This window comes from Kitasatospora sp. NPDC048286 (genome assembly GCF_043201735.1).
GTDB lineage: Bacteria > Actinomycetota > Actinomycetes > Streptomycetales > Streptomycetaceae > Kitasatospora.
The window spans coordinates 153,238-207,453 of the sequence record NZ_JBICZE010000015.1; the positions used below are offsets into that span (position 1 = coordinate 153,238).

The 54,216-nt window shown below is 72.8% G+C and carries 50 protein-coding genes, 6 tRNA genes and 1 pseudogene (2 of these 57 cut by a window edge); 33 read left to right on the forward strand and 24 right to left on the reverse strand.

Translation table 11 applies throughout. From position 1 onward, the window contains the following. Together ACGF13_RS31585 and ACGF13_RS31590 are read left to right on the forward strand one after the other, a co-directional pair. Positions 1–4 carry the final stretch of a hypothetical protein gene (locus tag ACGF13_RS31585; RefSeq protein ID WP_392881744.1) on the forward strand. The gene continues 266 nt to the left of window position 1, outside the view, so the window shows 4 of its 270 coding nt (coding positions 267–270); its start codon lies off the left edge, out of view; it ends in the stop codon at positions 2–4. Positions 5–43: 39 nt separating this feature from the next. Beyond that, the gene (locus ACGF13_RS31590) at positions 44–952 is read left to right on the forward strand and encodes a class I SAM-dependent methyltransferase (protein ID WP_392881746.1); all 909 of its coding nucleotides are present in this window, start codon (positions 44–46) and stop codon (positions 950–952) included. Between the two features lie 33 nt (positions 953–985). Here the strand turns inward: ACGF13_RS31590 and ACGF13_RS31595 are convergent, their stop codons facing one another. Then, the gene (locus ACGF13_RS31595) at positions 986–1,825 is read right to left on the reverse strand and encodes an alpha/beta fold hydrolase (protein ID WP_392881748.1); all 840 of its coding nucleotides are present in this window, start codon (positions 1,823–1,825) and stop codon (positions 986–988) included. A 64-nt stretch (positions 1,826–1,889) separates the two neighbouring features. Here ACGF13_RS31595 and cutA point away from each other — a divergent pair, with 64 nt between their 5' ends. Continuing rightward, entirely contained in the window at positions 1,890–2,222 is a 333-nt protein-coding gene (cutA, locus tag ACGF13_RS31600) for a divalent-cation tolerance protein CutA (RefSeq protein WP_392881749.1), read from the forward strand. Positions 2,223–2,272: 50 nt separating this feature from the next. Here cutA and metG read toward each other — a convergent pair whose 3' ends face one another. From metG to ACGF13_RS31615, 3 genes are all read right to left on the reverse strand, one after another. After that, the gene (gene metG, locus ACGF13_RS31605; protein WP_392881752.1) at positions 2,273–4,006 is read right to left on the reverse strand and encodes a methionine--tRNA ligase; all 1,734 of its coding nucleotides are present in this window, start codon (positions 4,004–4,006) and stop codon (positions 2,273–2,275) included. Positions 4,007–4,120: 114 nt separating this feature from the next. Next, positions 4,121–4,321, reverse strand: coding sequence for a DUF397 domain-containing protein (locus ACGF13_RS31610; protein ID WP_392881754.1), 201 nt, complete (start codon positions 4,319–4,321; stop codon positions 4,121–4,123). Then, positions 4,318–5,166: a helix-turn-helix domain-containing protein gene (locus ACGF13_RS31615; protein ID WP_392881756.1), complete on the reverse strand. Its 849-nt coding sequence runs from the start codon at positions 5,164–5,166 to the stop codon at positions 4,318–4,320. Before ACGF13_RS31615 ends, ACGF13_RS31610 begins: the two co-directional genes overlap by 4 nt. 359 nt (positions 5,167–5,525) lie before the next feature. Here ACGF13_RS31615 and ACGF13_RS31620 point away from each other — a divergent pair, with 359 nt between their 5' ends. Next, positions 5,526–5,657 carry a hypothetical protein gene (locus ACGF13_RS31620; RefSeq protein ID WP_392881759.1) on the forward strand — a complete coding sequence of 44 codons (132 nt, stop codon included), beginning with the start codon at positions 5,526–5,528 and terminating at the stop codon, positions 5,655–5,657. Between the two features lie 48 nt (positions 5,658–5,705). Here the strand turns inward: ACGF13_RS31620 and ACGF13_RS31625 are convergent, their stop codons facing one another. Together ACGF13_RS31625 and ACGF13_RS31630 are read right to left on the reverse strand one after the other, a co-directional pair. Further along, complete coding sequence (locus ACGF13_RS31625) at positions 5,706–6,308, reverse strand: GNAT family N-acetyltransferase (protein WP_392881761.1); 603 nt, start codon at positions 6,306–6,308, stop codon at positions 5,706–5,708. A 142-nt stretch (positions 6,309–6,450) separates the two neighbouring features. After that, complete coding sequence (locus ACGF13_RS31630) at positions 6,451–7,734, reverse strand: adenylosuccinate synthase (RefSeq protein ID WP_392881763.1); 1,284 nt, start codon at positions 7,732–7,734, stop codon at positions 6,451–6,453. Positions 7,735–7,860: 126 nt separating this feature from the next. On the opposite strand from ACGF13_RS31630, the gene ACGF13_RS31635 reads away from it, so the two are divergent. The 3 genes from ACGF13_RS31635 (at position 7,861) to purM (ending at position 11,752) form a co-directional block, all read left to right on the forward strand. Continuing rightward, positions 7,861–8,706 (forward strand): diacylglycerol kinase, encoded by an 846-nt coding sequence (locus ACGF13_RS31635; protein WP_392881765.1) that lies wholly within the window; start codon positions 7,861–7,863, stop codon positions 8,704–8,706. A gap of 276 nt (positions 8,707–8,982) precedes the next feature. Beyond that, complete coding sequence (gene purF / locus ACGF13_RS31640) at positions 8,983–10,566, forward strand: amidophosphoribosyltransferase (RefSeq protein WP_392881767.1); 1,584 nt, start codon at positions 8,983–8,985, stop codon at positions 10,564–10,566. Between the two features lie 100 nt (positions 10,567–10,666). Then, positions 10,667–11,752 (forward strand): phosphoribosylformylglycinamidine cyclo-ligase, encoded by a 1,086-nt coding sequence (gene purM, locus ACGF13_RS31645; protein ID WP_392881770.1) that lies wholly within the window; start codon positions 10,667–10,669, stop codon positions 11,750–11,752. 159 nt (positions 11,753–11,911) lie between these two features. Here the strand turns inward: purM and ACGF13_RS31650 are convergent, their stop codons facing one another. Further along, positions 11,912–12,169 carry a DUF3073 domain-containing protein gene (locus ACGF13_RS31650; RefSeq protein WP_392881772.1) on the reverse strand — a complete coding sequence of 86 codons (258 nt, stop codon included), beginning with the start codon at positions 12,167–12,169 and terminating at the stop codon, positions 11,912–11,914. 386 nt (positions 12,170–12,555) lie between these two features. Beyond that, positions 12,556–13,713: a Glu/Leu/Phe/Val dehydrogenase dimerization domain-containing protein gene (locus tag ACGF13_RS31655; protein WP_392881775.1), complete on the reverse strand. Its 1,158-nt coding sequence runs from the start codon at positions 13,711–13,713 to the stop codon at positions 12,556–12,558. 199 nt (positions 13,714–13,912) lie between these two features. Between ACGF13_RS31655 and ACGF13_RS31660 the strand changes: the two genes are divergently transcribed. Together ACGF13_RS31660 and bldC are read left to right on the forward strand one after the other, a co-directional pair. Beyond that, positions 13,913–14,884 carry a hypothetical protein gene (locus ACGF13_RS31660; RefSeq protein ID WP_392881777.1) on the forward strand — a complete coding sequence of 324 codons (972 nt, stop codon included), beginning with the start codon at positions 13,913–13,915 and terminating at the stop codon, positions 14,882–14,884. A gap of 487 nt (positions 14,885–15,371) precedes the next feature. After that, positions 15,372–15,578: a developmental transcriptional regulator BldC gene (gene bldC / locus ACGF13_RS31665; RefSeq protein ID WP_014137253.1), complete on the forward strand. Its 207-nt coding sequence runs from the start codon at positions 15,372–15,374 to the stop codon at positions 15,576–15,578. A gap of 358 nt (positions 15,579–15,936) precedes the next feature. Here bldC and ACGF13_RS31670 read toward each other — a convergent pair. Together ACGF13_RS31670 and hrpA are read right to left on the reverse strand one after the other, a co-directional pair. Then, positions 15,937–16,010: transfer RNA gene (locus ACGF13_RS31670), tRNA-Asp, on the reverse strand. Positions 16,011–16,155: 145 nt separating this feature from the next. After that, positions 16,156–20,169, reverse strand: a complete 4,014-nt coding sequence (hrpA, locus tag ACGF13_RS31675; RefSeq protein WP_392881779.1) for an ATP-dependent RNA helicase HrpA — start codon at positions 20,167–20,169, stop codon at positions 16,156–16,158. A gap of 141 nt (positions 20,170–20,310) precedes the next feature. Here hrpA and ACGF13_RS31680 point away from each other — a divergent pair, with 141 nt between their 5' ends. Both ACGF13_RS31680 and ACGF13_RS31685 read left to right on the forward strand, forming a co-directional pair. Then, positions 20,311–20,829: a SigE family RNA polymerase sigma factor gene (locus tag ACGF13_RS31680; RefSeq protein WP_392881781.1), complete on the forward strand. Its 519-nt coding sequence runs from the start codon at positions 20,311–20,313 to the stop codon at positions 20,827–20,829. Next, positions 20,826–21,746 (forward strand): hypothetical protein, encoded by a 921-nt coding sequence (locus ACGF13_RS31685; protein WP_392881784.1) that lies wholly within the window; start codon positions 20,826–20,828, stop codon positions 21,744–21,746. Before ACGF13_RS31680 ends, ACGF13_RS31685 begins: the two co-directional genes overlap by 4 nt. Positions 21,747–21,986: 240 nt before the next feature. On the opposite strand, the gene ACGF13_RS31690 is transcribed toward ACGF13_RS31685, so the two are convergent. The 3 genes from ACGF13_RS31690 to ACGF13_RS31700 all read right to left on the reverse strand — a co-directional run bounded on the left by ACGF13_RS31690 (position 21,987) and on the right by ACGF13_RS31700 (position 23,693). Next, positions 21,987–22,063 (reverse strand) — tRNA-Phe (locus ACGF13_RS31690). 98 nt (positions 22,064–22,161) lie between these two features. Further along, entirely contained in the window at positions 22,162–22,848 is a 687-nt protein-coding gene (locus ACGF13_RS31695; RefSeq protein ID WP_392881785.1) for an HAD family hydrolase, read from the reverse strand. Continuing rightward, the gene (locus tag ACGF13_RS31700; protein WP_392881788.1) at positions 22,845–23,693 is read right to left on the reverse strand and encodes a GntR family transcriptional regulator; all 849 of its coding nucleotides are present in this window, start codon (positions 23,691–23,693) and stop codon (positions 22,845–22,847) included. The genes ACGF13_RS31695 and ACGF13_RS31700 overlap by 4 nt, the downstream gene beginning before the upstream one ends. A 216-nt stretch (positions 23,694–23,909) precedes the next feature. Here ACGF13_RS31700 and ACGF13_RS31705 point away from each other — a divergent pair, with 216 nt between their 5' ends. The 4 genes from ACGF13_RS31705 to xerC all read left to right on the forward strand — a co-directional run bounded on the left by ACGF13_RS31705 (position 23,910) and on the right by xerC (position 28,268). Beyond that, positions 23,910–24,335 (forward strand): hypothetical protein, encoded by a 426-nt coding sequence (locus tag ACGF13_RS31705; RefSeq protein WP_392881791.1) that lies wholly within the window; start codon positions 23,910–23,912, stop codon positions 24,333–24,335. 800 nt (positions 24,336–25,135) lie between these two features. Then, complete coding sequence (locus tag ACGF13_RS31710) at positions 25,136–25,438, forward strand: helix-turn-helix domain-containing protein (RefSeq protein ID WP_392881792.1); 303 nt, start codon at positions 25,136–25,138, stop codon at positions 25,436–25,438. A gap of 1,436 nt (positions 25,439–26,874) precedes the next feature. Continuing rightward, positions 26,875–27,063, forward strand: a complete 189-nt coding sequence (locus ACGF13_RS31715; RefSeq protein ID WP_392881794.1) for a helix-turn-helix domain-containing protein — start codon at positions 26,875–26,877, stop codon at positions 27,061–27,063. Continuing rightward, on the forward strand, positions 27,063–28,268 hold the full coding sequence (xerC, locus tag ACGF13_RS31720; protein WP_392881797.1) for a tyrosine recombinase XerC: 1,206 nt from the start codon (positions 27,063–27,065) through the stop codon (positions 28,266–28,268). The genes ACGF13_RS31715 and xerC overlap by 1 nt, the downstream gene beginning before the upstream one ends. An 88-nt stretch (positions 28,269–28,356) precedes the next feature. Here xerC and ACGF13_RS31725 read toward each other — a convergent pair. From ACGF13_RS31725 to ACGF13_RS31740, 4 genes are all read right to left on the reverse strand, one after another. Beyond that, positions 28,357–28,430, reverse strand: a tRNA-Phe gene (locus ACGF13_RS31725). A gap of 27 nt (positions 28,431–28,457) precedes the next feature. Next, positions 28,458–28,531 (reverse strand) — tRNA-Asp (locus ACGF13_RS31730). Between the two features lie 64 nt (positions 28,532–28,595). Further along, positions 28,596–28,668 (reverse strand) — tRNA-Glu (locus ACGF13_RS31735). 125 nt (positions 28,669–28,793) lie between these two features. Continuing rightward, complete coding sequence (locus ACGF13_RS31740) at positions 28,794–29,135, reverse strand: metallopeptidase family protein (protein ID WP_360347454.1); 342 nt, start codon at positions 29,133–29,135, stop codon at positions 28,794–28,796. A 70-nt stretch (positions 29,136–29,205) separates the two neighbouring features. On the opposite strand from ACGF13_RS31740, the gene crcB (ACGF13_RS31745) reads away from it, so the two are divergent. From crcB (ACGF13_RS31745) to ACGF13_RS31770, 6 genes are all read left to right on the forward strand, one after another. Beyond that, on the forward strand, positions 29,206–29,709 hold the full coding sequence (gene crcB / locus ACGF13_RS31745) for a fluoride efflux transporter CrcB (protein ID WP_392881800.1): 504 nt from the start codon (positions 29,206–29,208) through the stop codon (positions 29,707–29,709). Next, positions 29,706–30,110 (forward strand): DUF190 domain-containing protein, encoded by a 405-nt coding sequence (locus ACGF13_RS31750; protein ID WP_392881803.1) that lies wholly within the window; start codon positions 29,706–29,708, stop codon positions 30,108–30,110. Before crcB (ACGF13_RS31745) ends, ACGF13_RS31750 begins: the two co-directional genes overlap by 4 nt. After that, positions 30,107–30,481 carry a fluoride efflux transporter CrcB gene (gene crcB, locus ACGF13_RS31755; protein WP_392881805.1) on the forward strand — a complete coding sequence of 125 codons (375 nt, stop codon included), beginning with the start codon at positions 30,107–30,109 and terminating at the stop codon, positions 30,479–30,481. Before ACGF13_RS31750 ends, crcB (ACGF13_RS31755) begins: the two co-directional genes overlap by 4 nt. Positions 30,482–30,651: 170 nt before the next feature. Further along, a complete protein-coding gene (locus ACGF13_RS31760) occupies positions 30,652–31,383 on the forward strand; it encodes a hypothetical protein (protein ID WP_392881807.1) in 732 nt (243 codons plus the stop codon). A gap of 195 nt (positions 31,384–31,578) precedes the next feature. Beyond that, positions 31,579–33,843 carry a DEAD/DEAH box helicase gene (locus tag ACGF13_RS31765; protein WP_392881809.1) on the forward strand — a complete coding sequence of 755 codons (2,265 nt, stop codon included), beginning with the start codon at positions 31,579–31,581 and terminating at the stop codon, positions 33,841–33,843. Between the two features lie 167 nt (positions 33,844–34,010). Beyond that, entirely contained in the window at positions 34,011–34,844 is an 834-nt protein-coding gene (locus ACGF13_RS31770) for a TIGR02452 family protein (RefSeq protein WP_392881811.1), read from the forward strand. A 105-nt stretch (positions 34,845–34,949) separates the two neighbouring features. Here ACGF13_RS31770 and ACGF13_RS31775 read toward each other — a convergent pair whose 3' ends face one another. Together ACGF13_RS31775 and ACGF13_RS31780 are read right to left on the reverse strand one after the other, a co-directional pair. After that, positions 34,950–35,285 carry a hypothetical protein gene (locus ACGF13_RS31775; protein WP_392881812.1) on the reverse strand — a complete coding sequence of 112 codons (336 nt, stop codon included), beginning with the start codon at positions 35,283–35,285 and terminating at the stop codon, positions 34,950–34,952. Positions 35,286–35,359: 74 nt separating this feature from the next. After that, entirely contained in the window at positions 35,360–36,454 is a 1,095-nt protein-coding gene (locus tag ACGF13_RS31780) for a hypothetical protein (protein WP_392881815.1), read from the reverse strand. Between the two features lie 89 nt (positions 36,455–36,543). On the opposite strand from ACGF13_RS31780, the pseudogene ACGF13_RS31785 reads away from it, so the two are divergent. After that, positions 36,544–37,002: pseudogene (locus tag ACGF13_RS31785) on the forward strand (RICIN domain-containing protein); the annotation flags it as partial. Between the two features lie 7 nt (positions 37,003–37,009). Here the strand turns inward: ACGF13_RS31785 and ACGF13_RS31790 are convergent. From ACGF13_RS31790 to ACGF13_RS31800, 3 genes are all read right to left on the reverse strand, one after another. Further along, entirely contained in the window at positions 37,010–37,705 is a 696-nt protein-coding gene (locus ACGF13_RS31790) for a tyrosine-protein phosphatase (RefSeq protein ID WP_392881817.1), read from the reverse strand. Positions 37,706–37,816: 111 nt separating this feature from the next. After that, positions 37,817–38,578, reverse strand: coding sequence for an SDR family oxidoreductase (locus ACGF13_RS31795; RefSeq protein WP_392881819.1), 762 nt, complete (start codon positions 38,576–38,578; stop codon positions 37,817–37,819). Positions 38,579–38,588: 10 nt separating this feature from the next. Continuing rightward, a complete protein-coding gene (locus ACGF13_RS31800) occupies positions 38,589–39,896 on the reverse strand; it encodes a DNA glycosylase AlkZ-like family protein (protein ID WP_392881822.1) in 1,308 nt (435 codons plus the stop codon). 125 nt (positions 39,897–40,021) lie between these two features. Between ACGF13_RS31800 and ACGF13_RS31805 the strand changes: the two genes are divergently transcribed. From ACGF13_RS31805 to ACGF13_RS31850, 10 genes are all read left to right on the forward strand, one after another. After that, positions 40,022–40,792 carry a DNA polymerase beta superfamily protein gene (locus tag ACGF13_RS31805; RefSeq protein WP_392881824.1) on the forward strand — a complete coding sequence of 257 codons (771 nt, stop codon included), beginning with the start codon at positions 40,022–40,024 and terminating at the stop codon, positions 40,790–40,792. A gap of 47 nt (positions 40,793–40,839) precedes the next feature. After that, a tRNA-Lys gene (locus ACGF13_RS31810) sits at positions 40,840–40,915 on the forward strand. Positions 40,916–41,438: 523 nt separating this feature from the next. After that, positions 41,439–43,139 carry an LCP family protein gene (locus ACGF13_RS31815; protein ID WP_392881826.1) on the forward strand — a complete coding sequence of 567 codons (1,701 nt, stop codon included), beginning with the start codon at positions 41,439–41,441 and terminating at the stop codon, positions 43,137–43,139. Positions 43,140–43,271: 132 nt separating this feature from the next. Next, the gene (locus ACGF13_RS31820; protein ID WP_392881829.1) at positions 43,272–43,778 is read left to right on the forward strand and encodes an SRPBCC domain-containing protein; all 507 of its coding nucleotides are present in this window, start codon (positions 43,272–43,274) and stop codon (positions 43,776–43,778) included. A gap of 249 nt (positions 43,779–44,027) precedes the next feature. Next, positions 44,028–44,828: a VOC family protein gene (locus ACGF13_RS31825; protein ID WP_392881831.1), complete on the forward strand. Its 801-nt coding sequence runs from the start codon at positions 44,028–44,030 to the stop codon at positions 44,826–44,828. Between the two features lie 144 nt (positions 44,829–44,972). After that, positions 44,973–45,719, forward strand: coding sequence for an HAD family hydrolase (locus tag ACGF13_RS31830; RefSeq protein ID WP_392881834.1), 747 nt, complete (start codon positions 44,973–44,975; stop codon positions 45,717–45,719). 100 nt (positions 45,720–45,819) lie between these two features. Then, complete coding sequence (locus ACGF13_RS31835) at positions 45,820–48,225, forward strand: glycoside hydrolase family 65 protein (protein WP_392881836.1); 2,406 nt, start codon at positions 45,820–45,822, stop codon at positions 48,223–48,225. Positions 48,226–48,360: 135 nt separating this feature from the next. Then, positions 48,361–50,073, forward strand: coding sequence for a pyruvate dehydrogenase (locus ACGF13_RS31840; protein WP_392881932.1), 1,713 nt, complete (start codon positions 48,361–48,363; stop codon positions 50,071–50,073). A gap of 76 nt (positions 50,074–50,149) precedes the next feature. Beyond that, on the forward strand, positions 50,150–50,785 hold the full coding sequence (locus tag ACGF13_RS31845) for a helix-turn-helix domain-containing protein (RefSeq protein WP_392881838.1): 636 nt from the start codon (positions 50,150–50,152) through the stop codon (positions 50,783–50,785). 32 nt (positions 50,786–50,817) lie between these two features. After that, positions 50,818–50,994, forward strand: coding sequence for a DUF6126 family protein (locus ACGF13_RS31850; protein WP_392881840.1), 177 nt, complete (start codon positions 50,818–50,820; stop codon positions 50,992–50,994). A gap of 136 nt (positions 50,995–51,130) precedes the next feature. On the opposite strand, the gene ACGF13_RS31855 is transcribed toward ACGF13_RS31850, so the two are convergent. Continuing rightward, a complete protein-coding gene (locus ACGF13_RS31855; RefSeq protein ID WP_392881843.1) occupies positions 51,131–52,573 on the reverse strand; it encodes a PLP-dependent aminotransferase family protein in 1,443 nt (480 codons plus the stop codon). 161 nt (positions 52,574–52,734) lie between these two features. Between ACGF13_RS31855 and ACGF13_RS31860 the strand changes: the two genes are divergently transcribed. Next, positions 52,735–53,445 (forward strand): alpha/beta fold hydrolase, encoded by a 711-nt coding sequence (locus tag ACGF13_RS31860; protein ID WP_392881846.1) that lies wholly within the window; start codon positions 52,735–52,737, stop codon positions 53,443–53,445. Here ACGF13_RS31860 and ACGF13_RS31865 read toward each other — a convergent pair. Continuing rightward, positions 53,430–54,216, reverse strand: the 3' portion of a protein-coding gene (locus tag ACGF13_RS31865; RefSeq protein ID WP_392881848.1) for an undecaprenyl-diphosphate phosphatase. Its footprint extends 131 nt past the window's final position; the window shows 787 of its 918 coding nt (coding positions 132–918); its start codon lies off the right edge, out of view — the gene reads right to left on this strand; the stop codon is at positions 53,430–53,432. The two genes, ACGF13_RS31860 and ACGF13_RS31865, sit on opposite strands and share 16 nt — an antisense overlap.

Sequence of the window (54,216 nt, forward strand, 5' to 3'; positions counted from 1 at the left end):
CTGAGCGGGGAAGCTTTCGTCAACCCACGATCGGAGAATCCGGATGTCAGCGCACCAGCACGACCACGCCCACTCGCACGGGCACTCCCACGGCCACGGCCACGCCCACGGGCACGTCCCCGCCGCCGACTTCGACTGGGACGCGCTCGCCGCGCACCTGGAGCTGGAGGCCGACCTGCGGGCCGACGCCGTCACCGAGGCCGGCCGGTGGCTGCTCGGCCTGCACGGGGAGGGCGGGGTGCGGCGGGTCCTCGACGTCGGCAGCGGCCCGGGGGTGATCGCCGGCCTGCTGGCGGAGGTCTTCCCGGCGGCCGAGGTGGTGGCCGTCGACCAGTCGGCCGCCCTGCTGGAGCGCGCCCGGACCCGCTCCGGCGGCCGGCTCGGCACCCGACAGGCCGACCTGCCCGCCGAGTTCGGCAAGCTCGGCGAGGCCGACCTGATCTGGTCCGGCAACGCCATCCACCACCTGGGCGACCAGCAGGCCGCGCTCACCTCGCTCGCCGGGGTGCTGCGGCCGGGCGGTCTGCTCGCCGTCGCCGAGAGCGGCCTGTCGGCGCGCTACCTGCCGCGCGACTTCGGCCTCGGCCGGCCCGGCTTCCAGGCCCGGATGGACGCCGCGCACGAGGACGGCTTCAGCACCATGCGGGCCGAACTGCCCGACAGCACCCGGGAGATCGAGGACTGGCCGGCCATGCTGCGGCGGGCCGGGCTGACCCCGACCGGGACCCGCACCTTCCTGGTCGACCGCCCGGCCCCGCTCGCCGGACCGGTGCGCGGCTACCTGCACACCCAGCTGACCCGGCGGTACGACCAGCTCGCCGAGCAGCTCGACGCCGAGGACCGGGCCACCCTGGAGGCCCTGCTCGCCGAGGACGCCCCGACCGGCATCCTGCACCGCCCGGACGCCTTCTATCTCTCCGCGATGACCGTCCACACGGCCCGCCGGGACTGACCCGCCGGCCGCGGGCCCGTCCGGCCCGCGGCGTCAGCGGGTGAGGAAGTCGGCCACCGTCCGGCGGAACACGGCCGGGTCGTCCAGCCACGGGTAGTGGCCGGCGGCGGGCTGGACGGCGGTACGGGCGTGGCGGAACAGCGCGGCCGTGGCGCGGACCGCCCCGGGCCGCGGGTCGGGGTCGTACGCGCCGGCCAACAACAGTGCGGGGGAGGCGAGTTCGGCGACGGCGGCGCGAACGGCAGCGGGTTCGTAGCCGCCGCCGTGGTACACGACGGCGGCCGCCGGGTGGCTCTGGGCGGCGCGGGTGGCTTCGTGGGCGCGGGCGACGGCGTTCCAGTCGCCGTGGAAGAGCGGCGCCAGGTCGTCCGCGTCGGCGGCGCCCCCGGCGAAGGCGGTGCGGACGGCGGCCCGGGCGGCCGGGTACCACTCCTCGTGGGTGGCGCCGCGGGCCTCGGCCGCCTCGCGGTAGTCGTCCTCGGTGGAGGCGCCGCCGAGGATCCGGAGGCTGGGCGTGACCAGCACCAGCCGGCCGGTGCGCCCGGGGTGGCGCAGCGCGTACAGGACGGCGAGCGAGCAGCCGGCGGAGTGGGCGAGGACGTCCACCCGGTCGAGCCCGAGGTGCGCCCGGAAGGCCTCGACGTCCGCCACCTGCCGGTCCACCCGGTAGCTCGTCGGGTCGGCCGGGTGCTCCGACCGGCCCGTTCCACGCAGGTCGAGGACGTACAGGGCGCGGTGCGCGGAGAGGCCGCCGAGGTCGCCGAGGTACGCGGAGTCGCGCATCGCGCCGCCGGCGAGGACGAGTAGCGGCTCGCCCTCGCCGAGGACCCGGAAGCGGAGCCGGGTGCCGTCGTGGCTGGTGAAGGTCGTCATCGGGTGATCGTGGCAACCGTCCACGGGCCGGGCAACGGGATTGCGGCCCGGGTACCGTCGGGGCATGACAGCGAGCGAGCAGCGCTTCGTCGTGGTGACCACGACCCACGAGAGCGAGGAGCAGGCCAGGGCCCTGGCGTCCGCCGTGGTGCGGGAGCGGCTGGCGGCCTGCGCCCAGGTGTACCCCGTACGGTCGGTGTACTGGTGGGACGGCGAGGTGCAGGACGCCGGGGAGTGGCGGATCGATCTCAAGACCAGGGCCGAACTCGTGGACCGGCTGGGCGCGTTCGTGGCCGGGCGGCACTCCTACGAGACGCCCGAGCTGATCGCCGTGCCGGTGACGGGCGGCAGCCCGGGCTACCTCGCCTGGGTGGCCGGAGAGACGGCGGGGGCATGACGGCGGCGGGGCCCGCGCTGGAGATCCCGGGCCCCGCCGCCGTGCGTCCGCTACCCCGCCGAGCCGCCGAAGCGCTCCGTCCAGGCCGCCAGATCGTCCTCCGTGACCTTGGCGAACAGCACCGGCGGCACCGTGAACGCCGTCCCGGCCGGCACCAGGTCGAGCGCCCGGGCCTCCTCCGGGGCGATCCAGTCGCGGGTGGCGGCCGGCGAGTCCTCGGGCAGCGCGAAGGCCCCGCGCATCGCCGCGGCCGTGGTCGGGACGAACGGCTCGGAGACCACCGCGTACAGGTGGATCAGGTTCATCGCGGTGCGCAGGGTCAGTGCCGCCGCGTCCGGGTCGGTCTTCACCTGGAGCCAGGGCGCCTTCTCGTCCAGGTAGGCGTTGCCCGCGCTCCACAGCGCGCGCAGGGCCTGCGCCGCCTTGCGGAAGTTGAGCGCGTCCAGCTGGGCCTCGTACTCGGCGAGCAGGCCGGCGATCTGCTCGCCGAGGCGCTGCTCGGCCTCGCCCGGCGCGTGCCCGCCGGGGACGTCGTCGCCGAAGCGCTTGCGGCTGAAGGAGAGCACCCGGTTGACGAAGTTGCCGAGGGTGTCGGCGAGGTCCTTGTTGACCACCGAGGCGAACAGGTCCCAGGTGAAGCTGGAGTCGTCCGACTCGGGTGCCTGCGCCATCATGAAGTAGCGCCAGTAGTCGGCGGGCAGCAGGTCCAGGGCGTCGTTGCCGAAGACGCCGCGCCGCTGGCTGGTGGAGAACTTCCCGCCGTAGTACGTCAGCCAGTTGAAGGCCTTGACGTAGTCGACCTTCTTCCACGGGCGGCGCGAGCCGAGCAGGGTGGCCGGGAACATCACGGTGTGGAACGGGACGTTGTCCTTGCCCATGAACTCGGTGTACCGGACGGTCTCGTCGGCCTCGTACCACCAGGACTTCCAGTCCCGCAGCTGCCCGGCCGGGGCCGCGTCCGCCCACTCCTTGGTGGCGCCGATGTACTCGATCGGGGCGTCGAACCAGACGTAGAACACCTTGCCCTCGGCGGCCAGTTCGGGCCACACGTCGGCCGGCACCGGGACGCCCCACTCCAGGTCGCGGGTGATCGAGCGGTCCTGGAGGCCCTCGGTCAGCCACTTGCGGGCGATCGAGGAGGCCAGCACCGGCCAGTCGTCGGCGTGGCCGGCGACCCAGTCCTCGACCTCCTCGGTGAGCTTGGACTGGAGCAGGAACAGGTGGCGGGTCTCCCGGACCTCCAGGTCGGAGCTGCCGCTGATCGCCGAGCGCGGCTCCAGCAGGTCGGTCGGGTCCAGCACCCGGGTGCAGTTCTCGCACTGGTCGCCGCGGGCCTTGTCGTAGCCGCAGTGCGGGCAGGTGCCGACGATGTAGCGGTCCGGCAGGAAGCGGCCGTCGGCGTTGGAGTACACCTGGCGGATCGCGCGCTCCTCGATGAAGCCGTTGCGCTGGAGTTCGCGGGCGATCTCCTGGGTGATCTCCCGGTTCTGCGGGGAGGAGCTGCGGCCGAAGTGGTCGAAGGAGAGCCCGAAGCCGTCGTACACCGCCCGCTGCGCGTCGTGCGCCCGGGCGCAGAACTCGGCGACGGGCAACCCGGCCTCCTGGGCGGCGAGTTCGGCGGGCGTGCCGTGCTCGTCGGTGGCGCAGATGAACAGCACCTCGTGCCCGCGCCGGCGCAGGTAGCGGGCGTAGACGTCCGCCGGGAGCATGGACCCGACCATGTTGCCCAGGTGCTTGATCCCGTTGATGTACGGAAGGGCGCTGGTGATCAGGTGCCGAGCCATCCTCGGATGCTCCGATTTCTCCCGCACGCGCACCCCCACCCGGAGTGCCGTGCCAGGCGCAGGGATCCACTGTGGGCTGCAAGCCTAGCCCTCGTCGGGCGCCGGGCCCGGACGTCAGGGCCGGGTGAAGTCGCCGTACCGGTCGAACTCCCCGGACTTCACCCCGCGGACGAAGGCGGCCCACTTGCGCGGGGTGGTCCGTACGACGACCTCGGGCCGGTCCGACTCGCGGATCTCCACCAGCTCGCCCGCCGACCTGACCTCGACGCAGTCGGTGCTCTCACCGCTGGCCGAGGCCTTGCGCCAGCCACTCATGCGAAGTCTTTCAGCAAGGCCCGGATGAAGTCCCGGGACTCGTCCGGTCCGAGCGCGATCGCCGCGGTCTCCTCCTTGATCCGGCGGTAGGAGGCCAGTTCGACCTGGTTGTGCACGAATGTGGGCCCGTGGGAGAGATCGATCTGGACGGTGTCGAGTTCCGGGACGGGACCGCGGGCGAGGTACAGGCTCTCCCCGGAGCCGGTGTAGGTGGGCACGCTGAAGGGGATCACCCGGATCTCCACCCCGGGCCTCTCGGAATTCGCCAGCAGGCTCCGCAACTGGTCGCGCAGCACGTCCGGACCGCCGAACTGCATGCGCAGTGCGGACTCGTGCAGGAACGCGCTGTACGGCTTCGGGTGGTCGACGAAGATCTGCTGGCGCCGGATCCGGAACGCCTTCCGGACCTCCGCCTCCTGCCGGTACTGCGGGGGCAGCCGCTCGAACACCGCGGCGGCGTACTCCGGGGTCTGCAGCAGTCCGGGGATGAAGGTGCTGTTCAGGATGGACAGGGAGGCCGCGTGGTGTTCCATCTCCGCGATGTCGATGATCGCGTTCGGCAGCCGGCCGCGGTAGCCGTCCCACCAGTACTTGCGCCGGTCCTGCGTCATCGCCAACAGGGCTTCCAGATAAGGGCTGTCCTCGCATTCGCAGGTGCGGGCCCAGATCCGGAGCCGCTCGGCGCTGATCCCCGACTTCCCGTTCTCCATCTGGGAGATCTTGGGCAGGTCGGTGCCGATGGTGGCGGCCAGGCTCTTGGGCGTGACGCCCACGCGTTCGCGCATCCTGCGCAACTCGATCCCGAGGCGCTGCTGGCGCACGGTCGGCGACAAGCGGGGTGGCATGACTCTCTTCTCCGGGTCGCGGCTGGCGTCGATGCTTCCGGTGAAGTGTGCCGCGCACACAGGGCCCTAGCTACTGAAACGGGGGATACCCCACGATGGAGTGAACGTCCTCGCGCTCGGTAGCAACTCTGGCACCTTGACCCTATGGTCGTCCTGTCACTCGCTGACTTGTTGCCGTCTAAACAGTCGTCAATCGGCCCTCGACCGGCCGTCATGACACACCAGATGCATGGTCGCGGCGCCCGAAATCACCGACCGGAGACTGCCATGCCCCTCCCCTCGCCACCAGGCCTTCCCCGCCGGCCCCACCCTCCCCAGCGCTTTTCCGCGTCCCGGTGAATGCGCTTCTCGTCGCCGGATTGTCGGCGCTCCTGCTCGCCGTCCTGTTCGTCGGCTGGCTGGTCTGGCTGGTGAACATCCAGCCCTGTGAACTCCGCGCGGCGAAACGCGAGTTGGCCGCGGCCCATGCCGCCCGGGGCAAGCGGAAGTAGCCGCTGCGGGCCGGGCCGCCGGGTCGCGGCCCGGCGCCGGACCGTGCCTCAGCCCCGGGAGAGCCGTTCGGTCAGACGGGACTTGGCCGCCGGCCACTCGTCGGCGAGCATCGAGAAGTAGGCGCTGTCCCGCCAGGTGCCGTCGGGGCGCCGGCGGTGGCGGCGGAAGGTCCCCTCGTACTGGGCGCCGAGGCGCTGGATCGCCGTGCGGGAGCGCTCGTTGCGGGCGTCGGTCTTCCAGAAGACGCGGCCCATGCCGAGGTCCTCGAAGGCGTGGCCGAGCAGCAGCAGCTTGGCCTCGGTGTTGACCGCCGTGCGCCAGACCGAGCGGGCGTACCAGGTGCCGCCGATCTCCACGAACTCGTCCTGTGCGGTGAAGTCGTGGTAGCCGGTGGCGCCGACGGCCCGGCCGGTCGCGAGGTCGACGGCGGCGAAGTTCACCGACTCGCCCGCGGCCGCCTCCGCGATCCGGGTGTCGATGATCGCGCCGAGCTCCTCCTCCGAGGCCGGCGGGAGGTGCATGGTCCAGCGCCAGACCTCGGGCTCGGAGCCGACGGCGGCCCAGAGGTCGGCGAGGTGGCGGCGCTCCAGGGGCTCCAGGCGGATGTGGCGGCCGGTGAGGACGACGGGTGAGGGCAGCTTCGCGGTCATGATCCAAAAGTAGCCCGGCTCTGCACTAGAGGCAATAGATGTTTGAACTAGTGCAAAGCTGGGAGGATGGGCGAAGCAAAGGGCCCCGCAGGACGGTGCGTCCTGCGGGGCCCTCGAAGCGCTCGGGCTCGGATGCTCGGGCTCAGATGAACGAGTTGATCTGGATCGTCTCGTCGCGGCCCGGGCCGACGCCGATGGCCGAGATCGGGGCGCCCGACATCTCCTCCAGCGCCTTCACGTACGCCTGGGCGTTCTTCGGCAGCTCGGCGAAGGACTTCGCCTTGCTGATGTCCTCGGTCCAGCCCGGCAGCGTCTCGTAGATCGGCTTGGCGTGGTGGAAGTCCGACTGGTTGTAGGGGAGCTCCTCGACCCGCTTGCCGTCGATCTCGTACGCGACGCAGACCGGGATCTGCTCCCAGCCGGTCAGCACGTCCAGCTTGGTGAGGAAGAAGTCGGTGAGGCCGTTGACCCGGGTCGCGTAGCGCGCGATGACGGCGTCGAACCAGCCGCAGCGGCGGTCGCGGCCGGTGGTGACACCGCGCTCGCCACCGATCCGGCGCAGCGCCTCGCCGTCCTCGTCGAGCAGCTCGGTCGGGAACGGGCCGGAGCCGACGCGGGTGGTGTAGGCCTTGAGGATGCCGATGACCCGGTCGATCTTGGTCGGGCCGATGCCGGCGCCGGTGCAGGCGCCGCCCGCCGTCGGGTTCGACGAGGTCACGAAGGGGTACGTGCCGTGGTCGACGTCGAGCAGGGTGCCCTGGCCGCCCTCCAGCAGGACGACCTTGTCCGCCTTCAGCGCCTGGTCCAGGACGAGGGTGGTGTCGGAGAGGAAGGGCTTGATCTTCTCCGCGTAGCCCAGGTACTCCTCGACCACGAGGTCGGCCGGGATGGTGCGGCGGTTGTACAGCTTGACCAGGACCTGGTTCTTGTCGTGCAGCGCCGCCTCGATCTTCTGGCGCAGGATCGACTCGTCGAACAGGTCCTGGACCCGGATGCCGACGCGGTTGATCTTGTCCGCGTAGGTCGGGCCGATGCCGCGGCCGGTGGTGCCGATCCGGCGCTTGCCGAGGAAGCGCTCGGTGACCTTGTCCAGGGTGCGGTGGTACGGCGTGATCAGGTGGGCGTTGCCCGAGATCAGCAGCTTCGAGGTGTCGATGCCGCGCTCGTTCAGGCCGGCCAGCTCGGAGAGCAGCACGGCCGGGTCGATCACGACGCCGTTGCCGATGACCGGCGTGACGTTCGGGCTGAGGATTCCGGAAGGGAGCAGGTGCAGGGCGTACTTCTGGTCGCCGATGACCACCGTGTGACCGGCGTTGTTGCCGCCCTGGTAGCGGACCACGTAGTCGACGGAACCGCCGAGGAGGTCGGTGGCCTTCCCCTTGCCCTCGTCTCCCCACTGAGCGCCAACGAGCACGAGTGCCGGCACAGGCGTACACCCCTTCCGGTTGGGGCATCCTGCGTAGGCCGCAGTCTGCCCCGAGATAGACGAAGCCCCTGGCGCAATGGCGCAAGGGGCTCTTGCACCGAGAGATTACCTGAGGAAGGACCGGTCGTGTCGTCCCTGTCCACGCCTGCTAGCGGCGGCCCGGAGCCGCTCCTGCTGCTCCTCGACCCGGTGGCCCGGCAGACCGACGGCGAGTCGGTGCGGATCGCGAAGGACGTGCTCTGCGGGGGTGCGGACGCCAAGGTGGCGTTTCCGGAGAACCCGTCCGAGCTCGACCGGGTGCTTTCGCACCGGGGTCGGAGGCGACCGGTCGTGATCGGTTCCGACCTCGCGTTGCAGAGGGTGCTCCAGGCCCTGCATCGCCAGCGTGAGCTGGGTGCCGAACCGGTGGGGATGGTTCCGGTCGGGCGCTCGGAGGAGCTGGTCGCGGCCCGCGCGCTCGGGGTGCCGGGGGAGCCTGTCCGGGCCGCGCGGGCGGTGCTGTCGGGCGCGCCGCGCCGGCTGGACCTGTTGGTGGACGACGGTGGCGGGGTGGCCCTGGGCGGGGTCCGGATCACCGGCGGGGGCACGCGCCGGCCGGTGGGCCGTACGGGCGGGTGGCGTTCGCTATGGGCGAAACTGGCTGCGGCCGAGCAGGCGAACGTGCTCACCCCGGACGGCGCCGACCACAGCTCCCGGGTCCGGGTCGAGGCCGACGGCCGGCTGCTCGCCGACGTCCACCGGCCGGTCCGGCTGGTCCAGGTCACGCTCCCGTCCGGCGCCTCGGACGGGACGGGCGAGATGGAGGTGGTGGTCGCCGCCTCCGGCGACCTGGTGCGCGCCCGGGCGGCGAGCGTCTCGGTGGTCGGGCGCGGCTTCGGCTACGAGGCCGACGGCCACCCGGTCGGCCCGGTCCGGGCCCGGACCTGGACGGTGCACCCGGGGGCCTGGGGCCTGCTGCTGCCGGCGGCGTGACGGCACCGGCGAAGGAGACGTGACCGGCAGGCGACCGGCGGGGGAAGCCCGGGTGAGCAGGCTCACGTTCCTCCGTGCCCCGAACCCCTCCGCCGCACGCACCGAACTTCCCAACAGGCGCGAACCACAAGGCCAACCGCCACCCGCCGGAATTCCCCCCACCCGAAATCCCGGACCTGTAAGGGGTTTTGTCTACGCGCGTTAACTCCGGGTCGGCGGACAAACCCCCAGTCCCGGGGTCCGGAAGCCCTGGTCAACTGCCCTAGACTCGAAGACGTGCCACGTGGTGACGGAAGACTCAACCACGATCTTCTTCCCGGTGAGAAAGGCCCCCAGGACGCTTGTGGCGTCTTCGGTGTCTGGGCTCCCGGCGAGGAGGTCGCCAAGCTCACGTTCTTCGGCCTTTACGCCCTGCAGCACCGCGGTCAGGAATCCGCGGGCATCGCAGTGAGCAACGGCTCCCAGATTCTCGTCTTCAAGGACATGGGACTCGTCTCCCAGGTCTTCGACGAGGCCTCGCTGGGGTCGTTGCACGGGCATATCGCCGTCGGACACGCCCGCTACTCGACCACCGGTTCCTCGGTCTGGGAGAACGCCCAGCCGACCTTCCGGGCGACCGTCAACGGTTCGCTGGCCCTCGGGCACAACGGAAACCTGGTGAACACCGCCGAACTGGCGGCCATGGTCGCCGAGCTGCCCGGCGAGGAGCACGTCTCGCGCTCCGGCCGGACCGCCGCGACCAACGACACCGACCTGGTGACGGCCCTGCTCGCCGGCCACCCGGACCTCTCCATCGAGGAGACGGCCAAGGTCGTGCTGCCCAAGGTCAAGGGCGCCTTCTCGCTCGTCTTCATGGACGAGCACACCCTCTACGCCGCCCGCGACCCGCAGGGCATCCGCCCGCTGGTGCTCGGCCGGCTGGAGCGCGGCTGGGTGGTCGCCTCCGAGACGGCGGCGCTGGACATCTGCGGCGCGTCCTTCATCCGCGAGGTCGAGCCCGGCGAGCTCATCGCCATCGACGAGAACGGCATGCGCAGCTCCCGGTTCGCCGAGGCCAAGCCCAAGGGCTGCGTGTTCGAGTACGTCTACCTGGCCCGCCCCGACACCTCCATCTCCGGCCGCAACGTGCACCTCTCCCGCGTGGAGATGGGCCGCCGGCTGGCGAAGGAGGCGCCCGTCGAGGCCGACCTGGTGATAGCGACGCCCGAGTCCGGCACCCCCGCCGCGATCGGCTACGCCGAGGCCAGCGGCATCCCGTACGGCTCCGGCCTGGTGAAGAACGCCTACGTGGGCCGTACCTTCATCCAGCCCAGCCAGACCATCCGTCAGCTCGGCATCCGGCTCAAGCTCAACCCGCTGCGCGAGGTCATCGCCGGCAAGCGCCTGGTGGTCGTGGACGACTCGATCGTGCGCGGCAACACCCAGCGCGCCCTGGTGAAGATGCTGCGCGAGGCGGGCGCCGCCGAGGTCCACATCCGGATCTCCTCGCCGCCGGTGAAGTGGCCCTGCTTCTTCGGCATCGACTTCGCCACCCGCGCGGAGCTGATCGCCAACGGCATGACCATCGAGGAGATCGGCCGCACCCTCGGCGCGGACTCGCTCGCCTACATCTCGATCGACGGCATGATCGAGGCCACCAAGCAGCCCAAGGACAAGCTCTGCCGGGCCTGCTTCGACGGCGAGTACCCGATGGAGCTGCCGGACCCGGCGCTCCTCGGCAAGCTCCTGCTGGAGGCCGAGATCAAGGGCGGCCAGGCGCAGCCCGCCGTCCGCGGCAAGCCGACCAGCGGCAGCGACCTGGACGGCGTCCAGTCGCTGCTCGGCGGGGCGGGCGCGGCCGACGCGCTGCGCCGGCCGTAACGAATCGACGGTGGGGTCCCGCGAACCGGGGCCCCACCGCTGTTCCACCCCCTGCTGTTCCGAAGAACCACCCCCACCTGACCCGAGAGGGCCGCACGCAGTGACCAGCAACCAGAACGGCGCCACCTACGCCGCCGCCGGTGTCGACATCGAGGCGGGCGACCGCGCCGTCGAGCTCATGAAGCAGTGGGTGAAGAAGGCCAACCGCCCCGAGGTGGTCGGCGGTCTCGGCGGCTTCGCCGGCCTCTTCGACGCGTCCGCCTTCAAGAACTACGAGCGGCCGCTGCTGGCCTCGGCCACCGACGGCGTGGGGACCAAGGTGGCCATCGCCGCCGCCATGGACAAGCACGACACCATCGGCCACGACCTGGTCGGCATGGTCGTCGACGACCTGGTCGTGTGCGGCGCCGAGCCGCTGTTCATGACCGACTACATCTGCGTCGGCAAGGTCGTCCCGGAGCGGGTCGCCGCGATCGTCAAGGGCATCGCCGAGGGCTGCGCGCTGGCCGGCTGCGCCCTGGTCGGTGGCGAGACCGCCGAGCACCCCGGCCTGCTGGGCCCGGACGAGTACGACGTCGCGGGCGCCGGCACCGGCGTGGTGGAGGCCGACGCGCTGCTCGGCGCGGACCGGGTCCGGGCCGGCGACGTGGTGATCGCGATGGCCGCCTCCGGCCTGCACTCCAACGGCTACTCGCTGGTCCGCCACGTGCTGCTGAACGAGGCCGGCTGGAAGCTGGACCGCAAGGTCGAGGAGTTCGGCCGCACCCTCGGTGAGGAGCTGCTGGAGCCGACCCGGATCTACTCGCTGGACTGCCTGGCGCTCACCCGCGCCACCGAGGTGCACGCCTTCTCGCACGTCACCGGCGGCGGCCTGGCGGCCAACCTGGCCCGGGTCATCCCGGCCGGCCTGCACGCCCGCCTGGACCGCGGCACCTGGACCCCGCTGCCGGTCTTCCAGACCGTCGCCGAGGTCGGCCGGGTGGCCACCCTGGAGATCGAGAAGACGCTGAACATGGGCGTCGGCATGGTCGCGGTCGTCCCGCCGCACTCGGTGGACGTCGTGCTGTCGATCCTGGAGGACCGCGGCGTGGAGTCCTGGCTGCTCGGCGACATCGTCGAGCGCACCGACGAGCACGAGGACGGCGCGGCCCTCTACAACGCCTACGAGGGCTTCCGGGCGAGCTGACCCGCCACGTGACGACGAGAGGGCCCCTCCGGAGCACCGGAGGGGCCCTCTCGCATGCGGTGGGGGCCACCGGGGGACAGGGGCCGGTCCCGGACGAGGGAACGCCGAAGACCGGCCCGGCGCCCTGGGCGTCCGGACCGGCCTGCGGGAAAGCTGTGGTTACGAGCGGCGGGAGGCCTGCGACGGCCCGGCGCCCGGCCCGCTGTCGTCCTCGTCGTCGAGGTCGGCGTAGCGGGCGGCGTACTCCGCGTAGGGGTCGTCGTCCTCCACTTCCTCGATCGGCTCCGGCTCGATCGAAGAGGTGGACGGCGATACGCCCAGCTCGTTGGACAGACGGTTAGCGTCGAACCCGCCGCTGTTGTACTTCAGCTCGCGGGCGACCTTCGTCTGCTTGGCCTTGGCCCGGCCGCGCCCCATGGGTCGACCCCCTCAACGATGGGGCTCACGGCCCCGAGTCTGACACGTGTTCATGATCAGGACCGGCGCCTGCCCGAATGGGAGAAGCCGTCCCTTGGAGCATTAACGGTACCTGTTTCCGCCGCTGGACGGTACGTCGTCGGTGTGACGTGGCGCGCACCGACCGCACCCGAGACGAGGTCTTTCCAGGTCAAGGGAGGTTTTGTGGCGATTTTCGCGCTGTCCGGAGGTGTCTGAGGTCCGTCGTTCCAGGACTGATTATCCCCCCTGAGGGGGCCTCGGATCACCCGTTCGGGCGGAGAAGTGAGAATCCGGTTCCACATCGTGATGCGCGGGGGGCCGTGGTGACTGCCCCCCGCGCGTCACGCGGTCGGTCGCCGGCCCGATCAGGCGCGGCGGGCGCTCGGCAGCAGCACCGTGCGCAGGGCGCTGATCTCGCGCATCCGCTTCTCGGCCAGGCGGTCGGCGGCGACGGCCGGCGGGACGCCGTCGGCGGTGGCCCGGGTGAAGATCTCCAGGGTGGTGTCGAAGATCTTCGTGGCCTTGTTCTTGGCCCGCTCGAAGTTGAAGCCGTCGATCTCGTCGGCGACCTGGATGACGCCGCCGGAGTTCACCAGGTAGTCCGGCGCGTAGAGGATGCCGCGGTCGGCCAGGTCCTTCTCGACGCCCGGGTGGGCCAGCTGGTTGTTGGCCGCGCCGCAGACGATCGAGGTGCCGAACTCGCCCAGTGCGGCGACCGTGTCGTCGGTCAGCGCGCCGCCGAGGGCGCAGGGGGCGTAGACGTCCAGCTTGGCCTGCAGCAGGGCGGCGGTGTCGGCGACCACCTCCACCTCGGGGTGGGCGGCGCGCACGCGGTTGACCGCGGCCTCGAAGGGGTCGGTGACGACGACGGTGGCACCGTCCGCGACCAGGTGGCCGACCAGGTAGTGGCCGACCTTGCCGACGCCCGCGACGCCGACCCGCTTGCCGCGCAGGGTCGGCTGGCCCCAGCGGGCCTGGGCGGTGGCGCGCATGCCCTGGAAGACGCCGAAGGCGGTCAGGATGGACGAGTCGCCGGCGCCGCCGTGCTCCGGCGAGCGGCCGGTCACGAACTCGGTCTCGCGGGCGATGACGTCCATGTCCTGGACGTAGGTGCCCACGTCGCAGGCGGTGATGTAGCGGCCGCGCAGGGACTCGACGAAGCGGCCGTAGGCCCGGAGCATCGCCTCGTTCTTGTCCTTGTTCGGGTCGCCGATGATGACGGCCTTGCCGCCGCCGAGGTCCAGTCCGGCCAGCGCGTTCTTGTAGGACATCCCGCGGGACAGGTTGAGCGCGTCCTCCAGCGCCGCCTCCTCGGAGGCGTACGGGAAGAAGCGGGTGCCGCCGAGGGCCGGGCCCAGGGCGGTCGAGTGGATGGCGATGATCGCCTTCAGGCCCGAGCTGCGGTCGTGGCAGAGGACGACCTGCTCGTGACCGTCGCCGGGGGCGCCGTCCTGTTCGGTACGGAAGATCCTGCTGAGCACGCCGGGTGCGGGGTGCGTGGCGGGGGTCTGTACGTCGGTCACTGTGGTGACTCCAGTAATGAAGGCCCGCTGCTGTGGTGCGGGCGCCTAGGGCGAAGCGTAGCCGCGAGGAGGCCGCCGATCCGCTGTCTTGTCCGAGCTGGGGCCGGTCGTCCGAGGGGTGAGACGGGAAGTGGTACGCGGGTGCGGACGCGAACGGTTCGGGGGCGCGCTCTCCCCCGGTCGGGCGGCGCGTGCGACCATGCAGGACGTGACCGTCGTACGTACTTCCGTACAGCCGCCCTACGCCGCCCACCTGCGGGTCTACGAGCCGCTGGCCGCCTATCCGGAGCCCGAGCGGGCGCGCTGGCAGGCCTTTGCGGCGGAGCACGGGCCGGACGCCGCGGAGCCGGCCCAGCCGGTCGCGGCGGCGGTGCTGGAGGAGCAGCGGGAGGCGCTCGTCGGGCTGGCCGCCCGCACGCCCCGGGCGCTGCCCGAGCGGGAGAGCGGGCGGGCGTACCTGCGGGTGGTGGACGGCGTGCTGTACGTCTGCCCGTGGGCGACCAGGCTGCGCAGCTGGCAGGCGCTGGAGGAGCTGCGGGCCGGGGCGCCGGTGGCGCTGCTGGACACCGCGCTGCCGCCGGTGGCCCGGGCGGCCGCCGAGGCGGACCGGGAGCGCTGGCGGGCCGAGCACCCGGACGCCCGGCCGTGGATCCTGACCAGCCGCTGGGAGGTGCCGGTGCGCTGGTTCCTGCCGTTCGGGGACGAGGACCGCTGCTTCGTGCCGGGCGGGGGCGCGGCGGCGGACGAGGCGGCGGACGGGGGCGTGGACGGTCCGCCGGGCGGGAAGGAAGGGGTGGGGGAAGGGGGAGGGGAGCACGGGGGCCGGCCCGCGGCGCTGTTCTACCTGGTGCCGATGGCGCAGGCGCGGCGGCGGGTGGCACGGGCCTTCCGGGCGCTGCGCGAGGCGGTGCCGGACGGGGAGCTGGTGCGGGGGGCCGAGCGGGTCGGGCGCTGGCTGGAGGAGTTCCACCCGCGTTCGCTGGTGGAGCTGGACTACGGGGGCCTGGTGCATCTGCTGGGTCCGGAACGGTTGTTGGCGGACCGTTCGGCGGGGGAACTGGAGGAGGGGCTGCGCGCGCTGCGGGCGGGGGACACGGCCGAGGCACTGCGCGTGTACGGGGAACTGACGGTGCGCTGGCGTCGGGTGCTGGCACTTCGGCACGCGAACTGACGTCCGACCGCGCGTGTATGACTGTAAGAGTCCTTGGCACTGCAGGGGTGATGACCAAGGTCCTGGTTCGGGTCAATAGCTGTCGAACGTGACACTACTCACCGTTGACGCGAACTTACCCCTATGTGCAAAAATGGGACAACCAGCCCAACTTCACGTGAGCGTGCCCACTTTTGGGTGGTTCTGGAGTCGATGCGTGCTTTGCGGGGAAACGGAGGGTCTGGTCCCTTCGTAACCGGATGTCATTGCTGTGTGACTGTCCGCTATGGGGTGGTCCATCGCCATCCGTCGGCCTTGAACCCGTGAGGGGTCAATTTTGGCGGTTTGGTCGATAGGGCTGGACGGATGGTGTAGTTGTAGACACCAGGACAAGCCGTTCGTCCTATAACCGACTCGGCCCGTCTATGCCATTTCGGGCATCGCGGGCCAAGGTGCAGAATTTGAAGGATAGAACCGCCCTGGTTCGGTTCTCCCGAGGAGGCCGCTCATGACCGCTCGTACCCCTGATGCTGAGCCGCTGCTGACGCCGGCAGAGGTTGCCACCATGTTCCGCGTGGACCCGAAGACGGTCACCCGCTGGGCCAAGGCGGGCAAGCTGACGTCGATTCGCACGCTCGGCGGTCACCGCCGTTACCGTGAGGCGGAGGTGCGCGCTCTGCTTGCTGGGATTCCCGCCCAGCGCACTGAGGCCTGATAGGCCAAAGGCTCTTTAAAGGGGCCGCTTACCGGACTCCGCCGGGTCCGGTAAGCGGCCCCTTTGTCGTACCCGCGCGCGGGTGTTCGGCGTCGGTCAAGTGGTCGGAATGTTGAACTCCGGATAACGATTTGATGCGCCTGGGGTGGGGGGGATTTACAGTGAATACCTGTACAATTTTACATATTAAATTAGCGAGGTTCTGGAGGGGGCTTCGGAGGGTCGGCTCCGGAGGGGGTTCCGTGACGACTGTCACACCGTCAGTCACTTGTGGTCTAGACCTGGCCGGGGTAAGGGGCCGAAAGGTAAAAAGCGAGAGGCCCGGAACCTGAACGGTTCCGGGCCTCTCGCGTTGCGGCGATCCCGACGGGACTTGAACCCGCGACCTCCACCTTGACAGGGTGGCGAGCTAACCAACTGCTCCACGGGACCAGGTTTTCCTGATCTCGTTCACTCGCTTGCCGCGCTGCGAACAAGACAGACTGTAGCCCATGGTGGGCCCCCAGGTCGAACTGGCTCCTGAAGGCCCACCCGCAGCTCACGGCCGCGGCCCGGGGAGGCCGCGGCACCGCCCGGGTCAGAGCGTCGCCCGAGCCGCCTCCATCGCCTTCACGATCCGCTTCTCCGAGACCGGGCTCGGCGTGCCCAGCGACTGGGCGAAGAAGCTGACCCGCAACTCCTCGATCATCCAGCGGATCGCCCGTACCTCCGCGGAGGGCTGGTGCCCGGCCGGGACGGCCGCCAGCAGCTCCCCGTACGCCTGCTGCACCTGCTGCACCTTCAGCAGCTGCTGGGCGTCCCGCTGCGGGTGGTTGGGCAGCGCCTCCAGGCGGCGGTCCACCGCCAGCAGGTAGCGCTTGAGGTCCGGCAGCCGCTGCCAGCCGGTGGCGGTCACGAAGCCCGGGTGCACCAGCGAGGCCAGGTGCAGCCGGATGTCGTTCACCGCGTTCAGCAGCACCGGGCTGCTCACCGTCTTCAGCCGGGTCGAGGCCTTGTGGAAGGCGATCAGCGCGGTGGCCGTCTTCAGCGTGGTGTCCGCGGACAGCTCGTACAGGTCAGCGCGCACCTTGTCGTGCAGCTTGCCGAACGCCGCCTCGTCCCAGGCCGGGCCGCCGGCCAGGGTCATCAGCCGGTCCGTCGCCGCCGCCACGACGTCCTCGAACAGGGCGCCGATGGAGCCGTGCGGGCTGTGCGAGAGCGCCAGCTTCGCCTGGTTGCCCAGCCGGCCCTGGATCGACTTGGCCGGGGAGTTGGTGGTCAGCATCAGCAGCCGCCGCGTCCCCTCCCACATCGACTGGGCCTGCGCCTGCGTGGTGTCGAACAGCTTCACGGCGACCGACTGGCCCTCGTCCACCAGGGCCGGGTAGGCGCGCATCGAGTGGCCGCGCGAGCGCTGCTCGAAGGTGCGCTGGAGCACCGGCAGGGAGGCCGGCCAGGCGGTCAGCCCGCTCTGCTCGATGCCCTGGCCGGAAGCGGCCGAGGAGAGCGTCTCCTTGAGCTTGGGCTTGAGCTTCAGCCGCAGCTCCTCCAGGTCCTTGGACTCGGCGAGCCGGCGCTTGCCGTCCACCACCCGGAAGGTCACCTTGAGGTGCTCGGGCACCCGTTCATCGTCCCAGGCCTCCGGGGGCACGGTGACCGCCGTCAGGCGCTTCAGGGCGTGCTCCAGGGCCGGGAGGAGCCCCTCGGCGGAGCCGAACGTGCCATCAGTCCGGCGGTCCCTCACGGCACGCAGCGCCGCCCTGGCGAAGTCCGGCGCGGGGACGAAGTTGCGCCGGAGCGCCTTCGGCAGCGACTTGATGTACGCGGTGACCAGCTCCTCCCGCAGACCGGGGATCTGCCAGTCGAAGCCCTCCGCGGTGACCTGGTTGAGCACCGGCAGCGGGATGTGCACCGTCACGCCGTCCGCGTCGCTGCCCGGCTCGAACTGGTAGGTCAGCCTGAAGCGGAGCTTGCCCTGCTGCCAGTGGTCCGGGTAGTCGGCCTCGGTGACGCCGTCCGCGGCGTCGTTGATCAGCATCGACTTCTCGAAGTTCAGCAGGTCCGGCTGCTCGTGCCGGGCCTTCTTCCACCAGGAGTCGAAGTGCCGGGTGGAGACGACGTCCTCGGGCAGCCGGGCGTCGTAGAAGTCGAACAGGGTCTGGTCGTCCACCAGGATGTCCCGGCGGCGGGCCCGGTTCTCCAGCTCCTCGACCTCGCCGAGCAGCCTGCGGTTCTCCGCGAAGAACCGGTGGTGGGTCTCCCAGTCACCCTCGACCAGCGCGTTGCGGATGAACAGTTCGCGGCAGAGCTCCGGGTCGATCCGCCCGTAGTTGACCTTGCGCTGGGCGACGACCGGCATCCCGTAGAGGGTCACCTTCTCGTACGCCAGCACGGCGCCGGCCTTCTTCTCCCAGTGCGGCTCGCTGTAGCTGCGCTTGATCAGGTGGCCGGCCAGCGGCTCGACCCACTCCGGCTCGATCTTCGCGTTGATCCGCGCCCACAGCCGGGAGGTCTCCACCAGCTCCGCCGACATCACCCAGCGCGGCGGCTTCTTGAACAGGCCGGAGCCGGGGAAGACCGCGAAGCGGGCGCCGCGCGCGCCGCCGTACTCGCGCTTCTCCACGTCGTACAGGCCGATGTGGGAGAGCAGGCCGGCCAGCAGCGACTGGTGGATCCGGTCGGCGTCCGGCTCGGCGTCCGGGTGCGGCTCCTCGATCGCGACGCCCAACTGCTTGGCGACGGTGCGCAGCTGGACGTAGATGTCCTGCCACTCCCGTATCCGCAGGTAGTTGAGGAACTCCGCCTTGCACATCCGGCGGAACGCCGAGGAGGAGAGCTCCCGCTGCTGCTCCCGGACGTAGCGCCACATCGCCAGGTAGGAGAGGAAGTCGGAGGTCTCGGAGTTGAACCGGCGGTGCCGCTCGTCGGCGGCCTGGCGCTTCTCGGCCGGGCGCTCGCGCGGGTCCTGGATGGAGAGGGCGGCGGCGATCACCATGACGTCGCGGACGCAGCCGTTGCGGTCCGCCTCCAGCACCATGCGGGCCATCCGCGGGTCCACCGGGAGCTGGGCGAGCTTGCGGCCCAGCTGGGTCAGGCGCTTGCGCGGGTCCTTCTCGTCCGGGTCGAGCGCCCCCAGCTCGTGCAGCAGGTGGACGCCGTCCTTGATGTTGCGCGAGTCCGGCGGGTCCAGGAACGGGAAGGCGGCGATGTCGCCGAGGCCGGCCGCGGTCATCTGGAGGATCACCGAGGCCAGGTTGGTGCGCAGGATCTCGGCGTCGGTGAACTCGGGGCGGGAGAGGAAGTCCTCCTCCGAGTAGAGCCGGATGCAGATGCCGTCCGAGGTGCGGCCGCAGCGGCCCTTGCGCTGGTTGGCGCTGGCCTGGCTGATCGCCTCGATCGGCAGCCGCTGCACCTTGGTGCGGTGGCTGTAACGGGAGATGCGGGCGGTGCCCGGGTCGATCACGTACTTGATGCCGGGGACGGTCAGCGAGGTCTCGGCCACGTTGGTGGCCAGCACGATCCGGCGGCTGCGCGAGCGCTGGAAGACCTTGTGCTGCTCGGCCGAGCTGAGCCGGGCGTACAGCGGCAGGATCTCGGTGTTCTTCAGCTTCAGCTTGCCGAGGGCGTCGGCGGTGTCGCGGATCTCGCGCTCGCCGGAGAGGAAGACCAGGATGTCGCCGGGGCCCTCGGCCTGGAGCTCCTCGGCGGCGTCGCAGATCGCCTGGACCTGGTCCCGGTCGCGGTCGGCGTCGGTGGTGTCCTCGTCCTCCTCGGCCCCGTCCTCGACGAGCGGCCGGTAACGGACCTCGACCGGGTAGGTGCGCCCGGAGACCTCGACGATCGGGGCGTCGCCGAAGTGCCGGGCGAAGCGCTCCGGGTCGATGGTCGCCGAGGTGATCACGACCTTGAGGTCGGGCCGGCGGGGGAGCAGCTGCTTGACGTAGCCGAGGATGAAGTCGATGTTGAGGCTGCGCTCGTGCGCCTCGTCGATGATCAGGGTGTCGTACTGGTGCAGGTCGCGGTCGGTCTGGATCTCCGCGAGCAGGATGCCGTCCGTCATCAGCTTGACCAGGGTGTCCTGGCCGACCTGGTCGGTGAACCGGACCTTCCAGCCGACCGCCTCGCCCAGCGGACTGTCCAGCTCCTCCGCGACCCGCTCGGCCACCGTGCGGGCGGCGATCCGGCGCGGCTGGGTGTGGCCGACCAGGCCGCGCACGCCACGGCCGAGCTCCAGGCAGATCTTCGGGATCTGGGTCGTCTTGCCGGAACCGGTCTCGCCCGCGACGATCACCACCTGGTGGTCCCGGATCGCGGCCAGGATCTCGTCCTTCTTCTGGCTGACCGGGAGTTCGGCGGGATAGCCGATCTTCGGGACGGCCTGCCGGCGGCGCTCGACGACCAGCTCGGCGCGGTCGATGTCGGCGGCGATCTCGGTGGCGATCTTCTGCCGGGCCTCGGGCTTGCGGACCCGACGGGCCCCCTCCAGCCGGCGCCCGATCCGCACCTGGTCGCGCAGGGTCAGCTCGGGCAGACGGACGGCCAGCTCGCCGATTCCGGGTCCCTCGGCGGGTACGGCGGCGGACTGGACTGCGGGAGAACTCACTGCGGGCATCCCTCTAGGTTCGCAAGGAGGCACGGCGGAGCGCACCTCGGTTTTCGAGCCCCTCCAGTGTCACAGCCGTCGGCGACGAATCGCGAACGACGGGCAACGGTCCACGGCCGTCCCGGGCTCCGGGAGGGTGAGGAGGTGCTCATGGGAGCCCACAAGACCGCCCGGGACGAGGAGTTCCGGGCGTTCGTCGGCAGCGCGTGGTCACGGCTGCTCAGGACGGCGTACCTGCTCGCGGGGGACCGCCACGGCGCCGAGGACCTGGTCCAGCAGGCACTGGAACGGGCGTACGCGGCCTGGAACAGGGTTCGTGCCGCCGACGACCCGTACGCCTACGTGCGCCGGATCGTCTTCAACGAGCACGCCAGACGGTTCCGGCGGCGGCTGGTCGAGTACCCGGTCACCGCGTTCCCGGACCGGCCCGCGCCGGCCGGCGCCGACCCCGACGACCGGGCCGTGCTGCTCGCCGCGCTCGACACCCTGCCGCCGCGCCAGCGCCAGGCCGTGGTGCTGCGGTACTGGGAGGACCTCAGCGAGACTCAGACCGCGGCGGCGATGGGCTGCACGGTCGGGACGGTGAAGAGCCAGGCCGCCAGAGGACTGGCCAAACTCCGCGGGGCCTCCTCACTCATCGGACTGACGAGCATCGGAGGGACAAGATGAGCGACGGGTACCTGCCCGGGGACACGCAGGGCGGCGACGATCCGGCGACGGTACGGGCGCTGGGCGAACTGGCCGGGAGCGTCGAGACCGGCGCGGTGCCGTACGACCGGCTGATCGCCGGCGGCCGGCGGCGGCTGCGACGGCGGCGGCTGCTGACCGCCGGGGCGGCGGCGGTGCTGGTCGCGGGCATCGCCGGGGGGACGGCGGTGCTCGGCGAGCGCGGTCGGCAGGCGGTCTCGACCGTGGCGGTGGCTTCGGCCTCGGTCACCGCGGCGGCCGCCCCCGGCTCCCCGGGCGCTCCGGCCACCGCTTCGGCCACTCCTTCGGCGGCGGGCGTGCCCGCGACCCGGAACCCGTTCACCCCCGTCCGGGTCAAGGTCGCCGAGGGCGCGGCGAACGGCCACACCTGGCAGGCCTGGGCCGCGCTGTGGCCCGCCCCCTCCAGCAAGGAGGACTTCGCCAAGCAGGCCCGGCTGATCCAGGCGGAACGGCACGAAACCGATCCGAAGGCGAAGCCGGTCACCCAGAAGGACATCGACATCAACTGGGACCCGCGCATCGACCGGGTGAACTACTACTACACCGTGGACGGCAAGCGGCAGGCGGACGACGCCCTGCCCGCGGTGTCCGCCCCGGGCGGGTTCCCGGCCGCCGTCGGGGGGGCCTCGCTCGGCCTCCACGACGACGCGGGCGTCCCCGCGGTGGTGATCGAGGGGGTCCAGGCCGAGGTCGCGAAGGTCGTGGTCGCCTGGAAGACCGGCGGCACCACCGAGGCGGTAGCGGTCACGGTCGGGGACTCCCCGTTCCGCTTCTACGCCCTCGCCGCGAAGCCGGGCACCGACGCGGCGGCCGTCACCTACTACAAGGCGGACGGCTCGGTGGAGCGCACCACCGAGCTCTGGCTCCGGACCTCCTGAGCCGCCCACCGGGCGGGCCTCCACGGGCGACGCGCGGCCCGGCCGGCGTCCGGAGCCGGTCGAGGGCCGGGGTGGTGGCGGACGCCCGCGGCAGGGCGTCGACCACCTGCTCGGCACCGCTCCGCCACTCAGGAACAGCCTTCAGGCCCACCTGCTCGCCCTCGTCACCCGTGAGGCGGTGACGAGGAGCGTGAACGACGAAGCCCCCGTAGCGAATTCGCTACGGGGGCTTCCCGGTTGTGGCCAGGGCCGGGGTCGAACCGGCGACCTTCCGCTTTTCAGGCCGGATCAGGGCCCTCGATCGCCTAGGTCTGGCCGGGCGCGGAGTCCGCCGTTGTGCTGCGCCGTCCGCCCTTGTGCGCTGCTGTTGGCGTACGGGTTGGAGTACGCCTTCGGTGGCGCGGCTGTCCGAGTCTCACGTCAAGGCGTCCGCGATGAGCTGCATGGAGTCCACGATCACCACGGCGCCGGCGGTGGCGAGCTTGGCATCCTTTCCCGGCTTGTTGGCGTAGCCGATCGTCGGGATACCAGCGGCTTCCCCGGCCTCGACGTCGCGGGCCGCGTCGCCGATGAACACGCAGTGCTCCGGCTTGGTGCCCGCGGCTTCCATGGCTTCGAGTAGGAGGCGTGGATTCGGCTTCATGGACGAGGGGTCGCCCGGGGCGCGGCCGAAGACGCCCGCCACGTAGCCGCTGAGGCCGTGCTCGGTGAGGTAGGTCTCGATGGCCGCACCCGCGTTGTTGCTGACCACCGAGACCAGTCGACCGGAGCGGGCGCAGGACCGCAGAACCGATTCTCCGCCCGGGGTCGCGCGGCCCTTCCGGACGGCCTCAGTCTCCAGCGCGGCTAGTGCGGCGTCTGTGCTCCCCGTGAGGTCTGGCCTTGCGTCCGAGACCAGCCGGAGCAGGGCGAGGGGATCGCTTTCCTCTTCAGCCCCGGCCGGGGCCTGGCCGTCGCTGGCGAGCAGGCCCTCACGGAGTCGGCGCGCCACCTCGGGGGCGGGGAGGCCCGCGAAGACCGAGCACACCGGGCCGTCGAAGTCGAGCAGGACGTGCTTCACCGGCCGGAGTACATCGGCGAGTTGCTGAGGCGTGGTGGTCATGGCTGCCGCTCGTAGGAGATCGTGCTCCACACGCTGTCGAACCACATCTGCGCCTGCTGGACGTACTGCGATCCGAGCGAGGCGTCATCCGGTCCGGCGGCGTGGTGGAACAGGGTGGTGTCCTTACCCGTGACGTCGTAGAACGTGTGATCCGCGCCGTCCACCGCGATGGTCCGCTCACGCAGCGGATAGAAGCCGAAGAAGGCTTCCGACCGGTTCAGGATGTACAGCTTGAACAGGCTGGACCCTCGGTGCACCTTGACCTGGACGCTCGCCGACTGGACCAGCCCCAGTTCTGCCAGTACCTCGACCGAGTGGGCGATGCCCCCGGCGTTGGTCAGCGCGATGTTCCGGGCCCGCTCGCGAAGGGCCACTTCGTCCTTGAGACCGTCGACCAGCACGGGGACGGCCATCGGCTGTGTGGTGTCCGGCAGCAGCAGACGCACGGTGATGGACTCCGGGGTGAGTCGACCGGAGCGGACCTTGTCCAGCGGCTCTTGCAGCGCGTTGTGCAGCGTCTCGCTGGAGAAGCCGGCGAAGTCCAGAGTCACCTGCTGCTGTTCGAAGGCCGCTTCGAGGTGGGGCCGGAGTCCGACCGGCCGAGAGGTGCGCTCCCGGACGAACGAGCCGCTTCCCTGGCGGGTCACGATCAGCCCCTCGGTCCGAAGCAGGTCCAGCGCCTTGTCGACGGTGCCGCGCGCCACGCCGAAGTGCTTCGCCAGTTCGGGACCGGAAGGAAGTTTGTCGCCGGTCTCGAAGCCCGGCTTCTTGGTGAGGATTGAGGCCCGCAGAGAGCTGCTGACCTGCTGATACGGGGGGCGCGAGTCATCCGGGTCTAGGGCCATGCGTCAATGCTAGGGCAGGTGCCCAACAGACGCGAGAAACCCAACCCTCTTGACCTGCCTAGGCAGGTTGTCTATGTTGAGGGTGTCGAAAGCGACGGAAGGTCGCAGACGGCAAAGGGCCCTCTTTGGCCTGCTCTGACCTGCGGAAATGCCTGAAGCGGCGCTCAAACCGCCAAGTCCGTACGCCGCTTCAGGCCCCATGAAGGGAGTTCCATCATGCACGCTTCTCTCACCGCTCAGCCGTCCCTGACCACCGACGTGGTGGAGGAGAACGTCTCGCTGTTCGGCGAGGCGGACTCGTACGAGACCGAGCCGCGCCTGTCGGTGCGGGTGACGCTGTCGCTGCGGTTCTTCGACATGGTGGGCCTGCTGGCCTTCCACCCCTCGATGATGCTCACCACCTCGGACCTCCAGCGCTCCGACGCGCTCGCCGAGGCCCTCCGGTTCACGATCGTGGACGCCGACGCGTCCCAGATCGAGGGGTACGCGGAGCTGGCCCGCACCGCGCTGTCGAGCCCGCGCCAGCCCGTCTACGCCTACGCCAAGCTCGTGGCCGAGGCCGTCACCCGCACGTTCGGCATCACCGCCCCGCAGCCGCCCGCCGTCCCGGCGGTGAACACCCGGCTGTTCGCCGCCGCCTGACGCCTCCCGGGGTGAGCGCTTACCGACGCTCACGGGCGCTCACGACCCGCTCACCCCGACCGACCGGCGGCGCCCGTTTCAGCCCCGGTCGGCCGACTTTCAGGGACGCCCGCGAGGCGGTGAACACCCGACCGTTCACCGCCGCTCACGGGAGCGTTCCCGGCGCTACCCGCCGACCGATCCCGCGTTCCGGGAAGCGCTACCCGCCCTTTACCCCCAAGCATCGGTCGCCCACTGACCAGGCATCGTCGGCCGACCGTCGCCCGACTCGCTCACCCGCGCTCACCCCGACCGTTCCCGCGTCCAGGGAAGCGCTTCCCGCCCTTGCAGGAGTAGCTGTGACCAGCCAGAACGGGGCCGACTCCCGCGCCCCCGAGCCTCCACCACCCAGAGCTGAAACCCCGGCCCGCGCCGTTGAAGCGGCCACCGGCGGACCTGAAATCGGTCGGGCCGTGAGCGCCGTTCGGTCGGGTGTTCACCGCCCCGTTCACCCCGCCGCTGAAACGTTCACCGGTGCGGTTGAAGATCCGGCCCGTGCCGTTGAAGCGGCGCCCGGCGGAGCTGAAACCGGCGCCGTCGTGAGCGGTGAACGCGTCCTCGTGAGCGCCGTCCAGTCGGGTGTTCGCCGCCCCGTTCACCCCACCGCTGAAACGCCCGGCCGCGTGGTTGAAGCGGCGCCCGGCGGGCCTGAAACGGGCCCGTCCGTGAGCGGTGCACGCGCCGTCGTGAGCGCACGTGAGCGTCGGCAGGCGTTCGGCCCGACCCCATCCCCGACTCGCTACCCGACTGAGGAGACCCGCATGAACACCCCGCCGCCGACCACCACCGACCCGGCCCCGCTCGCGGACCCGACGGACTACCTGACCGTGCCGCAGGTGGCCTTCGCCCTGCGGCTGTCGCAGGAGACCGTCTGGCGCATGGCGCGCGGCGGGCGCCTGGACGCCTACCGGGTCGGCAACGGCCGGGGCCAGGTCCGTATCCCCCGCGATGCCTTCCGCGCCTACCTGGCCGCCACCGGACTGCCCGCCGGCCTGTCCGCCGTCGCCGCCTCCGCCCCGTCCAGCAGCCGGGAACGCTCCCCCTGGACCGCGCCCCGCAACTGACCGGCCCCACCGCCGTCCGGGAGTGGCCGTCGCGTCCAGGACTGGGCGCCCGGCGGCGCCGGACAAGCAAGAAGAGCACCGGGCTCCCCCGGGGAGGGGTGCTCCTCTTGCTGTTCGGCGAAGCCGCTTGAAGGTCGTGCCGCGCAGCGGCTCCTTCTTCACTCTCTGAGGCGAGCGCCTACTACAAGAACAGCCCCTTCTTTTTCCTAAGTAGGAAGAGTCTGCGTCACCGCGTCACCCAGGGCCGAAAAACAGCCCCTGACCTGCGACAACAGCGGTGACGCAGACGGAATCCTCTGCGTCATCCTGCGTACACCTGCGTCACCCGCAGGCCCGGCCTGCGTCACCCCCGGCCGCGCGCCGCAAAGGCACCGCCCTAACTACAACTGCCCCTCTTTTTCCTAAGTAGGAAGACGCTGCGACATGTGCGTCATGCGAGCCGAAAAACGGCACCTGACCTGCGGGAACGACCATGACGCAGACGGAATCTTCTGCGTCATCCTGCGTACACGTGCGTCATGCCATGACGCAGCCCATGACGCACCGATGACGCAGACCCCGGCCGCTGCGTCATGCAAAACCCCAGGTCACAGGCCCGCATGACGCTGATGTCGCAATGACGCAGAAATCCGCACCTCGGACAACACGCGAGCCCCGCGAGATCTCCTGCGTCATGCGGTGACGCAGCCGGTGACGCAGCGGTGACGCAGACCCCGGTCGCCGCGTCACCCAAAGCCCCAGGTCAGGGGCCCGGGTGTCGCAGGTGACGCGGTGACGCAGAAATCCCCACCTCAGACAAACACGCCCGCCCCGAGAGGCCCTGAACCCTCCCCACCACGCCCCGGCCGGACCCCGGACCGGACGCCAGACCTAGCGTCGGCCCTCGCTAGACCTAGCGACCCCGCTAGCGACCCATACGCACCCTGATCAGCCACCTAGCGCCCAAGGGCACCCCGCCGCGACACCCCGAAAACCGCCCCCAGCACGCCCCCGGCACTCCTGCTGGTCGCTAGCGCTAGGCGCCGCGCCCGGCGTGCCGCTCCAGCCGCCGCCAGCCGCCCTGACACCCCCTGACGCCTGACACCCCCTGGCACCCAAACCCCTAGGCAAACGCGGGTGTCAGGGGCCCTGACAGCGGCCCCTGACGCCGCCTGACACCCACCCCTGACACCCAGCCCGACACCACCATCCACCGCGACCGACCGGGGCCACCGGGTCGCCCGAACCACCAGGGAGGCGGTCAGGGAGACAGGGAGAACTCCCTGACCGCCTCCCTGACCACCAACCCCGCCCCCACCAGTACGGACAGCGCCACAGGGAGGCAGGGAGGCGCCCCCGAGCACCCCCGCCAACGGCCCCGATACCGCCCTTCGGCGACCCAGGCAGCCTCCCTCTCTGTCCCACCGCAGCCGACTCCACCCGCCCAGGAGGACACCGTGGCCAGCCCGGTCGCCGAAGCGCTCACCGTCCCCGAAGTCATGGCCGCGCTCCGGCTCGGCCGCAGCAAGGTTTACGACCTCTTCCGCTCCGGCACCCTGCCGAGCTTCACCATCGGCCGCGCCCGCCGCGTGGCCGCCGACGACCTCACCACCTACATCCGCACCCAGAGCAGGAGCAGCCTCTAATGGCCAAGCGCGCCAACGGCGACGGCAGCATCAGCCGCATGACGAACCGCGACCTCTACCACGGCCGTGTCTACGTGACCACGACGTCCGGGAAGGTCAAGCGCATCTCCGTGTACGGCAAGACCCGTGACGAGGTGCGCGACAAGATGACGGAGCTTCAGGCCCAGGACAACCAGGGAATCCCGACGCCCGACACCAACGCCAAGGTGGAGGAGTACCTGACCTACTGGCTGGCCACAGTCGTGAGGGTGAACCGCCGGCCGAAGACCTACCAGGGGTACGAGAGCGTGGTCCGGGTTCACCTGGTCCCGGGGCTCGGGACCAAGAAGCTCCGGACCCTCCGGGCCGCCGACGTTCGGAAGTGGCTGGCCGGTGTCGCCAGCGCCTGCCAGTGCTGCAAGAACGGGTGGGACGCGGCTCGGCCGAAGCCGGAGTGCTGTGCCGCAGGGGAGTGCTGCGAGACCAAGCTCTCTCGCCGGATGGTGCAGTCGATTCACGCCGTCCTGCGGAACGCCCTGGAGAGCGCCGTCCGGGAGGAGCTGATCCTGCGGAACGTCGCCAAGCTGGTGCAGGTGCCCACGCCCGACTACAGCGCCGGGAAGGGGCTCACGGTCCCGCAGGCCCGCCTCCTCCTGAAGACGGCCAGCACGGACCGCCTGCACGCCCTCTACGTCCTCGCCCTGGCCATGGGGCTCCGGCGCGGAGAGCTGCTGGGGCTCCACTGGGCGGCGGTCGACCTGGAGCGCGGGACGCTCATCGTGTCCAGCAACCTCCAGCGGGTGGACGGGGCGCTCCAGCTCGGCCCGACCAAGACGGCGTCCTCGCTGCGGACGCTGCCGCTCCCGCCGTTGGTCCTGGAGGCCCTGCGGGCCCACCGGGAGCGGCAGGCTCAGGAGCGGGTGGCGGCCGGCGAGCGGTGGACGGAGATGGGGCTGGTCTTCACGAGCCGAGTCGGGACGCCGATCGAGCCGGACAACCTTCGGCGGAGCTGGTACCCGCTCCGGGATCGGCTCGGGCTCAAGCTCCGGTTCCACGACCTCCGCCACACCTGCGTGACCCTGCTGCTGGACCTCGGCGTCCCGCCGCACATCGTCCGGCAGATCGCCGGGCACAGCGACATCGGCGTGACGATGAAGGTCTACGCCCACGCGTCCCTGGACGAGCAGCGGAAGGCACTCGGGTCGCTGAGTGACAAGCTCGGCTGAGCCGTTGGCGTACCGGTTGGCGTACGGGACATGAAAACGGCCCCGGAGAGTGATCTCTCCGGGGCCGTTTTGCCTTTTCAGGCGCCTGTGGCCAGGGCCGGGGTCGAACCGGCGACCTTCCGCTTTTCAGGCGGACGCTCGTACCAACTGAGCTACCTGGCCGTACTGCACCGTCTCTTGCGAGACGAGCGATCCCGACGGGACTTGAACCCGCGACCTCCACCTTGACAGGGTGGCGAGCTAACCAACTGCTCCACGGGACCTAGAAGTGGCGAACCACTCAGGGTCTTGCGGTCTTGCGTACTGCACTTTACTACGTGTACTGCGTGCCCCCAACGGGATTCGAACCCGTGCTACCGCCTTGAAAGGGCGGCGTCCTGGGCCACTAGACGATGAGGGCTTGCGGCCTGTCCCGCTGTTTCCAGCGTTCGGGGACGTCGAGAAGCATATGGGATGTGGGGCGGATCGCCAAAACGGGTTTCGCCCGGGTGGGGGTGCGGGTCCGTGGCGGGGTCCGCGGCGGGGTCAGGACCAGCCGAGTTCGTCGAGCTCGTGGTCGTCGAAACCGAAGTGGTGGGCGACCTCGTGGATGACCGTGGTGCGGACCTCCTCGACCACCTGCTCGCGGGTCTCGCAGTGGCGCAGGGTGGGGCCGCGGTAGATCAGGATGCGGTCGGGCAGCACGCCCGCGTACCACTCGCCGCGCTCGGTGAGCGGGGTGCCCTCGTAGAGGCCGAGGAGTTCCGGGTCGCCCGGGTCGGGTTCGTCCTCGACGAAGATTGCGACGTTGTCCATCATGGCCGCGAGCTGCGGGGGGATCTGGTCGAGGGCGTCGCTGACCAGCGTTTCGAACTCTTCCCGGGTCATCTCCACCGGATCATTGTCCGGTGTCGGATGACGGTGTGCCAGGTGGCGGAGCCCGGTGTTTGATGGGGCTATGACGACCTCGGAGGGCGCCGTGGACGACGCCGTGGCGCGGGCCCGCACCGGCCGCCGTCCCGGTCGGCCGCCGGTGCTGCGCGGGCAGGGGCGGGCGGTGGCGGTGGTCGCCGCGGGCGGGGCGATCGGGGCGACCGCGCGGTACGCGGCCGGGCTCGGCCGGCAGACCGGGCCGTCGGCCTTCCCGTGGACGACGCTGCTGGTCAACGTGGTGGGCTGCGCGGTGATCGGGGTGTTCCTGGTGGTGATCACCGAGGGGCGCCAGCCGCATCCGCTGGTGCGGCCGTTCTTCGGCACCGGCGTGCTGGGCGGGTTCACCACCTTCTCGACGTACGCGGTGGACATCCGCCGGCTGCTGGAGGGCGGCCGGCCCGGGCCGGCCCTGGCGTACCTCGGGCTGACGCTGGTGGGCGCGCTGGTGGCGGTGTGGGCGGCGGCCGGGCTGACCCGGCGTCTGATCCACCGGGCGGTCCGCCGCGGGGCAGGGCGGGGTGCGCGGTGAGCCGGCTGGGCGGGCCCGCGCTGCGGCTGACGGTGCTGGTCGGGGAGAGCGACCGGTGGCACCACCGCCCGCTGTACAGCGAGATCGTGCACCGGGCCAGGGCGGCCGGGCTGGCCGGGGCGAGCGTGTTCCGGGGGATCGAGGGGTTCGGGGCGTCGTCGCTGGTGCACACCACGCGGCTGCTGTCGCTGAGCGAGGACCTGCCGGTGGCGGTGGTGATCGTGGACGAGGAGGAGCGGGTGCGGGCGTTCCTGCCGCAGCTGGACGGGATGGTGGCGGAGGGCCTGGTGCTGCTGGACCGCTGCGAGGTGGTCACCTACGCGGGCCGGGAGCCGGGCCGGGACCCGGGCAGGGGCTCGGGCCGCGGGGGGACGGCGGGGCCGGGGGAGACGGCCGAGTGAACTGGCTGCTGGTGGTGGCGGGCGCGGTGGTCGGCGCGCCGCTGCGGTACCTGACCGACCGGGCGGTGCAGTCCCGGCACGACTCGGTGTTCCCGTGGGGCACGTTCACGGTGAACGTGGTCGGCTGCCTGATCCTCGGGCTGGTGACCGGCGCGGTGGCGGCGGGCGCGGCCTCCTCGCAGGTCCAGCTGCTGCTGGGGACGGGGCTCTGCGGGGCGCTGACCACCTACTCGACCTTCTCGTACGAGACCCTGCGGCTGGCCGAGACCGGCGCCGGGCGGTACGCGCTGGCCAACGTGGCCGGCAGCGTGGCGGCGGGGCTGGCCGCGGTGTTCGTGGGCGCGGAGCTGGCCTCGGCGCTCTGGGGCTGACCGGGCGCCGGAGCGGGAGCCGAAGCGGGCGTCGGAGGGCGCGCCCCGCACCGCCTCCGCCGGGCGAGCTTGCCCGCTGCCCGTGTCCCGCCGGGCCGGGCGCGCGTTGGGCACCGAAAGCGGCCGCGCGCGAGTGGGCGGCCCGGGTGGGGCGGTAGAGAGGGACCTCAGTGGCTTCGGTGCGGGCGGCGCGGGCGGCGCGGACGGTGCGGGCGGTACGGGCGGTGCGGGTGCGGCTGGCCGCCGCCCGTACGGCTCCGGGGCGGGCGGCGGCGGTCCCGCGCTCGCGCGCGGTACGGGCGGCGGCGCTGCTGACGATGGCCGGGCTCGGGCTGACGGGGTGCATGTCGGTCGGCCCGGCCGCGGAGGAGAAGCACGGCGTGGCGCCGGTCGGGCAGGCCGGTCCGGCGGTCCGGCCGGGGGCGACGGGCGGGCCCTCGGCCTCCCCGGGGACGGGGCGTGCCGGCGGGGCCTCGGGCCACCCCGAGCGGCCGGGGGGCCTCCAGGGCGACGCCGGGTCGAACGGGGCCACCGCCACGGCGCCCGGCGACTCGGCACCGGGGTCGAACGGCGCGGGGGCCGGGGTGGTCCCGGTGCCGGGGCCGGGCGCTCCCGACGGTGGTGCGGGCGGCGGTGCGGCGGGCGGTGCGAACACAAGTCCCGTGCCGCACCCGGGTGGTGGCGCCGGCGGGTCCGGTGGTACCGGCGGGGCGGGCGGCACCGGCGAGGGCCGTTCCGGCGGCGGTTCGGCCGGGTCGCCCTCGTCCACCCCCAGCAACCGCCCGTCCGGCACTCCCGCGCCCGAGCACAGCTCGCCCGCCGCGACCGTCCCGCCGGCTCCGGACCCGTCCTCCGGCAGCTCCGGTTCCTCGGCGCCGAGCCCTCGCGTGGTCGGGCAATAGCGGATTGAGCAGGGCGTTTGCCTCCGATCCCCAGGCTCGTCTATGGTGGTAGATCGTTCGTTTGATCCATTTGACTGGCGCCCTACTCCCATCTGGCGCCCTTGGCGCGTTCCGGCGATCCGTGGCTGACCGCATAGAGGCGGTTGTGAAACAGAACCCCGGACTTTGGCGCGTGCCACTTCCGGAAGGTTTTGCATGTCTCTCGTTGACGACGCCCGCTTCGCCATGCCCGCGAACGAGGCCGCCGCCGATGTCACCGACACCACCGACACCCTCGACACCGCCGCGGATGAGGTGATCGCCGAGGCCGTGGAGGCCACCGAGGAGGCGGCCGCCGAGCCGACCGTCACCTTCGGCGACCTGGGCCTGCACGACGACGTCGTGCGCGCCCTCGCCAAGCGCGGCGTCACCACCCCGTTCCCGATCCAGGCCGCGACCATCCCGGACGCCCTGGCCGGCAAGGACGTGCTGGGCCGCGGCCGCACCGGCTCCGGCAAGACCCTCAGCTTCGGTCTGCCGCTGCTGACCCGCCTCGCCGACGGCGAGCGCACCAAGCCGAAGCACCCGCGCGGCCTGATCCTGGTCCCGACCCGTGAGCTGGCCATGCAGGTCGCCGACGCCCTGGAGCCGTTCGGCTCGGTGCTCGGCCTGCGCCTCAAGGTCGTCTGCGGCGGCACCTCGATGTCGAACCAGATCTACGCGCTGGAGCGCGGCGTCGACATCCTCGTCGCCACCCCCGGCCGTCTGCGCGACCTGCTGAACCGCGGCTCCGCCAAGCTGGACGACGTCAAGACCGTCGTGCTCGACGAGGCCGACCAGATGGCCGACATGGGCTTCCTGCCCGAGGTCACCGAGATCCTCGACAAGGTGCCGGCCGGCGGCCAGCGCCTGCTGTTCTCCGCCACCCTGGAGAACGAGATCGACACCCTGGTCAAGCGCTACCTGAAGAACCCGGTCACCCACGAGGTCGACCCGTCGGCCGGCGCCGTCACCACGATGACCCACCACATCCTCGTGGTGAAGCCCAAGGACAAGGCGCCGATCACCAACGCGATCGCCGCCCGCAAGGGCCGCACGATCATCTTCGTCCGCACCCAGATGGGCGCCGACCGCGTCGCCGAGCAGCTGATCGAGGCCGGCGTGAAGGCCGACGCGCTGCACGGTGGCATGACCCAGGGCGCCCGCACCCGCGTCCTCGGCGACTTCAAGGACGGCTACACCAACGTCGTCGTCGCCACCGACGTCGCCGCCCGCGGCATCCACGTCGACGGCATCGACCTGGTCCTGAACGTGGACCCGGCCGGCGACCACAAGGACTACCTGCACCGCTCCGGCCGCACCGCCCGGGCCGGCCGCTCCGGCGCCGTCGTCACCCTGGTGCTGCCGCACCAGCGCCGCGGCGTCTTCCGCCTGATGGAGGACGCGGGCGTCGACGCCTCGCGCCACATCCTGGACCACGCCTTCGACGCGGAGGTCGCCAAGATCACCGGCGCCCGCTCGCTGACCGAGGTCCAGGCCGAGAGCGCCGCCAACATCGCCGGTGCCGCCGAGCGCGAGCTCGCCGACATGACCCGCCAGCTGGAGCGCGCGCAGCGCCGCGCCAACGAGCTTCGCGAGGAGGCCGACCGTCTGGCCGCCCGTGCGGCGCGCGAGCGGGCCGAGCTGGGCATCGAGGACGAGCCGGCCGCCGAGGCCGAGGCCGAGTCCGGTGAGCAGACCGAGGCCGCTCCGGCCGCCGCCGAGGCCGCCGCGCCGCAGGCCGAGGACCGCGCCCCGTCGTACCGCGAGGCGCGCAGCGAGCGCCCGGCCTTCGGTCGTGACCGCGACCGCGACCGTGACCGTGACCGGGACGACCGCCGTTCGGGCGGCTTCGGTGGCGGCCGTGACCGCGACCGTGACGACCGCCGTTCCGGTGGCTTCGGTGGCGGCCGTGACCGCGACCGTGACGACCGTCGCTCCGGTGGTTTCGACCGCGACCGCGGTGGCTTCAACCGTGACCGTGGCGGCTTCGGCGCCGGCCGTGACCGTGACGACCGCGGCGGCCGTTCCTTCGGCGGCGACCGCGGTGGCTTCAACCGTGACCGTGGCGGCTTCGGCGCCGGCCGTGACCGTGACGACCGCGGCGGCCGTTCCTTCGGCGGTGACCGTGGCAGCGACCGTGGTGGCTTCGGTGGCGGCCGTGACCGCGACGACCGCGGCGGCCGTTCCTTCGGCGGCGACCGTCCGGCCCGCTCCTTCGGCGACCGCCCGTCCTTCGGCCGGGACCGCGACGAGCGCGGCGGCAGCAGCCGTCCGTTCTCGCGCCGCGACGACCACCGCTCCGGCGGCCGTCCGCAGTCCGACCGCGGTGGCCGTTCCTTCGGCGGCGACCGTGGCGGCTTCGGTGGCGGCCGTGACCGCGACGACCGCCGTTCGGGTGGTTTCGACCGCGACGACCGCAAGCCGCGCTGGAAGAACTGACGCCGCACCGGCGGTAGTCGACCGCCGACCCGGCTGAAACGCACGAAGGGCCCGCTCCGTCCCCCGGAGCGGGCCCTTCGCGTTTCCCCGGGGCGCCCCGAGGTGTTGTTCTGGAGGTGAGAATAACCTGTGGCGCGCGGGCGCGGCGGTCCCGTAGCGTCGCCGCCATGAGCAGCAGACTGCACGAAGTGGCACGGGTGAACGAGGGGATCGCCGAGCGGGGGAGCTACCGGACGACCGGGGGCGAACTCGTGCAGGTGGGGGATGAGTTGGCGGCGGCGAAGGCCGGCACGGTGTCGTACGCGCCGGAGGGCCTGGCGGCGCTGCTGGCCGCGGGGGGCGCCGGCCCCGGGCCGGCGGCCGGGCGGATCGAGGTGACGGCCGAGGGGAGCATCCAGGCCGCCCGCCGGCTGGTCGCGGCCGGGGCGGGGCCGGTCGGGGTGCTGAACTTCGCCTCCGCGCGCAACCCCGGCGGCGGCTACCTGCGCGGCGCCCGCGCCCAGGAGGAGGACCTGTGCCGCGGCGCGCTGCTGTACAGCTGCCTGCTGGAGGCGCCGGACTACTACGAGGCGCACCGGGCCTCGACCGACCTCCGGTACAGCCACCGGGTGATCGTCTCACCGGCGGTGCCGGTGATCCGGGACGGGCGTGGCGAGCTGCTGGCACAGCCGTACCCGGTCACCTTCCTGACCTCGCCCGCGCCCAACGCCGGTCAGCTGGAACGGCGTTCGCCGGGTGCGGACGTCCGGGACGTGCTCGCCGAGCGGGCCGTGCGGGTGCTCGCGGCGGCCGCCCGGCACGAGGTGCGCACGCTGGTGCTCGGCGCGTGGGGCTGCGGGGTGTTCCGCAACGACCCGGCGCAGGTCGCCGAGGCCTTCGAGGGGGCGCTGGCCCGGTACGGGGCGGCCTTCGAGCAGGTGGTGTTCGCGGTCTGGGACCGCTCGCCGGTCTCCGCGAACCGGGCCGCCTTCGAGGCCCGGTTCGGCGCGGCGGTCCGGTAGCCGGCCGCGCCCGCGGGCCGGGCCGGCCACCCCCGGCGGCGGCCTGCTTCCGGTGGCGGCCGGTTGCTCCCGGCCGGCTGCTTCCGGTCGCCTGCTTCCGGCGGGCTACTTCCGGCGGGCCGAGAGCGCCGTCGCGGCCGTGGAGGCCGCCGCGACCACGCCGGTCACGGCGAAGACGGACGGCCAGGCGCCGATCCGCTTGGCCAGCGGGTGCGAGCCGCCGAAGGCGGCCACGTACAGGCCGGTCAGCGCCGCCGCGGTGCCCGTGCCCGAGCTGCGGCGCCACTGCGCGGCCGCCCCGGCGCCGGCCACCGCCAGCACCGCGCCGCCCAGTTCGCGCCGGCCGCTCCAGCGGGCGACGCCGTAACCGCCGACCAGACCGCTCGCCGCGGTCAGCGCGGCGGGCGCGGCCGCCGCGAGAACGTTCGGGACCTTCGCCATCGTCGACTCCACTCGTAGGGGCTGTGTCGGTTTCCGACCATAACCCGGTGGACCGTCGGGGCCGTCGGGGCCTCCTACCGGAACGCCTCGGCGGGCGTCTGCCCCGGCACCGTGGCGGCCAGCCGGCGGGCGGCCTCCGCCGGGTCGAGCACCCGCTCCAGCCGCAGGTCGCCCGGGACCTCCTGGATGAACCGCCCGGCCGACCAGCTCCGCTCGTACGGCAGCGGCTCCAGCACCAGGGTGCGCACGCCGTCCACCACCGGGACGTCGCTCGGCGTCCCCTCGTTCCAGATCCAGGAGCCGTCCGGCGCGACCAGGTTGAAGGCGCCGGTGGCGATCACCCGGCGGCCGTCCAGGAACGCCGTCCGGGCCAGCGCCACCACCTCCCGGTCCTGCGGGGCGCCGGGCAGGTGGCCGCCGCCGACCAGGACGTCGGCGAGCAGGGTGTGCAGCTGGAAGGTGTCGCTCAGGCCGCTCATCCGCAGCAGGTAGCCGGTGCCGGTGGGGCGGTCGAGGACCAGCAGCGGCTCGTCGTCCAGCATCAGCGCCAGGTGGACCAGGCCCTTGAAGTCGTGCTGCTCGCCCCGGTAGCGGTCGAACAGCTCCAGGAGCACCTCGGTCACGCCCGAGGCGCGGGCCTCGGCCCGGACCTCCGCGTGCGCGTACACCGCCCAGGCCGCCTGCTGCCACAGGTGCAGCGTCCACCAGGCGACCACGGCCAGGTGCGCGTGCCACTCGTCCAGGTGCGCCGGGTCGGCGATCCGCTCGTGCGCCTCGGCCGGATCGTCCTGCTCCGCGTCGGGCAGCGGGCCGCCGCCGGTGGAGACCCACCGCCGCACCAGCAGCTGGGCGCCGGTCAGCGCCCCGCGCAGGCCGGCCAGCACCGGGCCGGAGCAGGCGACCGGGTCGGCGCCGTGCTCGACGCAGGCGCCCACCACCATCGCCAGGTGGGCGCGGGGGAACGGCGGGGCGTCCGGCAGCAGCGCGGCCAGCCGGGGGCCGGCCGCCACCCGCTCCGCCGGGTCGGCCGCGCCGAACAGCCCGCCGACCAGCCCGAGGGCGGGCCCGAACCGCTCGTCGTCCCCGGCCGCGACCACGGCCTCCAGGGCGGCCACGGCTTCGGCGAAGGTGGGCTGTTGACGGTGCGACGGTATCTGCTCGGTGGACATTCGCCGCAGCATAGGGGGCGCGGCCGGTCCGGTGGAAACTCCTCCGCTTCCCCGGCCGTACGGGGTCTGTCGGCGCCCGGTGGCAGACTGCGGGCGTGACGGACTCCGAGATCACCGACGGCAGCTACCTCGTCCGCAACGTCGGCAGCGGCCTGCTGCTGCAGGTCGCCGGCGCCTCCCGGCGCGGCGGTGCCCGGATCGTCCTCGGCGCGGACGACGGCGGCGACGCCCAGCTCTGGCGCCTCACCGCCGTCCACCCGGGCGGCGCGCTGTTCCACATCGAGAACGTCCACAGCGGCAAGCGCCTGGACGTCACCGGAGCCTCGACGCAGGACGGCGTCCGGATCCAGCAGTGGTGGGCCAACGCCTTCGGCGCCCAGGAGTGGCTGCTGGAGGCCCACGTCGACGCCCCCGGCACCTACACGGTCAGCAGCTTCATCAGTGGCAAGCCCCTGACGGCGGGCGACACCCCGGACGCCGACGTCCACCAGCACGAGGACGTCGACGCCCCGACCCAGTGGTGGCGCTTCGAGCGCCGGGCGGGCTGAGTCCCGGTCAGTCCGACAGGTGGGCGCGGACGGCGTCGAGTTCGGCGTCCGTCGTGCCGTGGTGGCGGAGGTAGTCGGGGACGGTGCCGTGGTGGTCGTGGATCCAGGCCAGGGAGGAGGCCAGGAGTTCGGCGCCGACCGGGCGGGAGAGGCGCTCGGTGCCGGTCTCGTCGAAGTACGGGATGGGGCCCTTGTCGAGGCCGAGGCCGACGTTGGAGAGCAGGAAGTCGGCGGTGATCTCGGCCTCGGAGGCGCCCAGCAGGGACTGGAGCACGGCGATGGTGACCCCGGTGCGGTCCTTGCCGACGGCGCAGTGGACGACGGCGGCCAGCGTGTCCGGCGTGGCCAGGCGGCGCACGACGGCGGCGATCGAGGGGCCGGCCGTCTCGGCCATGAAGGGGTAGAGGGCGGCCTGGTCCTCGGGCCAGGGTCGGTCGCCGTTCCTGGGATGCGGGGGCAGGGACGGCAGGTTGAGGGCGCCGTGGTCGAGGCCGTGCCGCTGGTCCGGCCAGGCCTCCAGCTCGTACGCGCTGCGCAGGTCGAACACCGTCCGCAGGCCGAGGGCTTCGAGCCGCCGGGCGCCCTCCTCGGTGAGGGTGTGGAAGGACCCGGAGCGGTACAGCACGCCCCGGCGGAGAGCGCCGATCCCGCCCGCGTCACGGAAGTTGCGCACCCCGGGGATGTCGATGAAGGCGTCGGTCATGGCCACCACCGTACGGGCGGGGGCGTACCGGCGGAAGGAAACCGGAGCGGGCCGTCCGGTGGCGGGACGACGTCGGCCGAAACCGTTCCCGGCCGGGGCGGAGCGGGCTGCTCAGCGCCCGCCCGAGACCTCCAGGAACGCCCCCGTGGTGTACGAGGCCGCCGGGGAGAGCAGGAAGAGGATCGCCTCGGCGACCTCCTCCGGCTGCCCGCCGCGGCGCATCGGCAGGTTCGGCGCGACCCGGTCGACCCGGCCGGGCTCGCCGCCGAGCGCGTGGATGCCGGTGTGGATCAGTCCCGGCCGCACCGCGTTGACCCGGATGCCCTCGGCGGCGACCTCCAGGGCCAGGCCGCGGGTCATCGAGTCCACCGCGCCCTTGGCGGCCGCGTAGTCGACGTACTCGTTCGGCGAGCCGATCCGGGAGGCGGCCGAGCCGACGTTGACGATGGCGCCGCCGCGCCCGCCGTGCCGGGTGGACATCCGGCGGACGGCCTGCGCCGCGCACAGGAACGGGCCGGTGATGTTGGCGGCCCAGATCCGGTTCAGCCGGTCCTCGTCGATCTCCTCCAGCCGGCACTGCTTCTCCAGCGTGCCGGCGTTGTTCACCAGCCCGGTGAGCGGGCCGAGTTCGTCGTCGACGGTGGTGAACAGCCGCTCCACCTCGGCGGTGCGGGAGACGTCGGCGCGGACCGCGAGGGCGGTGCCGCCCTCGGTCCGGATCGCGTCCACGACGGCGGCTGCCGAGGCCTCGTCCGTACGGTAGTTGACGCAGACCCGGTAGCCGCGGCGGGCGGCCAGCAGGGCGGTGGCGGCACCGATGCCGCGGCTCGCGCCGGTGACGATCAGGACCTCGTCGGTCTGGGTGGTCGGCATGGCCCGTACGCTACCCGGCGGCCGCGCCCCGGACACCCGCGGTCGGGTTTCGGACACCCGCCCCCGGGTCCTGGACACCCGCGGCCGGACCTCGGGCGCCGGGGGCCCGCGCGGCCGCCTCCCGCAGGGCCGCGATCTTCGGGGCCCGGCTCTTCGGCGAGTCGAGGCTGAAGCCGCGGGCGTCGCCCAGGTCGTCCCGGACGAAGGCCTCGGTGCGGGCGACCGCCTCCCGCAGGGCGTCGTCGAGCGGGACGAAGGGCAGCAGGACCAGCTCGGAGCGCTCGGTGTCGTACTCCCAGAGCCCGACGATCCGGCCGCGGTCGAGCACCACGTGGGTCTGCGGGTCCGCCTCGGTGCCGAAGACCCGCCCGGCCCGGCCGGCGGGCAGCGGGCGGGCGGCGTCGGCGGGGTCGAGCAGCCGGGGCAGGTCGCGGTGCAGCAGGTGGATGCCGTCGATGCCGGCGAGCAGGGTGTAGTGCGGCTCGTCCGGCACCTCGAACCCGGCGAACTCCTCGGCGAGTCCGGGCGGCAGCAGGAGTTCCGAGCCGGGCCCGAGCGGTACCAGGCCGGCCTCGGCGACGGCCCGGCGGGCGGTGGCGGCGGTGAAGCCGGAGAACCAGCGGAAGTGCCGCAGGGTGGCCGGGCCGGCCCAGGAGAAGTAGCGGTGGGCGAGGTCGACGGCGTCCCCGGCGACCGGCTGGTCCCAGCCGACGTAGCCGTAACGCTGCTGGTCCAGACGGCCGTTGACGGGCACCCGGCGGATCCGCCCGCGGGACTGCATCAGCCCGAGGGCGAGCGGCAGGGTGCTGGTGAGGCCGCGCCTGCGCCCTGCCTCGCCGAGCGGTCGGACGGCGTCGCCGACCGCCTCCCGGATCGCCGCGGGGGCCAGCGGCCGGTGCTCGGACAGCACCCGCTCGACGGCCAGGCAGAGCTTCTCCACCTCGTCCCGGCCGATCCCCAGGTGCTTCTCCGCCGCCGCCAGTTCGCCCGCCGGCGCGGCCGCCCCGGCGGCCAGTCCGAGCGCGAAGTCGGCGGCCGGCAGCACGTAGGTGCAGCCGCGCGCGGACGGCAGCTCGTGCACCTCCAGCCGGGCCACCGCCGCGTCCACCGCCGCCCGTCCGAGCCCGGCCCGGGCGAACAGGCCCAGGTACGGCGCCGCGCCGCCCACCGAGCGGGCCCAGCCGGTGGCGGCCAGCACCTCGGCGACACCGGCGCCGGTGTGCGGGCGGTCCAGCCACTGCCGGTGCGACCACCAGGCGCGCAGCTTGGCGGTTCCGGCGGCTTCCGGGGGGCCTTCGGCGAGCGGGTCGTGCTTCATGGGCCCCAGTATCGGCGGCCGGACCGGCCCCGGACGGGAATTCGTTTCCCGGGCGCGGCCCGCTGCGGCGAGGATGCCGGAACGAGGATGCGGTGCCCGCCCGTCCGTCCGAGAGGAGCCCGCCGATGCCCACTGCCCCCGCTTTCCCCGCCGTCCCCGGCACGGTGCTGCTCTCCGGCATCGTCGGTTCCACCGCGTACGGCTTCGCCCACGCCGGCTCCGACATCGACCGGCTGGGCCTGTTCGCCACCCCCACCGAGGAGTTGCACGGCCTGGAGCGCCCCGCCGAGTCGCACGTCGGCACCGCGCCCGACCTCACCCTGCACGAGGCCGCCAAGTGGTGCCGGCTGGCGCTGAGCTGCAACCCGACCGCCTCCGAACTGGTCTGGCTGCCGCAGGAGCTGTACGAGGTCCGCACCCCGCTCGGCGACGAACTGGTCGGCCTGCGTACGGCGTTCCTCAGCGCGCCCGCCGTGCGGAAGGCCTACCTCGGCTACGCCGACCAGCAGTTCCGCAAACTGCTGACCCGCGACACCACCGACCCGGCCACCCGCCGCCGGGCCGCCAAGCACGCCCGGCACCTGGTCCGGCTGGTCGAGCAGGCCGTCCGCCTGCACGAGACCGGCCGCAACCTGATCCGGCTGCCCGACCCCGAACGCGTCCGCGAACTCGGCGAACGCATCGCCGACCGTCCCACCCTCGCGGAGGGTCTGCTCGCCGGGGCCGCCGACCGCCTCGCCCGTCCCGGCGTGCTGCCCGCCGCGCCCGACCCGCGTCCCGCCGAGTCCTGGCTCCGCCGGGTCCGCGCCGCCCACTACACCCCGCCCCGGGAACCACTCCGCAACCCCGGCACGCCCGTGCAATCCACTGGCGGAGCCCTGGGCCCCACCGGGTAGGATCGCCGTGGTCCTCCCGTCCGGAACTCCGGGTGCGCAAGGGCCGCGGGCCACTAGCTCAATTGGCAGAGCTGCGGACTTTTAATCCGTAGGTTCAGGGTTCGAGCCCCTGGTGGCCCACCACGTGCGAGGCCGGATCGGGCGATCTCCGATCCGGCCTCCTCCGTTCTCCGGCGCGGGTCTCTCCGCGGGGCCCGTGCCCAACTCCCTTGCCTCGCCGCGGCCTTGCGGATCCCGGTGCGCCGTGGGCCGCTCCGGTGCCGCCGCGGGCGGGACGGGGTCCGCGGCGGGTGCCGCCGCCACGACGCCCACGGGGCGTGCCGGTGGCCGGATTTCGGTGTCGGCCCGGTGCCGGTGGAGTGGCATGGGTCACGTCGCAATAGGGCGTTTTCGGCCGTTCTGTACGGATGTTGCCTACCGGCCGGTGGGGTTGTTCGAGGGGCGAGCGTCGGTGATCGTGTCGGGCCTAAATATGATCGGAAGCCACGATCGTCGGTTAGTGGTGACGGTCGTATGTGCAACCTGGGAACGGTCCGGACCGTCTCTCTGTGTGCGGTGCGCCGGATCGTCAGGGGCGTCGCTTCCGTCGGTGAAAGGTACGCGCATGTCAGGTCGGAGGGGCGAGAGCCCGGCTCGGGGTGGGGACGTGCCCAAGACCGAAGACGCCACGGGCTCCGTACCCGGACCGCGCGGCGGCCGGGCGGAAGCCCGCCGTGCCGCCCAGGGCAAGGGTGGTGCTTCGGCGGCCGCGGGCGGAGGCCGGGCCGCGGCGCGCAAGAGCGCCAAGCCCAAGAAGAACGTGAAGAAGATCGTCGCCTGGTCGACGGCGGGCGTGCTGGTGGTCATAGCCGGTGTCGGTGGCGCGATCTACTTCAAGCTGAACGCCAACATCAAGTCCTTCGACGCCGACGCCATAGCCCGCAACCGCCCGCCGGAGGCACAGGCCGACGCGGACGGCAACAAGCCGGTCAACGTGCTGCTGATCGGCTCCGACAGCCGCGGCAAGAACAACTCCGACCTCGGCGGCGGCGAGGACGGCGGCGCCCGCTCCGACACCACGATCCTGCTGCACGTCTACGCCGACCACAAGCACGCCGTGGGCATCTCGATCCCGCGCAACGCCAAGGTCGAGCTGCCCTCCTGCAAACTGCCCAACGGCAAGTGGACCAAGGGCGGCAACGTCGACCTGTTCAACGCCGCGTTCTCGATGGGCGGCAGTGACGACGGCAACCCGGCCTGCACCCAGAACACGGTGGAGAAGCTCACCGGCATCCGGGTCGACCACACGATGGTGGTCGACTTCAACGGATTCGCCGCGATGACCTCGGCCGTCAACGGCGTGGACATATGCCTGCCGCAGCCGATCTACGAGGGGGACATCAACCCCAAGCTGCCCAAGAAGGGCGCGCTCGTGCTGCCGCAGGGCAAGCAGACGGTGGACGGGCAGAAGGCGCTCGACTACGTCCGGCTGCGGCACGGCATCGGCGACGGCTCGGACATCGGCCGGATGAAGCGCCAGCAGGCGTTCCTGAGCTCGCTCGCCGGCAAGATCAAGAAGGAGGGGATGAACCCCACCACCCTCCTGCCGCTGGCCGACGCCGCCACCAAGTCGCTGGTCGTCGACCCGGGGCTGGACTCGGCCGACAAGCTGCTCTCCTTCGGTCTGTCGTTGAAGAACATCGACATGCACGACCTCAAGTTCGTGACGGCGCCCTGGCGCTACCGCACTCAGGACAAGGACCTCGACCTCGTCCAGCCGGACGCCAACAAGCTCTGGGAGACCCTCAAGGCCGACCAGACCATCGACGGCCAGAACGCCACCGGCCAGCAGCCGGACGCCGCCCCGACCGGCGGCGCCAGCCCGGCCCCGCAGCAGTCCGCGCCGGCCACCACCCCGGCCGCCCCGGCCGGGGACGCCGGCAACTCGGCGATCCGGGTGGCGGTCTACAACGGCACGCTCGTCAACGGCCTGGCCGGCAAGGCGACCGAGCAGCTGAAGGGCGCCAAGTTCATCGCCAGCACCGCGGGCCAGGCGGCGAGCACCAAGTACAAGACCACCACGATCGAGTACGGCTCCGGACAGAAGGCCAACGCCGAGAAGGTCGCCGAGCTGTTCCCGGGCGCCGGCCTGGAGCCCAGCGGCGCACGGGGCATCTCGGTGATCGTCGGCCAGGACTTCGCGGCCGCCGCGGGGATGGCGTCCGGCGCGCCCGCCGGCGGCGCGGCGCCGTCCGCGGCCCCCGGCGTCCCGGCGCCCCCGCAGCCGCTGCCGACCACCATCACCAACGAGGCCCGTTCCGCGGACGACGACATCTGCGCGAACACCAGTTTCGGCAGCGGCGGCTGACCGGGCCGACCTGATCACCGGAGCACGGGGACGACCCCCGGGCCGGCGCCCTCCGGGGCGCGCGGGCCCGGGGGTCGTGCCATGGTGGGCCCCAGGGCGGGAACCCAGCGGTCACCGCGAAAGGCGGACCCCATGCCCGAGATCGCCCTCCAGCTCGACATCGCCGCGCCCCGGGACGTGGTGCTCGCCGCGCTCACCACGCACGACGGGCTGACCGCCTGGTGGACCACCGGGGCGGACCGGGACGGCGACGTCCTGCTGTTCGACTTCCCCGACGTCCCCGAGCCGTTCCGGCTGCGGGTGGAGCGCGCCGACCGGGACCGGGTGGTGTGGACCAACGCCGGCTCCTTCCCACCGCACTGGGCCGGCACCTGGATCAGCTGGGAGCTGTCCGACCAGCCCGCCACGCCCGACCGGCCCGCCGCGCCCGACCGGCCCGCCGCACCCGAGGGGCAGCCCACCGCCCCCGAGCGCACCCGGCTGCTGTTCCGGCACGGCGGCTGGCAGCCGGGCAGCGAGGACGGCGTCCCGGCGGTGGCCGGCACCTGGGCCGAACTGCTGGTCCGGCTCAAGGACTACGCGCAGAGCGGCAAGGTGCAGCCCTACTTCGTCACCGCGCACCGCCACGACGCCCCGTGAACACCCCGCGGACGCCCTGTGACGGTCCGGCCGCCGGTCGCCCGCCAGGGCGCCGTCCGGTGGCGGGATCGCGGCGGCGGGCCGAAGGTGGCGGTGTACCGCCGTCCTCCCGGCCGGGCCGCACCCCCACCCGGCCCGGCCGGGACGGCGGCCCGACCACCCCGACAGCCCAGACGGCCGGACGGCTCAGGCCACCCCGACCGCCCCGACCACCACAGCCGGCCACCACCGCCTCCGGGAGGCCCAGCAATGCCCGTAGTCACCGATCCGTACATGCCCGGCACCCCGTGCTGGGTCGACCTGATGGCGAGCGACCAGCAGGCCGCGCTCGACTTCTACCGCGACCTGTTCGGCTGGCAGGGCGAGGTCGGCCCGGCCGAGTTCGGCGGCTACGCCGTGTGCATGCTCAACGGCCGGCCGGTCGCCGGGATCATGGCGCAGATGGCGCCCGAGGGGCAGCCGGTGCCGCCCGTCGCCTGGACCACCTACCTCGCCTCGGACGACGCCGACGCGGCCAGGACGTCCATCGCCGCGGCCGGCGGCACGGTCCTGTACGACCCGATGGACGTCGGCACGGTCGGCCGGATGCTGGTCGCCGCCGACCCGACCGGCGCGGTGTTCGGCGTCTGGCAGGCGATGGACTTCATCGGCGCGGGCGTGGTCAACGAGCCCGGCGCGCTGGTCTGGAACGAGCTCAACACCGCCGACACCGGCGCGGCCGGCCGCTTCTACCAGCCGGCCCTCGGGCTGCGCCCGGCCACCATCCAGGGCATGGACGGCTACTTCTCGCTCAACGTCGGCGACCGCACGGTGGGCGGCATGCAGGGGATCCCCGACTACCTGGCTCCCGGCACGCCCTCGCACTGGATGACCTACTTCTCGGTGGACAGCACCGACTCCACGGTGGACGCCCTGGTCAAGGCCGGCGGCTCGGTGATCCAGCCGGCCTTCGACATGCAGTCCGGGCGGATGGCGGTGGTCCAGGACCCGCAGGGCGCGGCCTTCGCGGTCATCGAGTCGCCCGAGGCCCAGATGCCCGACTCCCCGTAGCGGCCGCCGTGGCCCGTCCCGCCCCGGCCGGTCGATCGACCCGGGCCCGCCGACCGACGGGCCCGCGGCCGGAAGCCGCCCTTCCCGCGACGCGCCGCCGGGAAATGGGCGGTTTCCCCCGCGTTCCCGGGTAAGACTGCACCCATGCTGGGGCTACCGGACGACATCCGTGCTTTCCTCTTCGACCTCGACGGGGTGCTCACCCAGACCGCGAAGGTGCACGCCGCGGCCTGGAAGGACACCTTCGACGCCTTCCTGCGCGCCGAAGCCGCCCGCAGCGGCGGGCAGTTCGTCCCCTTCGACGTCGTCACCGACTACGACACCTACGTGGACGGCCGCCCACGCCTGGACGGCACCCGCGCGTTCCTGCTCAGCCGGGGGATCGAACTGCCCGAGGGCACCCCGGAGGATCCGCCCAACTCCCGTACCGTGCAAGGGATCAGCCGGGCCAAGAACGACACCGTGCTGCGGCTGATCAGGGAGCGGGGCGTCCGGCCGTACCAGGGATCGGTCGACTACGTGCACCGGCTGCGCGCGGCCGGGCTGCCCAGCGCCGTGGTCTCCTCCAGCGCCAACTGCCGCGACGTGCTGCGGGCGGCCGGCATCGAGGATCTGTTCGAGGTGATCGTCGACGGCAACGTCGCCAAGGCCGAGGGCCTGCCCGGCAAGCCCGCCCCCGACACCTACCTGTACGCCGCCCGCGCCCTCGGCGTCGAACCCGCCCACGCCGCGGTCTTCGAGGACGCGCTCGCCGGGGTCGCCTCCGGCCGGGCCGGCGGCTTCGGCGCGGTGGTCGGGGTGGACCGCACCGGCCAGGCCGCCGAACTGCGCCGGGACGGCGCCACCGTGGTCGTCCAGGACCTCTCCGAACTCCTGGGAGGCGAATCGTGAGCGAGCGGTGGGGGTACCCCCGGCCGGAGGCTGGGGGAGAGAGAGCCATCAAGAGGTGCGTGTGGGCGAATGCCCCTGCCGAGCGCAGCGAGGTGGGCGCGTGAGCCCGGAGGCCAACTTCACGATCGATCCCTGGCAGATCACCGAACAGGGCCTGGACCTGGCCTCGATGGCCCGCGCCGAGTCCGTCTTCGCGCTCTCCAACGGGCACATCGGCCTGCGCGCCAACCTGGACGAGGGCGAGCCGCACGGTCTGCCAGGCACCTACCTCAACGGCGTCTTCGAACTGCGCCCGCTGCCGTACGGCGAGGGCGGCTACGGCTACCCGGAGTCCAGCCAGAGCGTCATCAACGTGACCAACGGCAAGATCATCCGGCTGCTGGTGGACGACGAGCCCTTCGACCTGCGCTACGGCGAACTGATCAGCCACAAACGCTGGTTGGACTTCCGGGAGGGCCTGCTGCACCGCGAGGCCGAGTGGACCTCCCCGGCCGGGCGGACGATCAGGGTGCGCTCCTCCCGGCTGGTCTCGCTCACCCAGCGGGCCGTCGCCGCCGTCGAGTACAGCGTCGAGGCGGTGGACGGCCCGGTGCGGATCGTGCTCCAGTCCGAGCTGGTCGCCAACGAGCAGCTGCCCGGCGGCCCCGAGGGGGACCCACGGGCCGCCGCCGTGCTGGAGGCGCCGCTGCAACCCGAGGCGCACCACGCCAGCGCCACCAAGGCCGTCCTGGTGCACCGCACCCGCTACAGCGGCATCCGGGTCGCGGCCGGGATGGACCACGTCATCGAGGGCCCGGAGAAGTCCGACACCGTCGCCGAGGCCGAGGCCGACCACTGCCGGATCAGCGTCACCACCGTGCTCGAGCCAGGACAGCGGCTGCGGCTGGCCAAGTTCATCTCCTACGGCTGGTCCGGCACCCGCTCGCTGCCCGCCCTCCGGGACCAGGTGGAGGCGGCCCTGACCGCCGCCCGGTACACCGGCTGGGACGGGCTGGTCGCCGAACAGGCCGAGTTCCTCAAGGAGTTCTGGGAGACCAGCGACATCGAGATCGAGGGCGACGTCGAACTCCAGCAGGCCGTCCGGTTCGCCGTCTTCCACGTCCTGCAGGCCGGCGCCCGCAGCGAGGAGCGGGCCATCCCGGCCAAGGGGCTGACCGGCCCCGGCTACGACGGGCACAGCTTCTGGGACACCGAGACCTTCGTCCTGCCGGTGCTCACCTACTGCCTGCCCGCCGCCGTCAACCAGGCCCTGCGCTGGCGGCACACCACCCTGCCGCTGGCCCGTGAGCGGGCGATCCAACTCGGCCTGTCCGGCGCGGTGTTCCCGTGGCGGACGATCCGCGGCGAGGAGTGCTCCGGGTACTGGCCGGCCGGCACCGCGGCCTTCCACATCGGCGCCGACATCGCCGCCGCCGTCGCCCGTTACGTCCGGGCCACCGGGGACGCGGAGTTCGAGCGCGAGTACGGGCTCGAACTGCTCGTCGAGACCGCCCGGATGTGGCGCTCGCTCGGCCACCACGACGTGGCCGGGAGGTTCCGCATCGAGGGCGTCACCGGCCCCGACGAGTACAGCGCCGTCGCGGACAACAACGTCTTCACCAACCTGATGGCGCAGAGCAACCTGCGCGCCGCCGCCGAGGCCGCCGTCCGCCACTCGCACGAGGCGGCCCTGCTCGGCGTGGACACCGAGGAGACCGCCGCCTGGCGCGACGCGGCCGCCGCGATGTACATCCCGTACGACGAGGACCGCGGCGTCCATCCGCAGGCCGACGGCTTCACCCACCACCAGGTCTGGGACTTCGAGCACACCCCGCCGGAGAACTACCCGCTGCTGCTGCACTACCCGTACTTCGACCTGTACCGCAAGCAGGTGGTCAAGCAGGCCGACCTGGTGCTCGCCATGCAGGTCCGCGGCGACGCCTTCACCGACGAGCAGAAGGCCCGCAACTTCGCCTACTACGAGCGGCTGACCGTCCGGGACTCCTCGCTCTCCGCCTGCACCCAGGCGGTCATCGCCGCCGAGGTCGGCCAGCTCGACCTCGCCTACGACTACACCGCCGAAGCCGCCCTGATGGACCTGCACGACCTCGGCGGCAACACCCGCGACGGCCTGCACATGGCCTCGCTCGCCGGGGCCTGCATCGCCCTGGTGGCCGGCTTCGGCGGACTGCGCGACCACAACGACACGCTCTCGTTCCGGCCCCGGCTGCCCTCCGGGCTGATGCGGCTGAGCTTCTCGCTGCTGGTGCGCGGCCACCTGCTCGGCATCGAGATCACCCACGAGCGGACGACGTACACCCTGCGCCGCGGCGAGGTCCTCCACCTGCGGCACGACGGCGAGGCGGTGCAGGTCAAGACCGGCGCCCCGGTCACCGTGCCGACCACCGTCCCGCCCGCCCAGGAGCGGGTCGCCCAGCCCCCGGGCCGGGAACCCGCCCGCCGCCAGCCCCAGGCCGGCCTCGTGGTGGGCAAACTCGGCCAACAGGACCACCTGGCGGCCGAGTAGCCCGCGCCCCGGCCGTCCCTTCCACCCCGTCACTCCTTCGGCCCGCCCCGGCTGCGCCCCCGACCTCCCCGGCGGAGGGTGCAGGTGTCCCGTGGCGACCGAAGGAGTGCAGCCGTGCCCAGCGTGGCCGAACAGATGGTGGAGGTGCTCCGGCAGGCCGGGGTGGAGCGGGTCTACGGGGTCGTCGGCGACAGCCTCAACCCCGTGGTGGACGCGATCCGCCGGGCCGACGGCATCGGCTGGGTGCACGTGCGCAACGAGGAGGCCGGCGCCTTCGCGGCCGCCGCCGAGGCCGAGCTCTCCGGCCGGCTCGCGGTCTGCGCCGGCTCCTGCGGCCCCGGCAACACCCACCTCGTCCAGGGCCTCTACGACGCCCAGCGCAGCGGCCTGCCCGTGCTGGCGCTCGCCTCGCACATCCCGTCCGGGCAGATCGGCACCGGCTTCTTCCAGGAGACCCACCCCGAGCGGGTGTTCACCGACTGCAGCACCTGGTGCGAGATGCTCTCCACCCCCGCCCAGCTGCCCCGCCTGCTGCGGGTCGCCATCCAGCACGCGCTCGGCTCGCACGGCGTCTCGGTGCTCTCCTTCCCCGGGGACGTCGCCGCGCTCCCCGCCGCCGCGCCCACCGGCACCAGCCACTTCCTCACCGAGCAGGCCGTCGCCGCGCCGCCCTGGTCCCAGGTGCAGGAACTGGCCCGGCTGCTCAACGCGGCCCGCAAGGTGGTCCTGTTCTGCGGCGCCGGGGTGCGCGACGCGCACACCGAGGTGACGGCGGCCGCGCAGGCCCTGAACGCGCCGATCGGCCACTCCCTGCGCGGCAAGGAGTGGATCCAGTTCGACAACCCGTACGACGTCGGCATGAGCGGCCTGCTCGGCTACGGGGCCTGCCACGAGGCGCTGCACTCCGCCGACCTGGTGGTGCTGCTCGGCACCGACTTCCCGTACGACTCCTTCCTGCCGCAGGCGCACACCGTCCAGGTCGACCACGACGCCACCCGGCTCGGCCGCCGCACCGCCCTCGACCTGGCCGTCCACGGCGACGTGGCCGCCACCCTGCGGGCCGTGCTGCCGCTGCTGGACGCCAAGTCCGACCGGGCCTTCCTGGACGGGATGCTGCGCAAGCACGTCCGGGCGCTGGAGGGCGTGATCGGGGCGTACACCCGGGACATCGAGAAGCATCTGCCGATCCACCCCGAGTACGTCGCCTCGGTGCTCGACGAGGTGGCCGCCGAGGACGCCGTGTTCACCGTGGACACCGGCATGAACAACGTCTGGGCCGCCCGCTACCTCCAGCCCAACGGCCGCCGCCGGGTGATCGGCTCCTTCCTGCACGGCTCGATGGCCAACGCCCTCCCGCACGCGATCGGCGCCCAGCTCGCCTGCCCCGGGCGGCAGGTGGTCGCGATGGCGGGCGACGGCGGGATCGGCATGCTGCTCGGCGAGCTGCTCACGGTGGCCAAGCACCGGCTGCCGGTGAAGACGGTGGTCTTCAACAACGGGGCGCTCGGCATGATCAAGCTGGAGATGCTGGTCTCCGGCTACCTGGAGTCCGAGATCGACAACGGGGACGTGGACTACGCCGGGATCGCCCGGGCGATGGGCATCCAGGCCAAGCGGGTCACCGAGCCGGCCCGGGTCCGGGAGGCGCTGGTGGAGGCGCTGGAACGGCCGGGCCCCGCCCTGGTGGACGTGGTCACCGACCCCAACGCGCTGTCCATCCCGCCGCACATCACCGCCGCCCAGCTGAAGGGCTTCGCGCTGGCGGCGAGCAGGACGGTGCTCTCGGGCGGCGTCGGGCGCATGATCGACCTGGCGCGGAGCAACCTGCGGAACATCCCGCGGCCGTGAGCGCGGGGCCGCCGGGACGGTTTGCCTCTGGGGCAAATTTCTTGCCCGTGCGGCACGGCGGGTGTCCACTGGACACATGACCAGCAGCTCCACCGGTGCCGCCGCCACGGGCGAACAGCTCGACGACCAGGAGGTCGCCGGCCTCGCCGCCCGCCTTCGTGAGCACCGGCTCAGCAGCCGGCTCACCCTGGAGGTGGCCGCCGGGAGGGTCGGACTCTCCCCAGCCTATCTGTCCCGGCTGGAGACCGGCCGTCGGCAGCCCTCGCTGCCCGTCCTCCTCGGCCTCGCCCGCGCGTACGGGACCTCGGTCTCCGGCCTGCTCGGCGAGACGCTGGCGGAGCCCGACCCGATCGTCCGCGGCGGCGCCATCGAGCCCGGCCGGGCCGGAGGCTGGGGCTACCGCCGGGCCGGCGCCCCCGGCCGCGCCATGCAGGCCCTGCGGGTGCACGTCCCGCCGGGCGTGCAGGACACCGTGGTCCGGGTCCACCCCGGCGAGGAGTGGCTGTACGTCCTCAAGGGCGCGCTCCGGGTCACCCTCGGGGACCGCGTCCACCACCTCGCGGTGGGCGACTCGGCCCACTACGACTCGCTGACCCCGCACTGCATCGCCGCGGAGTCGGACAGCGGCGTCGAACTGCTCTTCGTCCACACCCTGCTGCAGAGCCCCGGCGGCGAACTCTGCCTCGGCGGCGGTCCCGCCGCCCTGCACTGACCCGCCGTCAGAACACCCCGGAGGAGATCACCATGGCCGATCCCACCACCACCGCCGCCCCCGACACCGCCGCCGGCCCGAAGACCATGGACGCCGGCAAGTGGGCCAACAAGCGGATCTACCTCCGCCTGCTGATCTACACCGCCGGCGGCCACCTCTTCGCCGGCTTCATCATCCTCCTGTTCGAACTCGGCAGCCGCAACAAGTAGTTCCGCCCCCTACGTCCGCCCGCCCCCACCCCCGAGGGAGGCGGGCGGACCGCCGTTCCCGAGCCGGCCCCCGAGGGAGGCGGGCGGACCGCCGTTCCCGGGCCGGCCCCGCCGACCGACCCCGGCGGCGTCCCCCCTACGCCCCGCGCAGCAGCTCGCAGAGGGCCCGGACCGCCGCCGGGAAGGCGTGCTCCGGCGGGGTGCCGTAGCCGATGACCAGGGCGGGTGGGGCCTCGGTGGCGGACGGGGTGGCGCGGTGCCAGGTGAGGCCGTTGAGGGAGAGGCCGGCCTGCCGGGCGCGGGCGAGGAGTTCGGGTTCGGGGGTGGAGCCGGGCGGCAGCTGGAGGACGGCGTGCAGGCCGGCCGCGATGCCGGTGACCCGGACGTGCGGGGCGTGTTCGGCGAGCGCCGCGACCAGGTGGTCGCGTCGGCGCCGGTAGTGCAGCCGGCAGCGCCGCACGTGGCGGTCGTACGTGCCGGAGGTGATCAGCTCCGCCAGCGTCAGCTGGTCCAGCACCGGGGACATCGTGTCGGCCAGCGCCTTCAGCCGGGCGACCGGTTCGACCAGCGCGTCCGGCAGGGCCAGCCAGGCGATGCGCAGGCCCGGCGCGAGGCTCTTGGCGGTCGTCCCGGCGTACACCACCCGCTCCGGGTCCAGCGCCTGCATCGCGCCGAGCGGCTGCCGGTCGTAGCGGAACTCGCCGTCGTAGTCGTCCTCGATGACGTACCGGTCCTGCTCCCGCGCCCACCGCACCGCCTCCGCCCGCCGGTCGGCGGACAGTGCCGCGCCGGTGGGGTACTGGTGGGCGGGGGTGAGCAGGGCGGCGCCGGCCCGGGCGTCGAGCCGGTCGACCAGGGCGCCGTCCCGGTCCAACGGCACCGGGGCGGTGGTGAGTCCGGCGGCCCGGACGGTCGCGTGCTGCGGCGGCAGCCCGTACTCCTCGACGGCCAGCGTGCGGGCGCCGCGCTCCCGCAGGGCGGCGCAGAGCAGGGCGAGGCCCTGGGTGACGCCGGTGCAGACGAGCAGGTGGTCGGGGTCGGTGCGCACGCCGCGCACGCGGGCCAGGTAGTGGGTGAGTGCCTGCCGCAGTTCGATCCGGCCGAGCGGGCTGCCGTAGTCGAGGGCCTCGTGCGGTGCGGTGGCCAGGGCGCGGCGGGCGGCGGCGAGCCAGGCGGTGCGGGGGAAGAGCGAGAGGTCGGGCCGTCCGGACATCAGGTCGTGGCGGGCGGTGGGCCGTTGCTGTGCCGACCGGGTGGCGGGCCGCCGGCCGGGGGTCGGTTCGGGCACCGTCTGCCGGGCGACGGTGGTGCCGGAGCCCTGCCGGGAGCTGAGCCAGCCCTCCGCGGTGAGCTGTCCGTACGCCTCGACGACGGTGTTGCGGGCGATGCCGAGGTCCTCGCCGAGCGCCCGGGAGGACGGCAGCCGGGTGCCGGGGGCGAGCCGTCCGTCCTGGACGGCCTCGCGCAGCGCGTCCTCCAGGGCGGCCCGCAGTCCGGTACCGGCGGCCCGCCGTTCGGTGAGGTCCAGGTGCAGGTCGCCGCCGAAGGTGGTCCAGGAGGTGGTCCGGGAGGTGCTCACGGCCCCATTCTCGCCCGGCCGTCCGGAGGCCTCGGCATCACGGAGTCCGGGGCCGCCGTCGGGGCCACTCGACGGCCCGGGGCGGTCGTCACACTTCCTCCACGGGGTGTTTCCCGGTGCGTCCGGGGCCGCTGTCGCACCCGCGCGCTACCGTGCCGCCCATGGCGAACTATGTGCTGGTGGCGGGGGCCTGGCTCGGGGCCTGGGCGTGGGACGGGGTCGTGGCGGAGCTGCGTGCGGCCGGGCACGGAGCGTACCCGCTGACGCTCTCCGGGCTCGCCGAGAGGCGCGGCACGCCCGCCGGGCAGCAGGCGCACGTGGCGGACGTCGTCGCCGAGGTGGAGCGGCTGGACCTGCGCGACGTGGTGCTGGTCGGGCACAGCTACTCGGGCATCCCGGTGGGCCAGGCCGCCGAACGGATCGGAGACCGGCTGGCCGGGCTGGTCCTGGTGGACGCCAACGTGCCGGTGGCGGGGGAGTCCTTCGCCGACCAGATGCCGGAGCCGGCCGCGCTGCGGGCGGACCTCGCCGCGCACGGGGGCTGGTGGCCGCCGCTGCCGCCGGCCGAGTTCGCCGGGCAGGGGCTGACGGTCGGGCAGATCAACCGGATGGCCGCCGGGGCGACCCCGCACCCGGGCCCTTCGTTGACCGAACCCGCCGTCCTGGCGGGCCCGTTGAGCGCGCTCCCGACGGTGTACGTGAAGTGCCTGCTGGACTGGCCGGAGCCGCCGCCGGTGGCCGCCGAGCTGATCGCGGCGGGCCACTGGCGGCTGGTGGAACTGGACACCGGGCACTGGCCGATGTTCTCCCGTCCGGCCGAACTCGCGCGGATCCTGGCCGGGGCCGGGAGCCGGGCTCAGAGCGACAGGTAGACCGCGCTGCCGACGCCCGCCACGAAGCAGTAGAGCGCGAACGGCGTCAGGCTGCGGGTCTCGAAGTACCTGGTGAGGAACCGCACCGAGACGTAGCCGGCCGCGAAGGCGGCGACGCTGCCCGCGAGGACCGGGCCGAGCACGCCGGAGTTCTCCGGCCTGAACAGCTCGGGCACCTTCAGCACCGAGGCGGCCAGGATGACCGGGGTGGCGAGCAGGAAGGAGAACCGGGCGGCGTCCTCGTGGTGCAGTCCGCGCAGGATGCCGGCGCTCATGGTGACGCCGGAGCGGCTGATGCCCGGGAACAGCGCGAGGATCTGCGCGGCGCCGATCCAGGCGCCCTGCCCGTAGCCCAGCCTGGTCAGCCGGTGGTCGGAGGCGATCGCCGGGTCCGCGCCCGGCTCGTCGGCGGGCGCCGCGTGCCCGGCCCGGCGGCGGCCGGTGCCGCCGCGCTTGAGCCGCTCGGCGCCGAGCAGCACGAGCCCGTTGAGGGCGAGGAAGACCGCGGCCGGGACGGGCTTGCCGAGCGCGTTGCGCAGCGCCTTCTCCAGCGCGAGGCCGGCCACGCCGACCGGGATGGTGGAGAGGACGAGCAGCCAGGCGAGCTTCTCGTTGCGGGTCTCCACCCGGCGGTGCCGGATCGAGCCGACCATCCCGTCGAAGACCCGCACCCAGTCCTTGCGGAAGTAGACCACCAGTGCGAGCGCGGTGGCCAGGTGCAGGGCGACCAGGGCGGCGAGGTACGAGGATCCCTCGGCGGTCATGTCGAGG

Excerpts from the sequence above, each read along its gene's own strand:
- ACGF13_RS31590 (WP_392881746.1), top strand. The coding sequence starts at position 44 with ATGTCAGCGCACCAGCACGACCACGCCCACTCGCACGGGCACTCCCAC.
- ACGF13_RS31595 (WP_392881748.1), bottom strand. The coding sequence starts at position 1,825 with ATGACGACCTTCACCAGCCACGACGGCACCCGGCTCCGCTTCCGGGTC.
- cutA (WP_392881749.1), top strand. The coding sequence starts at position 1,890 with ATGACAGCGAGCGAGCAGCGCTTCGTCGTGGTGACCACGACCCACGAG.
- metG (WP_392881752.1), bottom strand. The coding sequence starts at position 4,006 with ATGGCTCGGCACCTGATCACCAGCGCCCTTCCGTACATCAACGGGATC.
- ACGF13_RS31610 (WP_392881754.1), bottom strand. The coding sequence starts at position 4,321 with ATGAGTGGCTGGCGCAAGGCCTCGGCCAGCGGTGAGAGCACCGACTGC.
- ACGF13_RS31615 (WP_392881756.1), bottom strand. The coding sequence starts at position 5,166 with ATGCCACCCCGCTTGTCGCCGACCGTGCGCCAGCAGCGCCTCGGGATC.
- ACGF13_RS31625 (WP_392881761.1), bottom strand. The coding sequence starts at position 6,308 with ATGACCGCGAAGCTGCCCTCACCCGTCGTCCTCACCGGCCGCCACATC.
- ACGF13_RS31650 (WP_392881772.1), bottom strand. The coding sequence starts at position 12,169 with ATGGGGCGCGGCCGGGCCAAGGCCAAGCAGACGAAGGTCGCCCGCGAG.
- ACGF13_RS31660 (WP_392881777.1), top strand. The coding sequence starts at position 13,913 with ATGCAGGACGTGACCGTCGTACGTACTTCCGTACAGCCGCCCTACGCC.
- bldC (WP_014137253.1), top strand. The coding sequence starts at position 15,372 with ATGACCGCTCGTACCCCTGATGCTGAGCCGCTGCTGACGCCGGCAGAG.
- hrpA (WP_392881779.1), bottom strand. The coding sequence starts at position 20,169 with ATGCCCGCAGTGAGTTCTCCCGCAGTCCAGTCCGCCGCCGTACCCGCC.
- ACGF13_RS31680 (WP_392881781.1), top strand. The coding sequence starts at position 20,311 with ATGGGAGCCCACAAGACCGCCCGGGACGAGGAGTTCCGGGCGTTCGTC.
- ACGF13_RS31685 (WP_392881784.1), top strand. The coding sequence starts at position 20,826 with ATGAGCGACGGGTACCTGCCCGGGGACACGCAGGGCGGCGACGATCCG.
- ACGF13_RS31695 (WP_392881785.1), bottom strand. The coding sequence starts at position 22,848 with ATGACCACCACGCCTCAGCAACTCGCCGATGTACTCCGGCCGGTGAAG.
- ACGF13_RS31700 (WP_392881788.1), bottom strand. The coding sequence starts at position 23,693 with ATGGCCCTAGACCCGGATGACTCGCGCCCCCCGTATCAGCAGGTCAGC.
- ACGF13_RS31705 (WP_392881791.1), top strand. The coding sequence starts at position 23,910 with ATGCACGCTTCTCTCACCGCTCAGCCGTCCCTGACCACCGACGTGGTG.
- ACGF13_RS31710 (WP_392881792.1), top strand. The coding sequence starts at position 25,136 with ATGAACACCCCGCCGCCGACCACCACCGACCCGGCCCCGCTCGCGGAC.
- xerC (WP_392881797.1), top strand. The coding sequence starts at position 27,063 with ATGGCCAAGCGCGCCAACGGCGACGGCAGCATCAGCCGCATGACGAAC.
- ACGF13_RS31740 (WP_360347454.1), bottom strand. The coding sequence starts at position 29,135 with ATGACCCGGGAAGAGTTCGAAACGCTGGTCAGCGACGCCCTCGACCAG.
- crcB (WP_392881800.1), top strand. The coding sequence starts at position 29,206 with ATGACGACCTCGGAGGGCGCCGTGGACGACGCCGTGGCGCGGGCCCGC.
- ACGF13_RS31765 (WP_392881809.1), top strand. The coding sequence starts at position 31,579 with ATGTCTCTCGTTGACGACGCCCGCTTCGCCATGCCCGCGAACGAGGCC.
- ACGF13_RS31770 (WP_392881811.1), top strand. The coding sequence starts at position 34,011 with ATGAGCAGCAGACTGCACGAAGTGGCACGGGTGAACGAGGGGATCGCC.
- ACGF13_RS31775 (WP_392881812.1), bottom strand. The coding sequence starts at position 35,285 with ATGGCGAAGGTCCCGAACGTTCTCGCGGCGGCCGCGCCCGCCGCGCTG.
- ACGF13_RS31780 (WP_392881815.1), bottom strand. The coding sequence starts at position 36,454 with ATGTCCACCGAGCAGATACCGTCGCACCGTCAACAGCCCACCTTCGCC.
- ACGF13_RS31790 (WP_392881817.1), bottom strand. The coding sequence starts at position 37,705 with ATGACCGACGCCTTCATCGACATCCCCGGGGTGCGCAACTTCCGTGAC.
- ACGF13_RS31795 (WP_392881819.1), bottom strand. The coding sequence starts at position 38,578 with ATGCCGACCACCCAGACCGACGAGGTCCTGATCGTCACCGGCGCGAGC.
- ACGF13_RS31800 (WP_392881822.1), bottom strand. The coding sequence starts at position 39,896 with ATGAAGCACGACCCGCTCGCCGAAGGCCCCCCGGAAGCCGCCGGAACC.
- ACGF13_RS31805 (WP_392881824.1), top strand. The coding sequence starts at position 40,022 with ATGCCCACTGCCCCCGCTTTCCCCGCCGTCCCCGGCACGGTGCTGCTC.
- ACGF13_RS31820 (WP_392881829.1), top strand. The coding sequence starts at position 43,272 with ATGCCCGAGATCGCCCTCCAGCTCGACATCGCCGCGCCCCGGGACGTG.
- ACGF13_RS31825 (WP_392881831.1), top strand. The coding sequence starts at position 44,028 with ATGCCCGTAGTCACCGATCCGTACATGCCCGGCACCCCGTGCTGGGTC.
- ACGF13_RS31830 (WP_392881834.1), top strand. The coding sequence starts at position 44,973 with ATGCTGGGGCTACCGGACGACATCCGTGCTTTCCTCTTCGACCTCGAC.
- ACGF13_RS31840 (WP_392881932.1), top strand. The coding sequence starts at position 48,361 with ATGGTGGAGGTGCTCCGGCAGGCCGGGGTGGAGCGGGTCTACGGGGTC.
- ACGF13_RS31845 (WP_392881838.1), top strand. The coding sequence starts at position 50,150 with ATGACCAGCAGCTCCACCGGTGCCGCCGCCACGGGCGAACAGCTCGAC.
- ACGF13_RS31850 (WP_392881840.1), top strand. The coding sequence starts at position 50,818 with ATGGCCGATCCCACCACCACCGCCGCCCCCGACACCGCCGCCGGCCCG.
- ACGF13_RS31860 (WP_392881846.1), top strand. The coding sequence starts at position 52,735 with ATGGCGAACTATGTGCTGGTGGCGGGGGCCTGGCTCGGGGCCTGGGCG.